The organism is Symbiopectobacterium sp. Eva_TO (genome assembly GCF_053848865.1).
The window spans coordinates 2933626-2991296 of record NZ_JBSPEY010000004.1; the positions used below are offsets into that span (position 1 = coordinate 2933626).

Sequence of the window (57671 nt, forward strand, 5' to 3'; positions counted from 1 at the left end):
AGATTGGAATGACGCACTTGTTGTTTCAATCCCCCGGGCAACTCTTTCAGCCAGGCCCAATCCATCGGTTTATTACTGCTGACCCAGAAAATCTGCTGCGTCAGCGTATGCTGCAATGACGCCGTGACGCTGACCAACTGCTGACGGTTGATTTGCAGGTTAATAGCAAGCATCAGTTGGTTGCCCAGTTGCTTATTAAGCTGGTCGAGCAGTTCACGCCGCGTATCAAGGATCTGGTCCAGCGCATCGTGCACTTCGTCATCCAGTGCAACGCCTTTGTTGGCCGCCATCAATTTGCTGATGTATTCGTCACCACGAAACAGCAGATCACGCTGCTGATTGATCTCAAACTGCTCCAGACGCAGATCGGCAATTTGCGTGCTCATGTCGTTCATGGAGGAGGCAGAAGGCAGGTTAAGCTGCTGCTGATACAAGATGTGGCTTTGTTGAATAAACAGATTTTATGCTACCAGCCCAGTAAAACGATTGTTTCCAGCAACGTAAAATCATGCAGTTAAGCATCATGAGAAAACGGAATGCCTGAGGTGATAAGCATTTTCTACCAAAATAGGCATAGTAAAACAGCACGATTCCCTATTATTCAACAAAGCCACAAAATGCGCGACAGCAACAAACTGCCCTTGAGCACGGTGACCTGCTCTTTAAGGTTACGTTCGGATTGCAGGGTGCGATCGAGCCAGTTCTTCACCTGAATGCTTTCCTGCACCAGAGTATTGCTTGACTGCGTCGCCGCAACCAGGAGCTGGCTGAGTTGGTGGTTGGTTGCCATCTCCGCTTTCACCAACGGGTTGTCCTGGATACGCTGCGTGTCTTCCGAGGTTTGCGCCTCTTTGGCGGTTTTCTCCGACAACGTTAGCCGTTTACCGTTGAGTACCCCTTGCAACGCCTGCACCATTTTCTCTAACTGATTAATCTGGGCAGAGGCATAGTCGCGCTGCTTCTGTAGCAAATCTTGCAGCGTGGTGTTCACTTCCAGGCTTTTACACTGTTGCTCCATTTGTCCCCCCACCAAGGCCTGCTCGGTTTGCAGCAGCGCTTGCTGGCTGGCGCGCAGCGCATTCTGACTGGCTTCCACGCCGTTGAGCTGGTTGCGAATCTGCTGGCTGCGCTGCGACAGCGCGGTTAATGCGCTTTGTACACGTTCCGGCTGGGTTTGCAGAGAGATCAACTGACTGTTGTAAGTCGAGAGGTTTTCCTGCGCCGACTGTAAGTTATCCAGCGATTCATTGAGACGGGTTTCCAATTGGCGCAACGAGAGCGACTCAAGCGATGCTGTGGCAACATCATTATTGCTTAACGTAGCCAGATCGTCTGCCGCCTGACGCAGTTTGGCGGGCGCTTGCGTCGCCTGTTGCTTTAGCTGTGCGGTCTCCTGGCGTACCCGATCAATGGCATCCAGATACTCAAGCGTGTGCGTGAGATCCTGCTGCGTCAGCTTATCGGCTTCCGTCAGGCTTTTCTGCTTGCCGAGCGCGTCCAGCCGTCCCTGAATCTCACTGCGCGTGGAAATGTCATTACTGGTCGCAGCCTGTGCAACAGTAGAAAATCCAATGGAAAATAGCACTAAAAGGGCAACGCAGCGGGAAACAATCGATAGAATACGCGGGAAATCAAGGCCGCGAGAGAGGGACTTGCAGTACATGATACGTCGTCAGGCATAAAAAGAATGGCGAAGAATATCACGGTTCTGCACGCTAACGCACGGAGCAAACCTGACGAAAAAGTAACGGTTCATTATAACGGACAGTGAGTTATAACAGATTGAATCTTACTCGGCGTTTTCTTGTAGAGGCGTGACGAGCGGCAGTCTGAGTGCCGGGCTGAAACGCAGCATATCAATAAAGCTGTCTACCAGGGTTGGCGCCTCCTGATGGATATCAAAGCTTTCAGGCAGAAACAGCCAGTTCTCCAGGATACCGGAGAAATAGGCGCGCAACGTCACGGCGGCACGACGCAAATGCAGATCGGACGGCAGAAAACCCAGTTGAATACTGTGATTGAGGCTATCCTCAATCTGTTCATAGCAGGAGAAATAGAGCGCCTTGCGTGCGTTATACGACGGTAACATTTCACCGACAAACTCACACTTATGGAAATTGATCTCCATTATCGAGCGCCACTGGTTGTCGGTCGTCGTCAAACGCAGCATATAGATCAGTAGCTCACGCATCACATGCAGTGGATTATCAGGGAATTTTGCCTGATACTCAGATTCGAAATCGTTGATTTTCGTCTCGGACAACGTCCAGATTGCATCAAACAACTCAGCCTTGTTTTTGAAGTGCCAATAAATCGCGCCGCGCGTGACGCCTGCGGCGGCAGCGATACCCGCCAGCGACGTGGCGGAGACGCCGAACTCGGAGAAGAGGCGTAAGGCCGTATCAATAATGTGTTGTCGTGTTTCCTGGCCTGCTGTTTGGTTTTTCGTGCCATGGAGCTGTTTTTTAAAGGAAGCGTGATTTACATACATTCGCGAATGTATGTAACATAACACGCTTGCAGGATTATCGCAGAAATGGGTTTTAGGGCTTGTGATCCATTGGTCAAATTCAAATCGGACACTTGAGGTTTATTTATGAACAAAAACAGAAGGCTTATGCCTCTGGCGGCAGTCCTGATGCTTTCTGGCGGCTTAGCGCTCACCGGGTGTGATAATAAAAATGAAGGTCAGCAGCAAGGCGGCCAGCAAGCGCCTGAAGTCGGCATTGAGACCCTCAAAACGCAACCGCTGAACGTGATTACCGAACTTCCAGGGCGCACTAACGCATTCCGCATTGCCGAGGTTCGGCCTCAGGTGAGCGGTATTATTCAGAAGCGTCACTTCGTCGAAGGGAGCGACGTGAAAGCGGGCACCTCTCTGTACCAGATTGACCCGGCAACCTATCAGGCGGCTTACAACAGCGCGAAAGGCTCGCTGGCGCAAGCACAGGCTCAGGCAGAAATCGCTCTCTTGACGGTGAACCGTTACAAACCGCTGGTTGGCACCAATTATGTCAGCAAGCAGGATTACGATCAGGCATTGTCAACACAGCGGCAGGCAGAAGCCAGCGTACAAGCGGCACAAGCCTCTGTGGATTCTGCGCTGATCAACCTGAACTACACCAAAGTGCTCTCCCCTATTTCAGGCCGCGTCGGTAAATCGACGGTCACCGAAGGGGCATTGGTGGCTTCCGGTCAGGCGACGGCGTTGACCAGCGTTCAGCAACTCGACCCGATCTATGTGGATGTGACGCAATCCAGTAATGACTATTTGCGACTGAAGCGTGAGCTGGAACAAGGCACGTTGAAACAAGCCGGTGGCAAAGCTACCGTACGTTTGTTGCTGGATAACGGCACTGAGTATGCACAAAACGGTACGCTGGAATTTTCTGATGTCACGGTAGATGAAACCACGGGGTCTATCACCCTGCGCGCTATCTTCCCGAACCCACAACATGATTTGCTGCCCGGCATGTTTGTACGTGCACGCCTTGATTCAGGTGTGAACAATGACGCGCTGCTGGTGCCGCAACAAGGCGTGACGCGCAATCCGCGCGGTGAAGCCACCGCCATGGTTGTTGGTGAAGGTGACAAGGTTGAAACACGCACGCTCACGACAGCCCAGGCTATCGGCAGCAACTGGCTGGTGACCTCCGGCCTTAAAGCAGGTGATCGTCTTATCGTGACTGGGTTGCAGAAAATCAGACCGGGCGTGCGCGTCAGAGCAAAAGAGACGGCACCTGGGAATGGTGAAGAAAAACCTGCGCAGTCTGAACCCGCGAAGTCTTAACAGGAGCCTGTAATTCATGGCTAAGTTTTTTATTGATCGTCCCATCTTTGCATGGGTACTCGCCATTATGGTGATGCTGTCGGGGGCGTTGGCAATTATCAAGTTGCCTATCGCCCAATATCCGACCATTGCACCACCGGCCATTGAAATAACGGCGAACTACCCGGGCGCGGATGCTTCTACACTGCAAGACTCCGTGACGCAGGTTATCGAACAGAACATGAACGGTATCGATAACCTGCTCTACATGGCTTCCAGCAGTGATTCATCGGGTACAGTTCAGATTACGCTGACGTTTGACTCGAAAGCGGATCCGGACATTGCTCAGGTTCAGGTACAGAACAAACTGCAACTGGCGATGCCATTGTTGCCGCAGGAAGTGCAGCAACAGGGCGTAAGCGTACAGAAATCGAGCAGCAGCTTCCTAATGGTAGCCGGCTTTATTTCTGAAGACGGTTCACTGACGCAGCAGGATATCGCTGACTATGTGGTGGCCAATATCAAAGATCCGCTCAGCCGTACCAACGGTGTCGGTGACATGCAGTTGTTTGGTGCCCAATACGCGATGCGTATCTGGTTGGATCCGAACAAGCTCAACAGCTTCCAGATGACCACGGGTGATGTGGTAGCTGCCATCAAAGTGCAGAATAACCAGATTGCCTCCGGACAATTGGGTGGTACACCGCCGCTGCCGGGGCAGAAGCTTAATGCTTCTATCATTGCCCAGACACGACTGAAATCTGCCGATGAGTTCTCCAACATTCTGCTGCGCGTCAACGCTGACGGTTCGCAGGTGCGCCTGCGTGATGTCGCTCGCGTAGAGTTGGGGGGTGAAGATTACAGCGTTATTGCGCGTTACAACGGCCAGGCAGCCGCAGGGGTCGGTATCAAACTGGCAACCGGTGCCAATGCGCTGGATACGGCCTCCGCCGTTAAAGCCGAGTTGGGTAAGTTACAGCAGTTCTTCCCGGCTGGATTGAAAGTAGTTTATCCCTACGACACCACGCCGTTCGTTAAGATCTCAATTAACGAAGTGGTAAAAACGCTGGCGGAAGCCATCGTGTTGGTGTTCTTGGTGATGTACCTGTTCCTGCAAAACTTCCGCGCCACGCTGATCCCGACGATCGCGGTGCCGGTGGTGTTGTTAGGCACCTTTGCCATCCTATCTGCCTTCGGTTACTCGATTAACACCTTAACCATGTTTGCCATGGTACTGGCCATCGGCCTGTTGGTGGATGACGCCATCGTAGTGGTGGAGAACGTCGAGCGCGTAATGATGGAAGAAGGGCTACCGCCCAAGGAAGCCACCAAGAAGTCGATGTCGCAGATTCAGGGCGCGCTGGTCGGTATTGCACTGGTACTGTCTGCGGTATTTATTCCGATGGCGTTCACGGGTGGTTCTACCGGTGCCATTTACCGTCAGTTCTCCATATCCATTGTGTCCGCGATGGTGCTGTCTGTACTGGTAGCGTTGATTCTGACACCGGCGCTTTGTGCCACTCTGCTCAAACCCATCGCGAAGGGCGACCATCACGAGAAAACGGGTTTCTTCGGTTGGTTCAACAAGCTGTTTGAAAAGAGCACCACCCATTACACCGATAGCGTTGCCAATATTTTGCGCAGTACCGGCCGTTATCTGGTGGTCTACCTGCTGATTGCGGTTGGCCTCGCAGTGCTTTTCATGCGTCTGCCAAGCTCCTTCCTGCCGGAAGAAGACCAGGGCGTACTCTTGACCATGGTGCAACTGCCCGCTGGTGCAACCCAAGAGAGCACCGAGCGCGTGCTTGAGCGTGTGACCAAGCACTACCTGGAGAATGAGAAAGACAACGTTAATTCGGTGTTTACCGTTAACGGTTTCGGTTTCTCCGGTCGTGGGCAGAACGCCGGTCTGGTCTTCGCCAGTCTGAAAGACTGGGGCGAACGTCCCGGAGCAGCAAACAAGGTTGGTGCCATTGCCGGTCGGGCTAATGCTGCCTTCTCGCAAATCAAGGAAGCGATCGTTATCGCCTTTAACGTCCCTGCCATCGTTGAGCTGGGTACCGCAACCGGTTTTGACTTCCAGTTGCTGGATCAGGCTAACCTGGGGCACGATAAGCTGACCGCGGCTCGTAACCAACTGCTGGGGATGGCCGCACAGCGTCCTGATACCGTGGTCAGCGTACGTCCAAACGGTATGGAAGATACCCCGCAGTTCCGTATCGATATCGACCAGGAAAAAGCTCAGGCGCTGGGTGTATCCCTGTCGGATATTAACGCCACGCTGGCAACCGCGCTGGGCGGCAGCTACGTCAATGACTTTATTGACCGTGGGCGTGTGAAGAAAGTGTATGTGCAGGCTGATGCGCCGTTCCGTATGCTACCAAGCGATATTGAGCGCTGGTATGTTCGTGGCAGCAACAACCAGATGGTGCCGTTCTCTTCCTTCTCACAAAGCCACTGGACGCACGGTTCACCACGTCTGGAACGCTATAATGGGCAACCGTCCATGCAGATTCAGGGAGAAGCAACCCCGGGTAAGAGTACCGGTGAAGCGATGGCCCTGATGGAAGAGTTCGCCAAACAGTTGCCGGAAGGTATTGGTTACGACTGGACCGGGATGTCTTATCAGGAACGTCTGTCAGGTAACCAGGCACCAGCCCTGTATGCCATTTCGCTGATTGTGGTGTTCCTGTGTCTGGCCGCACTGTACGAGAGTTGGTCTATCCCCTTCTCCGTCATGCTGGTGGTGCCGCTCGGGATCATTGGTGCACTGCTGGCCGCCACCATGCGTGGATTGGAGAACGACGTCTACTTCAAGGTAGGGCTATTGACCACCATTGGTCTATCGGCGAAGAACGCTATTCTTATCGTTGAATTCGCCAAAGACCTCATGGAGAAAGAAGGCAAAGGCTTGGTGGAGGCGACGCTTGATGCAGTACGTATGCGTCTGCGCCCCATCCTGATGACTTCGTTAGCCTTTACCCTCGGCGTAGTGCCGTTGGTAATCAGTTCCGGTGCCGGTTCCGGCGCACAGAACGCTGTAGGTACTGGCGTAATGGGCGGGATGATTACCGCAACGGTGCTGGCGATCTTCTTTGTTCCTGTCTTCTTTGTGGTGTACGCCGCCGCTTTAGCAAGAAAAATGAAGATATTGAACACAGCCATATCGTTGAAAAACCGTAACTGAGTTATTCCCCAAAGGCCGCGCAAGCGGCCTTTTTTTCTTGCCTACCTGTTTTAACCATCGCTCTGCTCTCACTCCGTCCCCCCCTCAGACACAAGAGGGTTGATCTTGTGTCTGAAGAAGCGCACAATTTGTTATGTTATAACATAACAAAGGGGTTTTTAATGAAAGCAAATATCCACCCGCACTACCGTACTGTAGCCTTTCACGATACCAGTGCTGATGAGTATTTTATGGTTGGCTCAACCATCCAGACAGACCGCACCATCGAGCGGGACGGCGTAACCTATCCCTATGTCACGATTGATGTATCGTCAGCATCACATCCTTATTACACCGGGAAACAAAAAGAGTATGCCAAAGAAGGCAGCACGGCACGCTTTAACAAGCGTTTTGGCCATTTTTTAAAATAGCGAAATATGTAATTTTCAGCGGGAGAAAGTATGCAGGTTCTCAGTTCATTACGTTCGGCAAAAACACGCCATAAAGATTGTAAGGTTGTTCGTCGGCACGGGCGGGTTTATGTTATTTGTAAGACAAATCCACGTTTTAAGGCCGTGCAAGGCAGAAAGAAAAAACGCTGATAATGACAGCAGTACACCATTCAAGGACCATGTACATAAATTTGTGTAATTGCCTGATTTTGATATGTTCAATCCAACATCAAAAACAGGTTAATTTATGGACGAAAAACAGTTGCAGGCTCTGGCTAACGAACTGGCCAAAAATCTCAAAACCCCTGATCGATCGCCTGCTGAAGAAAATCAGCGTTGAGGCTGCTCTCAACGCCGAAATGTCCCACCATCTGGGCTACGATAAAAATCAGCCCAAACCGGGGGCCAACTCCCGCAACGGCTATTCCACAAACACCGTGACCACCGGCGATGGCCCTCTGGAACTACGTACTCCGCGCGATCGTGATGGCTCCTTCGAACCACAACTGGTGAAGAAAAACCAGACCCGGATCACCGGGATGGATAACCAAATCCTGTCCCTGTACGCCAGAGGGATGACCACCCGCGAGATAGCGTCTGCGTTCAAAGAGCTGTATGACGCGGATGTCTCACCGGCGCTGGTCTCGAAGGTCACCGACGCCGTGATGGAACAGGTTACTGAATGGCAAAATCGTCCACTGGATGCAGTCTATCCCATTGTTTACCTTGACTGTATCATCCTGAAGGTCCGGCAGGACAGTCGCGTCATCAATAAATCCGTGTTCCTGGCACTGGGTATCAACATCGAGGGCCAAAAAGAACTGCTGGGTATGTGGCTGGCCGAAAACGAGGGCGCGAAGTTCTGGCTCAATGTGCTGACAGAACTAAAAAACCGCGGCCTGAACGATATCCTCATCGCCTGTGTCGACGGTCTGAAAGGCTTCCCGGACGCCATCAACGCGGTGTATCCGGAAGCCCGCATCCAGCTGTGCATCGTGCACATGGTACGCAACAGCCTGAGGTTCGTCTCTTGGAAGGACTACAAAGCCGTCACACGCGACCTGAAAGCCATCTATCAGGCCGCTACGGAAGAAGCAGGCCAGCAGGGGCTGGAAGCATTCGCCAGCGCATGGGACAGCCGCTATCCACAGATAAGCCGGAGCTGGCAGACGAACTGGAGCAATCTGGCAACGTTCTTCGCTTACCCGGCAGATATCCGCAAAGTCATCGACACAACCAACGCCATCGAGTCGCTGAACAGTGTGATCCGGCATGCGATTAAAAAACGCAAGGTGTTCCCGACTGACGACGCAGTGAAAAAGGTGGTGTGGCTGGCAATCCAGTCGGCCTCACAGAAATGGACGATGCCACTGCGGGACTGGCGTATGGCAATGAGCCGTTTTATTATCGAGTTCGGTGACCGCCTGGACGGTCACTACTGAGAAAGGCATTTACACAGAATCATGTACAGGGTCCGTTCAAGCCCTAGATCTGTCCGGTTTTTTTATTAAATATCAATATGTTAATAAAAACCCATTCCCAAGCTATCACACAATTAATTTCCTTTCTGCGCGGCTTTGTTGAATAAACAGATTTTATGCTACCAGCCCAGTAAAACGATTGTTTCCAGCAACGTAAAATCATGCAGTTAAGCATCATGAGAAAACGGAATGCCTGAGGTGATAAGCATTTTCTACCAAAATGGGCATAGTAAAACAGCACGATTCCCTATTATTCAACAAAGCCTTTCTGCGCGTGATGATATTGCCCCCCAAGTAACCTTTATAAGGTAATTCTCGCTCTAATTTGTAAGATAATTTAATAAAGTAATATTATGAAACACAGTATCAACTATTATATATATCGGCTATACCGATCGTCTATCTGATTAAATAGGGTCAAAAACCTTACTTATTTTTTGCGATAATCTGTGATTCTTTTGCTATAGTTCGCGTATGGGTGATGCGGTACGTCGTGTAATCCGCACTCTCCATCAGGATAAATGTGAGCTTATTTCATCACTTAACCCAAGGAGTCACCAACTGTTGTCAGGGTTTTCTATTACGTTCCATCAGCGTTACAGGTTTCAAAAACAGGCTGAGGTAATGTGGAATAACAGCATGACGGAGTGAACGATATGGATGAGTACTCACCGAAACATTATGATATTGCCCAACTCCGATTCTTGTGTGAAAACCTCTGTGACGAAAGCATCTCCACATTGGGGGATAGCAGTCATGGCTGGGTCAATGATCCAACATCTGCGATCAATCTCCAATTAAATGAATTGATTGAGCATATAGCTACATTTATTCTGACATTTAAAATAAAATACCCCGATGAAGACGAGCTTTCAAAACGGGTCGAGAAGTATTTAGATGACACCTATGCTTTGTTCAGTAACTATGGAATTAATGGTGCCGAACTGCAACGCTGGCAACGATCTAAAGCCACGTTATTAGGAATGTTCTCACAGGAGAACGTCTGTTCATCTGCTAAATCTTAAGCAATAGATGCTTTTATATTAATTAACCTCCAGGTGCTGGTATTGTTTTGATAAAGGTCGCCATGAAAAAAATTGATTATTTGATGCGCTTACGCAAGTGTACAACGATTGACACGCTTGAACGCGTTATCGAGAAGAACAAGTATGAGTTGTCCAGCGATGAGCTGGAAATGTTTTATTCCGCCGCCGATCATCGTTTAGCTGAGCTAACGATGAACAAGCTTTACGACAAGGTCCCTACCGCCGTTTGGAAATACGTACGTTAAATCATTGTGCTTATACCTTGAATAATTCGATTTTCAGCCAGGCAGCAAGCGATAAAATCCTGATGAACATACTCAAGTGAGCGATTCGGGCAAGTGTATGCAGCCAGCGCAGAAGCAAATTGAAGTATCACAGGTATATACCTAAATTCATATCGTTATACACATCTTTCTAACGCACTGTTTAATCAATGAGTTACGGGTTTATCTCAGAGTGGCATTTTGAACCTCAAAAAGCCAATGGGATGGCTTGAATGCCTTAATTCACGGGGTTCTGAGCATCCTGTTCAAAAAATGGCCAAAAGATGTGTATAACGATATGACCTAAATTGTATTAGTCGCGACTTGATCTGACACTGGACCTTGAAAGGTTGAGAGTTACCGGTTTTAATATGGGTGTCGAATCCTTATACAAAACACGAGGTAACTCTCATGCTTCATACTAACAATCCCATCATCAAACACAAAGCCGGCCTGCTCAATCTCGCCGAAGAACTCGGTAACGTATCAAAAGCCTGTAAAATCATGGGTGTGTCACGCGACACGTTTTATAGCTATCAGGAACTGGCGGCAGAAGGCGGCATTGACGCTCTGGTTAACCAAAACCGCCGGGTTCCCAACCTGAAAAACCGTGCTGATGAAGCCACTGAACGTGCGGTTGTTGATTACGCCATTGAGTTCCCGGCTCATGGCCAGCACCGGACCAGTAATGAGCTGCGTAAAAAAGGCGTCTTCATTTCTGGCAGCGGTGTGCGCTCCATCTGGCAACGACACGATCTGGAAAACTTTCGTAAGCGCCTGAAGGCACTTGAGGAAAAAGTTGCCAGAGAAGGCATCGTACTTACTGATGCTCAAATCGCTGCACTGGAGAAGAAGGCGCACGACGACGAAGCCTGTGGTGAAATAGAGACTGCTCACCCGGGTTATCTGGGGTCGCAGGACACCTTCTACGTGGGTAATCTGAAAGTGATCTTGACCCACCATCTCCGGACAGCTTTTGTATCTTAAGTTAACGATGCCCGCTGGCGCCGATATTCTCTTGGGGAGTTGTATCCCAGCGCACTGTGCGGATGGTTTTCATTGTAATGATTGAACGCCGCTGCAAGATTCTTCAGCGCTGTTCGCACATCGGGTTTTGGCATGAAGGCGATGTAATCTTCCTTCATCGTCTTCACGAACCGTTCTGCCATGCCGTTACTCTGTGGACTGCTCACTGCTGTTGTGCAGGGCTCCAGATTCAGTTCTCTGGCGAACTTCCGCGTTTCATGCGCTGTGTACGCTGAACCATTATCCGTCAGCCATTGCACTGGTTTATCCGGCAGCGCGCTACCGAAGCGTTTTTCCACCGACCTCAGCATCACATCCTGCACGGTTGAACTGTCATAACCCCTGGTGCTCGCTGCCCAGTCTATGGCCTCCCGGTCGCAGCAGTCCAGTGCGAACGTCACCCGCAGCTTCTCGCCGTTGTCACAACCGAACTCGAAGCCATCTGAGCACCAGCGCATATCGCTCTCTGCTACCGCGATTTTGCCTTTATGCTCCCGCTTCGGACGTTCAGTTTTATCATGCAACAACAGCAGGTTATGCTCGCTCATTATCCTGTAAAGCCGTTTGGCGTTCACCGGTGGAAGTCCCTCTGCACGACGTTGCTTACGCAGGATACCCCACACTCGGCGGTAACCGTAACTGGGCATGTCGCTGATGATACGGAGGATGTCCGATAATATCTCAGCATCAGCTTCGTCATTACGCCGGTTGCTGCGCCTGTCCAGCCAGTCGGCAGAACGGTTAACCCGCAGTGACAGCTGCGCACGCGACACGCTCATGGCGCGGCTGACCAGAGCTATTCCCCGTCCTTTGGCAACAAGGGCGCGTGCGCTATCCATTTTCGCGACTGGCGGTACTCCACTGCTTCTTTGAGGATCTCAACTTCCATCGTCTTCTTACCCAGAAGGCGCTGTAGCTCCCGGACCTGCTTGAGGGCAGTCGCCAGCGCCGAAGCTGGAACCACTTCTTCTGCGGCCGCAACGGCGGTGAGGCTTCCTTCCTGGTATTGCTTCTTCCACTTAAACAAAAGGCTGGGCTGGATGCCATGCAGGCGGGCTACATGGGAGACGTTCATCCCCGGCTCCATTGTCTGCTGAATGATGGCGATTTTCTCTTGCGGAGTTTTACGCTTACGGACTTCTTGCCCTAACAGGATCCCGGTCATTTCAAAATTAGCATGATTGTTAGACATATATCTAAGCCTATCTCTTATCTGGAGATACAGCTACTGTCTGGTGTTACAGGGGGCTACATCAACGTGACGGAAGGTGCGCCGTGGAATGAAATTCTGGCGATGGCGAGTATCTCTATTCTGCCGTCCATCATTATTTTCTTCTTTGCTCAACGCTACTTCGTACAGGGCGTCACCAGCAGCGGAATTAAAGGTTAATTGAGGATTTATCATGGCTGAAGTAGTTTTCAACAAACTGGAAAAAGTCTATTCCAACGGTTTCAAAGCGGTGCACGGCATTGACCTGACCATCAGAGACGGTGAGTTCATGGTGATTGTCGGCCCCTCCGGGTGTGCAAAATCCACGACGCTGCGCATGCTGGGGGTTTGGAAACCATCAGCGGCGGTGAAGTGCGTATCGGCGAGCGCATCGTGAATAATTTGGTGCCGAAAGATCGTGGTATTGCGATGGTGTTCCAGAACTATGCGCTCTATCCCCATATGACGGTGCGTGAGAACCTGGCATTCGGTCTGAAATTGGCGAAATTACCCAAAGAGAAGATTGAAGAACAGGTTAACGAAGCGGCAAAAATTCTGGAACTGGAAGAGCTGATGGATCGCCTGCCGCGCCAGTTGTCCGGTGGTCAGGCGCAACGAGTCGCTGTCGGTCGCGCAATCGTGAAAAAGCCGGATGTGTTCCTGTTTGACGAGCCGTTATCCAACCTGGATGCCAAACTGCGTGCCTCGATGCGTATCCGTATTTCTGACCTGCACAAGCAGTTAAAGAAAAGCGGTAAACCCGCGACCAGCGTCTACGTAACCCACGACCAGACCGAAGCCATGACCATGGGCGACCGCATCTGCGTGATGAAGCTGGGCCATATCATGCAGGTGGATACGCCGGACAACCTGTACCACTACCCGAAGAACATGTTCGTGGCTGGGTTTATCGGTGCGCCAGAAATGAATATCAAACCGAGCAAACTGGTGGAGCGGAACGGGCAGGTGGAATTGGTGGTCGGAAATTCCTCTCTGGCGCTCAATGCCTCACAGCAGGATAACGTTCGCGCATATCTCGGTCAGGATGTGTTTTTTGGCCTGCGCCCGGAATATGTCAGCGTTTCATTAACACCGTTTGCTGACAACCACTCTCAGGGTGAATTGATTCGCGTGGAAAACATGGGCCACGAATTCTTTATGTATCTGAAAGTGGATAATTTCGTGATGTAGCCCCCTGTAACACCAGACAGTAGCTGTATCTCCAGATAAGAGATAGGCTTAGATATATGTCTAACAATCATGCTAATTTTGAAATGACCGGGATCCTGTTAGGGCAAGAAGTCCGTAAGCGTAAAACTCCGCAAGAGAAAATCGCCATCATTCAGCAGACAATGGAGCCGGGGATGAACGTCTCCCATGTAGCCCGCCTGCATGGCATCCAGCCCAGCCTTTTGTTTAAGTGGAAGAAGCAATACCAGGAAGGAAGCCTCACCGCCGTTGCGGCCGCAGAAGAAGTGGTTCCAGCTTCGGCGCTGGCGACTGCCCTCAAGCAGGTCCGGGAGCTACAGCGCCTTCTGGGTAAGAAGACGATGGAAGTTGAGATCCTCAAAGAAGCAGTGGAGTACCGCCAGTCGCGAAAATGGATAGTGCACGCGCCCTTGTTGCCAAAGGACGGGGAATAGCTCTGGTCAGCCGCGCCATGAGCGTGTCGCGTGCGCAGCTGTCACTGCGGGTTAACCGTTCTGCCGACTGGCTGGACAGGCGCAGCAACCGGCGTAATGACGAAGCTGATGCTGAGATATTATCGGACATCCTCCGTATCATCAGCGACATGCCCAGTTACGGTTACCGCCGAGTGTGGGGTATCCTGCGTAAGCAACGTCGTGCAGAGGGACTTCCACCGGTGAACGCCAAACGGCTTTACAGGATAATGAGCGAGCATAACCTGCTGTTGTTGCATGATAAAACTGAACGTCCGAAGCGGGAGCATAAAGGCAAAATCGCGGTAGCAGAGAGCGATATGCGCTGGTGCTCAGATGGCTTCGAGTTCGGTTGTGACAACGGCGAGAAGCTGCGGGTGACGTTCGCACTGGACTGCTGCGACCGGGAGGCCATAGACTGGGCAGCGAGCACCAGGGGTTATGACAGTTCAACCGTGCAGGATGTGATGCTGAGGTCGGTGGAAAAACGCTTCGGTAGCGCGCTGCCGGATAAACCAGTGCAATGGCTGACGGATAATGGTTCAGCGTACACAGCGCATGAAACGCGGAAGTTCGCCAGAGAACGGAATCTGGAGCCCTGCACAACAGCAGTGAGCAGTCCACAGAGTAACGGCATGGCAGAACGGTTCGTGAAGACGATGAAGGAAGATTACATCGCCTTCATGCCAAAACCCGATGTGCGAACAGCGCTGAAGAACCTTGCAGCAGCGTTCAATCATTACAATGAAAACCATCCGCACAGTGCGCTGGGATACAACTCCCCAAGAGAATATCGGCGCCAGCGGGCATTGTTAACTTAAGATACAAAAGCTGTCCGGAGATGGTGGGTCAAGATCAAAGTGGATAATTTCGAACTGACCTGCCGTATGCCTTCCGATCAGGCCAGAGTGATTATCGCCAGCACGATGCATAAGACGGTCTATTTCCAGTTTGATATGGATAAGTGCCATATCTTTGATGCAAAAACGGAACGAAACATTTCGCTAGCGTAGATCACTTGCACCAAGTGCCGATGGCTTAACAGCCAAATAATGCCATCGGCAGGATAATGGTTTTTCGGTTGTATTTTTGGGTAAGGCATACGGGCCATTAAGGAGTTCCCATCATGTCGCTTAACGTTATTTTTAATAGCGCAGATCCCGGCATCTACAATATCAAGACGCACGCGGAAGGCCCGGCTGGGGCGCTGCCGTTAACACCAGAAATGCTGGTGGATTCACCCTGCGGCAATATTTTTGGTTTAACGCTGAATGCGGGAATGGGGTGGGATCCAAACCGCCTGCTCGGCACCGAAGTGCTGATCCTCGGTACGCAGGGGGGAATTCGCGCAGAAGATGGTCGCCTGATTGCGTTGGGATACCACACCGGGCATTGGGAAATCGGCTTGCAGATGCGCGCCGCTGCTGAAACCATCGCGAAAGAGAATGGCGTGCCATTTGCCGCTTATGTCAGCGATCCTTGTGATGGGCGTTCGCAGGGGACAACCGGCATGTTTGACTCCTTGCCCTACCGCAATGACGCCGCCATGGTTTTTCGGCGGTTGATTCGCTCCTTGCCTACCCGCAAAGCGGTGATTGGCGTGGCAACCTGCGACAAAGGCTTGCCTGCGATGATGATTGCACTGGCGTCGACGCACCATTTACCGACCATTATTGTGCCCGGCGGCGCAACGTTGCCGCCGACGCACGGTGAGGATGCCGGTAAAATCCAGACGATTGGTGCTCGCTTTGCCAATCAGGAACTGAGCCTGAAAGAGGCGGCTGAACTGGGTTGCCGGGCTTGCGCCTCTCCGGGGGGCGGCTGTCAGTTCCTTGGCACTGCCTGTACCTCACAGGTAGTGGCTGAAGGGTTAGGGATGGCGTTGCCGCATTCGGCACTGGCACCCTCGGGGCAGGAAGTGTGGCTGGACATCGCCAGACAGTCTGCCCGTGCGGCGCTGTTGATGCAGCTCAAGGGGTTGACCATCAAGGATATTATTACCGACAAAGCCATTGAAAATGCGATGACGATACACGCTGCTTTTGGTGGTTCAACCAACCTGTTACTGCACATTCCTGCGATTGCGCATGCAGCGGGCTGTAAAGCGCCGACCGTTGAGCAGTGGATGGCAATCAACCGTAAAGTGCCGCGCTTGGTTAGCGTGTTGCCGAATGGACCTGACTACCATCCCACCGTACGGGCCTTTATGGCCGGTGGTGTACCGGAAGTGATGCTGCATCTGCGCAAACTCGGGTTGTTGCATGAAGATGTGCTCACGGTGACGGGGGAAACCCTGGGCGAGAATCTCGATGTGTGGGAACGCTCGGAGCGTCGACGCCGTTTCCGCGCGCTACTGGTAGCGTGCGACGGTGTTCAAGCAGATGAAGTGATCATGAGCCCAGAGCAGGCCAAGGCACGCGGTTTGACCTCCACCATTACCTTCCCCTCCGGCAACATTGCGCCGGAAGGGTCCGTGATTAAGTCGACGGCGATCGATGCCTCGGTGGTGGATGAACAAGGCATTTACCGCCATACCGGCAAAGCCAAGGTATTCACCTCGGAGAAAGCGGGGATCCGTGCCATCAAGCAAGGGGATATTCAGGCGGGGGACATGATGGTGGTGATCGGCGGCGGGCCGTCGGGCACCGGAATGGAAGAGACCTACCAGCTCACATCAGCGCTGAAACACCTCTCCTATGGTTAGTTTGTTTCGTTGCTCACCGATGCGCGTTTCTCTGGCGTATCCACCGGTGCCTGTATTGGTCATATTGGGCCGGAAGCCTTGGCGGGCGGGTCTATCGGCAAGCTGCGCGATGGTGACATCATCGAAATGATCATTGATCGGAATCAGCTGGTCGGCTCCATCAACTTTATTGGTACAGAAGGGCATCCGCTGTCTCCCGAAGAGGGGGCCGCCGTGCTGGCGAACCGGCCTGTACATCCTAAATTACGGGCGCATCCAGATTTACCCGACGATACGCGCTTATGGGCGGCCTTGCAGGCGGGTCAGTGGCGGAGCCTGGGCGGGCTGTATTTATGATACCGACAAGATCCTTGAGGTTATAAATGCTGGTCTGAAAGCGTTAAAAGAGAATAACAGCGATTAATTTTTAGTTTTAATTCGGGCGGCCAACTGTGCGCCCACCCTCATTATAGCGATAATATTCATTTTCCACATACGGAAAAAGGTGGTGACTTATGTTTAAAACACTTGCGGGTGTTATTCCTCCGGTTCCAACGATTTTTGATGCGAAAGGTCAATTTGATCCGGAAGGCATGGGGATATTAATTGAAAGATTAGGCTGTGTCCCTTAATTACCTGAGTTATAGTAACAGTATGTTTCCACAGTATATTGAACTATGGCTCGCTACGACCTTCCCGATGAAGCATGGATGATCATCCAGTCTTTACTGCCTGCTGAACCAGCAATACCACGTGCCGGACGTCCATGGGCAGAACATCGTAAAATCATCAATGGTATGTTCTGGATTCTGTGCTCAGGTGCTCCATGGCGTGATTTACCTGAGCGATATGGTCCGTGGAAAACCGTATATAACCGCTTTAATCGGTGGTCAAAATCGGGTGTGATTAACATTATTTTCAACAGGTTACTTTCTGCTCTTGATGCGCATGGTCTCGTTGACTGGTCTGCCACGGCGCTGGATGGCAGTAATATCCGGGCGCTGAAATGTGCTGCCGGTGCTCAAAAAAACATCCCGATATCGCCGGAGATAACGGTCTGGGTCGCTCTCGCGGTGGTTTTGGCACCAAAATCCATCTGGCAACAGACGGAAGTGGTCTCCCGTTAAACATCCTGCTGAGCCCCGGACAGGCTCACGAAAGCCAGTTCGCATTACGTCTTCTGGACGGTATTGGTGTTCAGCGCCAGAATGGCAGTATGAAGCGTCGTGGTTATGCGGTGCTGGCTGACAAAGCTTATTCAGGGCATGTACTACGCAACGAGCTGAAACGAAAGGGGATAAAGGCAGTCATCCCCCGAAAAACGAATGAAAAAATGGCTTCGGACGGGCGCTCACGGTTCGCCAGTGGCGCTTACCGTCATCGCAATGTAGTGGAAAGATGTTTTGGCCGATTAAAAGAATACCGCCGTATTGCCACACGTTATGACAAAACGGCGAGGAATTATCTGTCGATGGTTAAACTCATATCGTTATACACATCTTTCTAACGCACTGTTTAATCAATGAGTTACGGGTTTATCTCAGAGTGGCATTTTGAACCTCAAAAAGCCAATGGGATGGCTTGAATGCCTTAATTCACGGGGTTCTGAGCATCCTGTTCAAAAAATGGCCAAAAGATGTGTATAACGATATGGGTTAAACTGGGCTGCATCCGCCTCTTTTACAAGAAGTTATGCAATTAAGGGACACAGCCTAATTGACTCAGCCGTAAACGGTTTTTTATTTTTGGGGAGTGCGGGAGAGTTTGCCAATTTATCCCAGGAACAACGCAAAGCGATTGCTGAATTTTGCGTAGCAAAAGTTAATGGGCGCAAACCGTTTATTATTGGTACCGCATCTTGTTCCACGGCGGAGGCCATTGCATTAACGCAACACGCATCAGATATTGGTGCGGATGCGGTGATGATTGTGAATCCCTATTATGCGTTGATGTCCGATGAACGCCTTTATAATCACTACAAGTCTATTGCTGATGGGCTTTGTTGAATAAATCAGAACTTGTAACGACTGTGCCCCAGGTCGATTGTTACGTAATGCGAATACTGTTCGGCATTCCTAATAGCGTGATCCGGTTAAGCGCTTTGACCATCGCCATGGCTTCACCCACCTGAGCATCGTAGTCACGCAGACTTAGATGACCACCCAGAAGCGTTTTGAACCGGAACATGGCCGTTTCAGCCACTGAGCGTCGGTGATAGCCCACTTTCTTTTTCCAGGTATCGTTGCTGCCGCTCAGGCGCTGATTTGCAACAGCGTGGTTACGCTCGTGGTAGTGGTCCGGCCAATATTGCGCCCCCCTTCGCGGCGGGATAAGCGGCCTTATTTTCTTCCTCAGCAGAGTATCATGGCAGTAACCTGTATCGTAAGCGCCGTCAGCCGATGCCTCTCTAATTTTCCGGTGGGTCTGGTTTATCAGTGCCGGTAGAGTCTGGGCATCAGTTGTACCACTGAGTGACAAATCCGCACAGATAATCTCATGCGTCGCACTGTCTACTGCCAGATGCAGCTTACGCCACATCCTGCGTCTGTCGGCACCATGCTGCCGGACTTTCCATTCGCCTTCGCCAAAGACCTTCAGGCCGGTTCCATCAATGACCAGATGTGAGATTTCACCACGGGTTGGCGTTTTTATGCTGATGTTCACTGTCTTTGCTCGCTTGCTGAGCAGCGAATAGTCTGGACAATGCAGCGACAATTTAATCAGTTTAAAAATCGAGTCAACAAAACCCTGTAAAGCCCTCAATGAATCTATGGTCACCCCCATTTTTGCAACACTGATCTTTGATTAATGGTGGGCTTGCTTAAATCTATCCGGCGTCTTTATGGCCAAGGATGCCCGCGCCACGATGAGTTTCGCACCTGATATTCCTAAAAAGGCCATCGGCTTCATTGAGCCATTTTCATTTTTTGGTTTTATATCAGGCCGTCAGGCCGTTCATGTCATCAATAATCAGTCTTCGCAAAACCAGATGGGTAACTTCGTTAACTTGCTGACTGTTAGACCAGCATTACTGTTCAAACACGGTATTTCGTGTCGTTATTGCCCAAGCTATTCGAGCTAATTTATTTGCTAATGCACAGCACATAACGCAAGAATGTTTCCTGCCCAACTGAGACCTTACCCAATCAGCTAATCTCCCTGATTGATGGTCAATTCTTAGGATAAATACCCGCGCACATTGAACAAGCAATCGGCGAAGGTTTTTATCTCCACGCTTGCTAATACCCAGCAGAGTATTCTTCCCTCCAGTACTGTATTGACGGGGTACAAGACCACCTCGTTATACACATCTCTGTTCGTGCCTGAGCGCGCGTAGCGTTTCGGCGGCCGTCATGACTTTCTGCAAGCCTTTCCAGATAGTTTTTGCGCCTGGTTCACCGTCGCCTTTTCGAGCAAGAAAGCCTCCCAGTTGCGCAACTAAGCGCAATACTTCGTTTAGCTTAGGGCGGCCCTTGGGCATACGCTTGTTCATCAGTAGGTAAGCGCCATGAGTCTCGTCGGAATCAAAGAACAACATTGCGTCCAGCTCTGGACAGGTTCGTCCCATACGCATTAAATAGGCGATGCGCCATGCCACGATCATGAACAGCGCCAATGCCCGCTCAATGCGATCCACGGTCGATAACTGTAACGCTTCGACACAGCAGCCGTTCTTCAGCACATTGAAGAACATCTCGATTTCCCATCTAGCCCGATACCAGTCGATCAGCTCCACGATATCTTCTCGTCCTTCAGGTACGCGATTGCTCAGCAACCGCCACTCGACCGGCTTCACGCCTGCTGGCGGCTCAATTTCCTTGGCTATCACACAAGTCACTGCCAACCCGCAACGCAGCGACACTCGCTTCACGCGCAGCGCCTGTTTCACCGTACGCGCCTTCTGCCCCGCGCGAGCCGCCATAACGAATTGGATTTCTCCCACCGGCACGGTCTTTCCAACCTTCTGCCAAAGCTTCTCATTACAGTCCAGACTGCGATTATGAGTCGAGCGGATCAACCAGTCAGCCGGAGTGCCAAGGTCATCAGCGAGCTGCATCAACGCCTTGATATCCGCTTCGCGATCGGCTAAGTACACCAGACGTGTGTTTGGCAACTCCGAGGCGAGTTCAGCAACTCGCTCGTATCCCTCGAGCCAGCGCGTACTCTCCTTGATCCCATCGCGTTTTCCGTCTGCATCCTTCGGCTCTCTTGCCCACATCCACGCATCCAGTACGCCCAACCCCACGCGATCCGGACTGACCGCGTAGGTCGGATGCAGATACAGACCACGCCTGGCTTCGTAGTTCAAGGGACCCAAGCCTTGGATTTGCTGCCCGTTGAAGTCAAGCTCGGTAGTGTCTTGGATACACAGCACAACCTCGTGTTCTCGGATCCTTTCCTGCGTACGCTGCCAGTGAGGTTGCAGAATGTCTCGCCATTCGAATGCTTGGTTCTCCATGAAGCGGTAAGCACCCAGCGTCTCAGACCATCCGAGGCACGCATGCGGAATGCTGGCTTGCGGATTCTCAGCCAGCCGTATCAAAAGCCCTTTGGCACGCTTATTGAGCCTCGTGTCACCAAGATTTACCCCTTCCAGTTCTTGGTGTGCCCAGCCATCTGAATCCCGTGTCATTTTTCAGCGCCGTAAATGGCGATAGTACACGTCGGTTTCACTTCATTTACAACCCCACCGGCTGCCTATTTCAGCCCGCTAACCCTTGGCATATAAGGCGTTGCGGACTTGTGTATAACGAGGTGGTACAAGACCGGTGGAAGCGGCAAAATTACGACTGTTTTCATATTGCTTGCCATCGCCTAACTGTGATGACAAAACGCTGGCTGTTATCGGTCCAACACCAGGGATGGTCATTAAATGCTGGCCAGTTTCATCTAAATAGCTGTTCCTAATACCGCTACACTTTTGCCTGTCCATGTTTTCCACTGGGAAACGGGCTGACGGTTTCCATGAAGCGGCGAACCTTGTTCAGTCACTGCCACATTGAACAGCATTGATGATTGCGGGTAATGGTTTCATGCAACGCCTGCCATAACCGCTCTACATGATTTACCCATGGTGAGTACACCGGCTGATAAATAACCCTGAATTTCGGGTTTTCTTCCAGCCAGCGCTGCGTCTCCCGGCTTTTGTGAATAATGTAGTTATCAACTATCAGCGTGAGCGTTTTTGCCCGTCTGTACGTTGCTCTCAGATGCTCTAACATACGGATAAACAAACATGAACTTTTACTGTTTCCTCCAACATCGCTGACTTTTCCCGTCCCGCTGTGTAATGCACCCGCCAGATAATATTTCTCGTTCTGGCCCGGCGTCACGATGCGTTTCTGCTTCCCGCGAACCTGCCAGTCCGCGCCAATTTTGGGATTCAGATGAATATCCACTTCGTCTTCGTAAAAGACGGGATGTTCCGCGCTGCATTGTTCCAGCGCCATCGCGATGGCCTCCATTTTTTCTTCCTTATGCGGGTCGCGGATACGCAGCGTAGGAGCTGCGCGTCGCCACACCAGACCGGCAGAAGGCCGCCAACGGCGCACCGTGGAAGCATGCAACTGGCAACCGGTTATCTCATTGATTTTTATCGCTAGCAGTTCCGTGCTCCAGCGCGAACGCTGATAGCCAAAATCATGAGGGGAACGCTTTACGAGCTGGATTAACAGTGCGCAGATCTGTTCAAACGGCCAGCGACGGCCACGACCGGGCCGCAGAGATTTGAGGCCTTCAATGCCGTACAGGGTGAGCCAGTTAATCCATCTGCCGATTGACGAACGGGCGCAGCAAAGCATTCTGGCGACATCGCTCACGCGCTCGCCCCGGTACAACATCAGGATGGCGGTCAGCCTGCGGGCGTGATTCTTGTCACGCGTTTTATGGAGAGTTTTCTTCATCAGGCGTCGTTCGTTACGGGGTATCGGTGCTATGCTCGACATCGCTAAGTCCGGTTGATGATTTGGGATCTTTATCGATTGATCAGATCGCTCAACTCGGACTGAGTTCCCTTCAGGTGATCTACTATTCGGAACAGTTATTTAGAGAGAGTGCCTGCCCAAGTTCTCTTTCGAGCTCTGCTATCTGCCCAACCAAATATTGGTAATGATCGTGTAATCGAAGCAGCAACTGTGCCAGATAAGGTGGCAAGTCATTCTCAGCCAGAACAGCTGAAAGCCTTTTGATTACCGCAATACCTTTCGGCATGCTGATACCAAACTCCAGTAAAAAAGCATGCATTTGGTTAGTCTTTTTAACGTTGTCTCTGACCAACGACTCCCTGACGCGATGCAAGGCTCGCATAGCCTGCTGAGCCTCAGTTCTTGGCTGCACAAACCGCATGGAAGGGCGTGTTCCGGCTTCGCATATTGCTTCGGCATCAACGAAATCGTTCTTGTTGCTCTTGACAAAAGGGCGGACAAACTGCGGAGAGATCAACTTTACTTCATGCCCCAGCTCACTGATCCGACGAGCCATAAAATGGGCACCGGCGCAGGCTTCCATTACAACGGTAGTAGGTGTACACGTAGCCAGAAACTCGATGAGTTTGGTGCGGGTAAACTTTTTCCGCAGTAATGCCTTGCCTGATTTATCCTGACAATGAATGTGAAAAGAACGTTTGCCGAGATCGATACCAATAAGCGTGACGTTTTGCATGATGGCCTTCTCCATAAAGAAACACCCTGTCAGCGTACCGCTCACAGGGTGGGGGTGACCATCTCATTAGGCCAAACACGCGTTTCATCATCAGGACTGTGGTGATGGCCATATCTGAGTAGTGGAGCGGTCGTCCACGCCGTTCAGTAGTCGTTTTTTCCGTCCATGCAGCAATGGCTGATTCATCTAGCCATACGGTTAGAGAACCGCGCTGCTTGAGGGCCTTGTTATAGGAGGGCCAGTTAGTGATTTTAAAATTTTGTTTTGCCATGGAGACCTGATGTTGAAACAACTATGGTGATCTGATCCGATGATTACCCAAACTTTCTATTTATTCAACAAAGCCTTGCTGATGCGGTGGCTATTCCTCAATTATTATATAACTTCCCGGCATTAACCGGACAAAACCTGTCCGTAGAGTTAATTGGTCGTTTGGCAGACAGCTGCGCCAATATTGTGGGCATCAAAGATACCGTTGATTGCATGAGCCATATTCGCCAGGTGATCACGGAAGTGAAAGGTCGTCATCCTAATTTTCTGGTGTTCTGCGGTTTTGATGAATACGCCCTCGATACGCTGCTGCTCTGCGGTGATGGCGTAATTCCCGCCACCTCCAATTTTGCACCGGAAATCACCTGCGGTATCTATAAGGCATTTTTGGATAAAGATATGGTTGCGGTGCAAGCGCTGCTGCGCCGCCTGGCCGTGCTGTCGAAGAGCTATACTCTGGAAGTGCCTTTTACCGGCCTGATAAAAGAAGCGATTCGCCTCACTGGTTCGTCAATTTCTGCCGCCGTGTCCGCGCCTGCGACGCCGCCCAGCCAGGAAATGAAACAGCACCTAATCGCGCTGCTGCGTGAGGCTAATATCGCCATTGGGGAATAACCTCCCCACGTTACAGAGACGCTGCTGCTAAGCGCGTCTCTGTAGCCTAACCTTCAGGAAGAAACCCATGCTGGATAAATCAGTCATCACCACAAAACTCGCCGCGTTGTATCAGGAGATCATTGCCATCCGTGAGGATGATGCCTATCTCAAATCCATTGGTGCCTACGGTTCAGATATGTCTATCGAACTGTGGGACTGGTCGCAAGGCGTCGGATTGTATGGCATTTGGCGCCTGTACCAAGCGACCGGGGATAAGACCTATGTCGACTACCTGAGCGAGCGCCTGGTTTGAACGCTATCAGGCTGAGGCGGCAGTGAAGAATGTCAACCACGTCGCGCCGATGCTGACGCTGGTGCCGTTGCTGGAGCAGCAGGAAAATGCGCAGTGGCGCGCGCTGGTAAATGAATACGGCGAGTGGATTGAGCAGGGCCTGCTGCGTACCGAAATGGGGGGATTCGCCCACACCACGGCTACGCGCAATAACGAAGGGCAATTGTGGGTCGATACCCTGTTTATGAGCGGTCTGTTCCACGTTAAGGCCGGACAACTGCTCAACAAGCCTGCCTATTGCGAAGACGTCATCTACCAGTTTTTATTGCATACGCAATTTTTAAGCGATCCTGTCAGCGGCCTGTGGCGACACGGCTGGCATTTCACAGAAAAACACCACTTTGCTGGAGCGTTGTGGGGCCGGGGCAATGGCTGGGCGGCGATAACGGCGGTTGAACTGCTGGAATTAACGCGAGCAAGTCACTCTGCGTCGTCGCGTTTTATTGAACAGAACTTCCTGCGCCAGAGCGAAGCGTTGTTAAGCGCCCAGGCGGAAAACGGCATGTGGCACACGCTGCTCAACGATCCGCACAGTTATCAGGAGTCGTCGGCGACGGCGGCGATTGCCTACGCCTTTCTGAAAGGGTATCGACTCGGCATTCTCGATAGCCGCTTTGCCGATGCTGGCGTTAACGCCATTGCTGCGCTTCTGGCGCGTATCGATCAACAAGGGCAACTGGCGGAAGTCTCTTCCGGTACACCGGTATTCATGACATTGCCAGAATATATCGATGTGCCGATCCGCCAGCGCTCCTATGGGCAGTCATTGGCAATGCTGGCGTTGGCAGAAATGTTGCGACATCCTAATCTCTTGGGCACCAAGCCCGTCTGATACACCGGTTTGCATGGCAAGACACCGTTTCTTGTCATGCTGATTCACCCTTTTCTTTGAACTACGTCACTGTTCTGCAAGCGCTCTGGCCGAGATATTTCTTTTGATGAAAATTTGCATTATGCTAGCTGAAGCGTTTCAGTTGGCGTAACTAGGGCGATTGATCCCGAATAGCGGCGAATTTATCCCGCAGATGGATCGTCAAGGGCAGGGGTGTTGCCCAAGAATAGTCTTACTTAACAGTTTATTCTGCTGTTGGTACTGATTATTCTATACCCTACATAATTCGAGTGTTCAGCTTGATACAGAGAATGCGATGACAATTCGTATTGCGATAAACGGTTTTGGTCGTATTGGCCGCAGCGTGTTACGGGCACTGTACGAATCCGGACGCCGGGCCGATATTAGCGTGGTGGCGATCAACGAGCTGGCGAGCGCGGAAGGTATGGCGCACCTGCTCAAATATGACTCCAGCCATGGACGCTTTGCCTGGGATGTGCGCCAGGAGTGCGACCAGCTCTACGTGGGCGATGACGCCATTCTGCTATTGCATCAGCGTGAAATTGAGGGGCTGCCTTGGCGAGCGTTGAGTGTCGACGTGGTGCTTGATTGCAGCGGCGTCTATGGCAATCGTGCGCACGGCGAAGCACATCTGGCCGCCGGTGCGAAGAAGGTGCTGTTTTCTCACCCCGGTGCCAATGATATTGATGCCACCGTGGTGTTTGGCGTCAATCACGATACGTTGAAGCCAGAACACCACATTGTGTCTAACGCCTCCTGTACCACCAACTGCATTATCCCCATTATTAAATTGCTGGATGAATCGTTCGGCATTGAAAGCGGCACAGTCACCACGATCCACTCTTCGATGAACGATCAGCCGGTGATTGACGCGTACCACAGCGATTTGCGCCGCACCCGCGCGGCCAGCCAGTCCATCATTCCCGTGGATACCAAACTGGCGGCAGGCATTACGCGTATCTTCCCGCAGTTTACTGACCGTTTTGAGGCGATTTCGGTACGCGTGCCAACCATCAATGTCACAGCCATTGATTTAAGCGTAACGGTAAGGCAAGCGGTAAATGTTAATGAAATCAATGCGATTTTTCAAAAATCAGCGCATGGAGCATTTCGTGGTATAGTTGACTATACGGAATTACCTTTAGTTTCAGCTGATTTTAATCACGATCCGCACAGTGCCATTGTCGACGGTACGCAGACGCGGGTCAGTGGATCGCACCTGATAAAAACGCTGGTCTGGTGCGACAACGAATGGAGCTTCGCCAATCGAATGCTGGATACAACACGCGCGATGGCAGCCTGCGTTTTTTAGTTATATGCAATTGAATTGTCAGGGATTTTAATCTCGATCACACAACTTTATAAGAGAATCAACAAGAGGATTCACCATGTCTGTAATTAATATGACCGATCTGGATCTGGCGGGTAAACGCGTACTGATTCGTGCGGATCTGAACGTGCCGGTTAAAGAAGGTAAAGTGACGTCTGATGCGCGTATCCGTGCGTCGTTGCCGACCATTGAAATCGCCCTGAAACAAGGCGCGCGTGTCATGGTGACTTCCCACCTGGGACGCCCGACCGAAGGGGAATACAACGAAGAATTCTCCCTGCTGCCGGTTGTTAACTATCTGAAAGATAAAATTTCTTTTCCAGTTCGTCTGGCGAAGGATTATCTGGATGGCGTTGATGTTGCCGAAGGCGAGTTGGTGGTTCTGGAAAACGTTCGCTTCAACAAAGGCGAGAAGAAAGACGACGAAGAGCTGTCGAAGAAATACGCAGTGCTGTGTGACGTGTTCGTCATGGATGCCTTTGGTACGGCGCACCGCGCTCAGGCTTCTACCCACGGGGTAGGCAAGTTTGCTGATATCGCCTGTGCAGGCCCGCTGCTGGCAGACGAACTGGAAGCGTTGGGTAAAGCGCTGAGCAACCCAGAGCGTCCGATGGTGGCTATCGTTGGCGGTTCTAAAGTGTCTACCAAACTGACCGTGTTGGGCTCATTGTCCAAAATCGCTGACCAACTGATCGTCGGCGGCGGCATCGCCAACACCTTCGTGGCGGCACAGGGTCACAACGTGGGCAAATCGCTGTACGAAGCGGATCTGATCCCTGAAGCGAAAAAACTGCTGGAAACCTGCGATATTCCGGTACCGAGCGACGTGCGCGTGGCGACGGAATTCTCCGAAACCGCAACCGCAACCTTGAAGTCTGTTACTGCCATCAAAGATGATGAACAGATTCTGGACCTGGGTGATGTCTCCGCTGAGCGTCTGGCCGATATTCTGAAAAACGCCAAGACTATCCTGTGGAACGGCCCGGTTGGCGTGTTCGAATTCCCGAACTTCCGCAAAGGGACTGAAATTATCGCTCAGGCGATTGCAGACAGCGAAGCGTTCTCCATCGCCGGCGGTGGCGATACGCTGGCTGCGATTGACCTGTTAGGTATTGCAGACAAGATTTCTTATATTTCTACCGGCGGCGGTGCCTTCCTGGAGTTTGTGGAAGGTAAAAAACTGCCTGCGGTAGTCATGCTAGAAGAGCGTGCTAAGCAGTAATGCCGCTTTGCCGGTGATGTCACCCGGCAACCCGTTGCTCCCTCGCCGAGTGGGCAACGGTGGGTTCGGACGCAGTGAGTCCGGCCCGTAGTCAATTATCTCAACCCTCCACGGCCAACAAGACGGGACACGTAACATGTCTAAAATTTTTGATTTCGTAAAACCTGGTGTCATCACTGGCGATGACGTTCAGAAAGTTTTCGCAGTAGCAAAGGAAAATGGCTTTGCTCTGCCCGCAGTCAACTGCGTCGGTACTGACTCCGTCAATGCGGTGCTGGAAGCGGCAGCGAAAGTTCGCGCACCGGTTATCGTTCAGTTCTCTAACGGGGGGGCCGCGTTTACAGCGGGTAAAGGCCTGAAAGCGGAAGGTCAGAAAGCCGCTATCCTCGGTGCCATCTCTGGCGCACAACACGTTCACCTGATGGCTGAACACTATGGCATTCCTGTTATCCTGCACACTGACCACTGTGCGAAAAAACTGCTGCCTTGGTTGGATGGTCTGCTGGAAGCCGGTGAAAAACACTTTGCCGCAACCGGCAAACCGCTGTTCTCCTCCCACATGATCGACCTGTCGGAAGAGTCTCTGGAAGAGAACATCGAGATTTGCAGCGAATACCTCAAGCGCATGGCAAAAATCAACATGACGCTGGAAATCGAACTGGGTTGCACTGGCGGTGAAGAAGATGGCGTGGACAATAGCCACCTTGATAACTCCGCACTCTACACCCAGCCGGAAGACGTGGCTTACGCCTACGAAAAATTGCACGCCATCAGCCCGCGTTTCACCATCGCGGCATCGTTCGGTAACGTGCATGGCGTATACAAACCGGGTAACGTGCAACTGACTCCGAAAATCCTGCACAATTCGCAGAAATATGTCTCCAAGAAATTCAACCTGCCGCATAACAGCCTGGACTTCGTGTTCCACGGCGGTTCCGGCTCTACGGCAGAAGAGATCGCCGAAGCGGTGAGCTACGGTGTGATCAAAATGAACATCGACACCGACACCCAATGGGCAACTTGGGAAGGCGTGCTGGCGTATTACAAAAAGAACGAAGGCTACCTGCAAGGGCAGTTGGGTAACCCGGAAGGCGCAGACAAGCCGAACAAGAAGTACTACGATCCGCGCGTTTGGCTGCGTGCTGGCCAGGCAACCATGGTTGCTCGTTTAGAAAAAGCGTTTAAAGAACTGAACGCGATCGACGTTCTGTAATCTATATTAATAAGTGCATTGATAAACAATGCATGAAAATAAGAGACTCCTTTTATCAGGAGCCTTAATTTTTTCTGGCCTGCGTTGTGTAGTGGCACACTTATACTGGCCACCTGATCGGAGGTGATATGCTCACCTCATCAACACGACAGGTGACCTCATGGGTAAACATTTTACGGCGGAATTTAAGCTCGAAGCCGCAAAGCTGGTTGTCGACCACGGCTACACATACGTTAAGGCCGCAGAGGCGGTTAATGTCAGCCATTCTGCCATTAGTCGCTGGGTCAATAAGCTTCGCCTTGAACGACAAGGAAAAACGCCAACGGGACTTCCTCTTACCCCTGAACAGCTCGAGCTGCGTGAGATGAAGAAAAAAGTCCAATGCCTTGAAATGGAGAACGAAATCCTAAAAAAGGCTACGGCGCTCTTAATGTCGGACTCACTCAACGGTTCACGGTAGTCGACAGGCTGAGGGCGCGATACCCGGTCACGGCGTTGTGCCAAACTTTTGAGGTACATCGCAGCAGCTACAGGCACTGGCAGGCTTCCGCTAATGAACCCGACGGTGAGCGCGTGGTTAAGTGTAGCCGCGTCATGGAAGCCTGGAACGCCAGCGGCGGCTCTGCCGGCGCTCGAAGTATCGCGACCATCGTCACCGGCAGCTCCGGTGTCAAAATGGGGCGCTGGCTGGCTGGCAAGCTGATGAAGGAGCTGGGTATCGCCAGCTGCCAGCGACCGGCTCACAAATACAAACGCGGCGGCAATGAACACGTTGAAATACCGAACTATCTCAACCGCCAGTTCGCGGTTACCGCGCCGGATCAGGTCTGGTGCGGCGATGTGACCTACATCTGGACGGGCAAATGCTGGGCTTACCTTGCGGTGGTGCTAGATCTGTTCGCCCGCAAACCGGTGGGCTGGGCCATGTCGACGTCGCCGGACTCGGCGCTGACAGTTAAAGCGTTGCAGATGGCCTGGGAACTCCGGGGACAACCAACAGGAGTCATGTTCCACAGCGACCAGGGCAGCCACTATACCAGCCGTCAATACCGGCAAGCCCGGTGGCGCTGCCGGATAAAGCAGAGTATGAGTCGGCGGGGTAACTGCTGGGATAATGCGCCAATGGAGCGGTTCTTCCGCAGCCTGAAGACAGAATGGGTGCCGACAAAGGGTTACAACAGCTTCAGCGAAGCCCAGGACGCGATTATCCGCTACATCACGGGGTATTACAGCGCTATCCGGCCTCACTGGTATAACGGCGGCTTAACTCCAAACGAATCTGAGCGACTGTTCTACATACAGTCTAATGCGGTGGCCAATATTAGTTGACCACTACATTGCGGCCATTTTGGGTGTGAACCATCCCTTTCAAAGGGTGAAATGCAAAAAAGGGGAGAGTGCAAATGGAAGAACTGGATGTAACCGAAAGCCTGAGCCGTATGGGGCAATGGGTGGTCAATAATGAGGCTCTGCTGATTCAGTATGCGGTGAACGTGGTGGCCGCCATTATCATTTTGCTCATCGGCTTGCTGGTGGCGCGTGTGGTATCTAACGGTATCAGCAGGGTGATGGTGGCGCGTGGCATTGATACCACCGTGGCGGATTTTCTCGCTGCATTGGTGCGTTACGGGATTATTGCCTTTACGCTGATTGCAGTATTGAGCCGTATTGGCGTGCAAACCGCATCGGTGATTGCGGTGCTGGGTGCCGCTGGCTTAGCGGTGGGTTTGGCGCTGCAAGGCTCGCTGTCAAACTTCGCGGCGGGTGTACTGCTGGTGATGTTCCGCCCGTTCCGTACCGGTGAGTTTGTCGATTTGGGCGGGGTTTCTGGTACGGTGACGCAGGTGCAGATCTTCTCCACTACGATGCGTACGCCGGATGGTAAAATCATCGTTATTCCCAATGGGAAAATCATTGCCGGAAACATCATTAACAGCAGTCGTGAGCCGGACAGACGCACCGAAATTATCGTTGGGGTGGCCTATGATGCTGATATTGACCAGGTCAAAACGGTGCTGGGGGATATCGTCGCGGCTGATAAGCGCATCCAGCATGAGCGTGGTGTCACCATCCGTTTGAATGAAATGGCCGCGTCATCACTGAATTTTGTCGTATGGGTCTGGACGACCAACGGTGATACCATGGCGGTGAAATGGGATCTGTTAGAAAGTTTTAAACGAGCGTTGGATGAGCACCAGATCGGCATTCCTTATCCGCAAATGGATGTGCATTTGCATCAACCCCCGTCAACATCAACGAAGGCGTAATTTTCGTTAGTCCTTTTTAGGTATCCGGTGCTAAGCGCACGGATGCCTAAACGCTTTCACTCGAAAAGCAAAAAAACAGCCAGCGTATCGACCTACCCTAGCCGTCGTTATTGGTCGATATGTGTCGCGTTATTAAACTTGATAAAACTCTGTATCCCCACACCGTGGCGATCGCGATTTTTGGCATCTCATTGTTGTACAACGGGAATCGGCTTTTTTCCGCGCAAAGCCAGGCAGTGATGGTCATTGAAACGTTTCAATCCTTATGGCTGCTGTTTGGTTCGCTGTTCACCTGGTGCTATATCAGGCCGTTGCGACGTGAGACTGCTGCGAAGTCCTTTTGGCTCTGGAGCATCAGTTGGTGGATCTTATTGTTTGGTCGGGGGATCAGTTGGGGACGGGATTATTTCCCGGATGAGCCTAAGCTCTACTTTCGCATTATCTACATCGTGCTGATTGGCGTGACGGCGACCCTGTACATGATTCTGTGTAAATGCTTTTCTCAGTAGTGACCGTCCAGGCGGTCACCGAACTCGATAATAAAACGGCTCATTGCCATACGCCAGTCCCGCAGTGGCATCGTCCATTTCTGTGAGGCCGACTGGATTGCCAGCCACACCACCTTTTTCACTGCGTCGTCAGTCGGGAACACCTTGCGTTTTTTAATCGCATGCCGGATCACACTGTTCAGCGACTCGATGGCGTTGGTTGTGTAGATGACTTTGCGGATATCAGCCGGGTAAGCGAAGAACGTTGCCAGATTGCTCCAGTTCGTCTGCCAGCTCCGGCTTATCTGTGGATAGCGGCTGTCCCATGCGCTGGCGAATGCTTCCAGCGCCTGCTGGCCTGCTTCTTCCGTAGCGGCCTGATAGATGGCTTTCAGGTCGCGTGTGACAGCTTTGTAGTCCTTCCAAGAGACGAACCTCAGGCTGTTGCGTACCATGTGCACGATGCACAGCTGGATGCGGGTTTCCGGATACACCGCGTTGATGGCGTCCGGGAAGCCTTTCAGACCGTCAACACAGGCGATGAGGATATCGTTCAGGCCGCGGTTTTTTAGTTCTGTCAGCACATTGAGCCAGAACTTCGCGCCCTCGTTTTCGGCCAGCCACATACCCAGCAGTTCTTTCTGGCCCTCGATGTTGATACCCAGTGCCAGGAGCACGGATTTATTGATGACGCGACTGTCCTGCCGGACCTTCAGGATGATACAGTCAAGGTAAACAATGGGATAGACTGCATCCAGTGGACGATTTTGCCATTCAGTAACCTGTTCCATCACGGCGTCGGTGACCTTCGAGACCAGCGCCGGTGAGACATCCGCGTCATACAGCTCTTTGAACGCAGACGCTATCTCGCGGGTGGTCATCCCTCTGGCGTACAGGGACAGGATTTGGTTATCCATCCCGGTGATCCGGGTCTGGTTTTTCTTCACCAGTTGTGGTTCGAAGGAGCCATCACGATCGCGCGGAGTACGTAGTTCCAGAGGGCCATCGCCGGTGGTCACGGTGTTTGTGGAATAGCCGTTGCGGGAGTTGGCCCCCGGTTTGGGCTGATTTTTATCGTAGCCCAGATGGTGGGACATTTCGGCGTTGAGAGCAGCCTCAACGCTGATTTTCTTCAGCAGGCGATCGAATTGGCTGAGATCGTCAGGGGTTTTGAGATTTTTGGCCAGTTCGTTAGCCAGAGCCTGCAACTGTTTTTCGTGCATAAATTAACCTGTTTTTGATGTTGGATTGAACATATCAAAATCAGGCAATTACACAAATTTATGTACAGGGTCATGCCGGGCAACGTTGCGGTGTGGATGGTGGGCGGTTTCTATCTCTCGCTGATGCCTTCATTGCTGGCGCAAAATACGCCAGCGGTTTCCCCCTGGCTAAGCGGAATATCCGTCGCAGCCCTGACGCTAAGCGGTGCCGTGGCGATTCTTCTGGCACGGCGCACTGCCGCAACACCGACACTGCGCGCGGGCTCACTCTGCTTGATTGTAGGCATGACGCTGATGTTGTTCGCCGTCCATCGCGCCAGTACCGGTTGGCTGCTGGCGGGGGCATGCATTACCGGGCTGGGGTTTGGCATGGCATTCCTCGGCGCGCTACGTAGCGTACTTCCGTTGGCAAAGCCGCACGAACGAGCAGGCCTCACTGCCGTGTTCTACATCGAAAGCTACTTGGCAAACAGCGTGCCCGCCATCATCGCAGGCTATCTGACGCAGCATTTGGGGTTGATCGACACCACGTACATATACGGTGGCGTAATCCTTACGCTGGCGACGTTGGCCATCGTGCTAACGTTCATCCCGCGGTTAACAAAAGAAAAATAAAATTAACAAAATCATAACACTAAACAACCTGGCAGCATAAGATATAAAGAATTCGTCTTGCGATTTATCCCTGCAAAGCGAATGGTTATGGTCTACCTCTTTTGCGGAGAATATCCATGACCACATTATCCATATTCCAACTACCGCACACTGCACAACCCGCGGAGCAACTGGCCGCCTTTGACGATATCGCCGAGTTGCTCGCGGGTGCCGGAATCCAGCTCGAGCGTTGGGAGATTGTCTCACTGTCCGCAACGGCGGACAGTGACACCCTGCTCAGTCATTTTCAGCAGGATATAGAGCACCTTAAACGGCAAGAGGGTTACACCGCCGCCGATGTGATACGTATTACGCCGGATCACCCCGACAAACAGGCACTGCGTGAGAAGTTTTTACAAGAACATACCCACAGCGAAGATGAGGTACGTTTTTTTGTCACGGGAAGCGGCACGTTCTTCGTTCCGCTGGGCGACAAGGTGTTTCGTTTAACCTGCGAAGCGGGTGACCTGTTGCGTGTTCCGGCCAACACCCGCCACTGGTTTGACTGCGGCGCACAGCCGGATTTCACCGCCATCCGTATTTTCACCAATCCGGCAGGATGGGGGGGGCATTTCACCGGTCAGGAAACTTTCTATTAGTCTGCGCCGAGCAACATACCCTCACAAAGAAGACCTTTCAACTGGTGAGAAACGTCAACGCCACACGACAATCAAGCGTGGCGTTTTCTGATAGCAACACCCCGCCATTTACCTTATTGCTAACAAAACCCCTTCAGGCGAATCTGAAATGACGCAACGAGCACAGCATCGTTTTGGCAATTTTTAAAATTCATGCACGTACGCTCTCTATACTGTCCCCGGATTTTTCAGGCGGATTTAACACATATCGTTATACACATCTTTCTAATGCACTTTTTAATCAATGAGTTACGGGTTTATCTCAGAGTGGCATTTTGAACCTCAAAAAGCCAATGGGATGGCTTGAATGCCTTAATTCACGGGGTTCTGAGCATCCTGTTCAAAAAATGGCCAAAAGATGTGTATAACGATATGGATTTAACATGATGAAATGTACTATCGCGGGCACCGGTTACGTCGGGTTGTCGAACGCAGTGCTATTGGCCCAGCACAATCAGGTGGTGGCTCTCGACGTTGTCGAACACAGGGTGGCACTTTTAAACCAGAACGTGTCGCCGATTGTTGATAAAGATATTGGCCATTATCTCAAGGAAAAACCGCTCAATCTGGTGGCTACAACGGATAAACAGTTGGCCTATCAGGACGCGGATATCGTGATTATCGCCACGCCAACCAACTACGATCCCATCACCAATGCGTTCGATACCCAGTCGATTGAATCCGTAGTGCAGGATGTGTTATCCATCAACCCCGATGCGCTTATCGTCATAAAATCAACGGTTCCCGTGGGATACACCCAACAACTGCGGTGCACCTTTGCCACGGATAATATTATTTTCTCTCCCGAATTTCTGCGCGAGGGAAAAGCGCTGCACGACAATCTCTACCCTTCACGCATTGTCATTGGAGAACGCTCGCCGCGCGCAGAACGTTTTGCCGCCTTGCTACTGCAAGGGGCAATCAAGAAAACGGTGCCAGTGCTCTACACCGATGCCACGGAAGCGGAGGCCATCAAGCTGTTCGCCAATACCTATCTCGCCATGCGTGTCGCCTATTTCAACGAACTCGATAGATATGCACAGATGCATACGCTGAATAGCAGACAGATTATTGAGGGGGTCGGGTTAGATCCGCGTATCGGCTCGCATTACAACAACCCGTCATTTGGTTATGGCGGCTATTGTTTGCCCAAAGACACCAAGCAATTTTTAGCCAATTATGCCAGCGTCCCTAACCGGCTAATTTGTGCCATCGTCGAGGCAAATCGCACGCGTAAAGATTTCATTGCCGATGATATTCTCAAACATAATCCCAGCGTGGTAGGTGTTTATCGTCTGGTGATGAAAACAGGCTCCGATAACTACCGCGCTTCAGCAATTCAAGGCATCATGAAACGGATCAAAGCCAAAGGTATTGGCGTCGTGGTCTATGAACCGGTGCTGACGGAAGAGACATTTTTCCGCTCTCCAGTGATAAACGATCTGGCAACGTTCAAACACAAGGCTGATTTGATCATCTCAAACCGCATGGCGCCGGAGTTGGAGGATGTCGCGGATAAAGTCTATACCCGCGACCTGTTTGGTTTGGATTAAACCGGTTGACCGGCCTGCTGCACACGGCGGCGACGCGCATAATACCGGCCCCACAGCAGGCCCAGCGTGGCCGCAATCAGCGAGCCCAACAGCACCCCTAGCTTGGCCGCGCCCAGCAGTTGCGGATCGTCGAAGGCTAACATGGCGATAAAGATCGACATGGTAAAACCGATACCAGCGAGCAGCCCAATCAAAAACACACCGCGCCAGGATACCTCTGGCGGTAACTGGCACACACCAAAGCGTACCATTAGCCAGCTAACACCGACTACGCCCAGCAACTTACCGGCTACCAGTGCCAGCGTAACGCCCATCATCACGCCGAGTGGCCCCGCGCCCGACAAATCAATGCCATTCATGCTTACCCCTGCGTTCGTCAGAGCAAACAACGGCATCACGCCATAAGCCACCCAAGGGTGCAGCGCCATCTGCACGCGAGTGACAGGCGGTAACACTTCACGCTGAGCACGGTGTAACTGCTTAAGCGGTGTGACTAACTGCTCCGCAGCCTGTGTATCCTGCTTGTGCATCAGATCGCGCACAATGTAAGAAAGGCGCTCCAATGGACGCTCCTTCATCACCCGCACGGAGGTAACCGGGGTGATGAGTCCTAAGACTACCCCCGCTAATGTCGGGTGCGCTCCCGTGAGCAGAAAACCCAACCACACGATGATACCGGGAATGACATAGGCCCAGGCCGACCCGATGCCAATCTTCTGAAGCCCAAACACCATCAATACGCCCACCAGCACAGGGATCAAGCCGTGGTATTCAAGCCCACCGGAGTAGAAGAACGCGATGATCAAAACGGCGATAATGTCATCGATAATGGCTAACGCCAGCAAAAACACCCGTACATTGCCGGGAATGCCTTTGCCCAACAGTGCCAGCACCCCCACGGCAAACGCGATATCCGTTGCCGTCGGCACTGCCCAGCCTTGTTGCTGCAACGGCGTGCTGTTCACACTCAGATAAATCAACGCGGGTACTATTACGCCGCCCACGGCGGCAGCGATCGGAAGCATAGCTTGCCGCAGGCTGCTCAGCGCACCTTCATGAATTTCACGACGGATCTCCATACCGACCACTAAGAAGAACAGTGTCATAAAGGCGTCGTTGATCCAGAAATGCAGTGAATGCGCGATTTCCGTGTTGCCAATGCTAAAAGAGATCGGTAGATGCCAGAGCGCATGGTAGCTTTCCGCCCACGGCGAATTGGCCCAAACCAATGCCGCAGCAGCAGCCACGAGCAGCACAATGCCGCTTACCGCTTCAATATGGAGAAAACGTTCAAGGGTGGCGAAAGCGCGTTCCGCCAAACGCTGAGCACGAGGAATGCCCTGCGGGGACAGGTGTCGATTCATGGTTATTATCACTCCGCGTGGCGGCCCGACCAACGCACAAACCTGTCTCACCACAACATGTGGCTAACACCCGTCACCTTTTTACCGACAATGTTGGATGAGTTCAAGTATTTTACATTGATTTACAAGCTATTTATTAAGATGATTCCAGCATTTCCGGCACTGGCGACAGAGGGAGTTGTACCGTAAAACAGGCTCCCCCTTCTGGCCGATTGGCTGCACTGATCTCCCCGTGGTGAAGCATCACGATCGCACGACAAATCGCTAATCCCATCCCGACACCCGGAATGGAAGACTCCTCATTACCACGGGTGAACTTCTCAAAGATATGCTGTTCGCTGCCCAAGGTGATTCCGGGGCCGTCGTCCCATACCTCGATCCTGATTTTCCCCGGCAACACGCGAGCCCGAATTCCTATCGCCCGCGCGCTGCCCGCATATTTCAATGCGTTTTCCAGTAAGTTCGCAAATACACGCTCCAGCAGTGCGCCATCGGCCTGAAGCAACACCATCTCCTGCGGTAGATCCAATTGCACCGCATCGGCGGGCAGAAGCGCCTCAAGGGATTTCAGCGCACCGCCAATGACCTCATCCAGCGCGACCCAGTCGGTTTGCAGGCGGAAGCCTTCCCCTTCAATACGTGCCATATCCAGCATGTTGTTCACCAGGCGAATGGTACTCAACGTTTGCAGGCGAAGTGCACCCGCTTGCGGCGCGTGCGGCGATCCTTCCGTGGAAAGATCGAGCAGCAGGATCTCCGCCTGACCAAACAGCACCGTCAGCGGTGTGCGCAGATCGTGAGACAGCGCAGCCAGCAAGGAATTACGCAGCTCTTCCCGCTCAGCCACCAGACGTGACTGTTGTTCGCGCCGCGTCAGAGCAAGACGCAGCAACGCACCGGAAATCAGCATTACAAACGTCTCCAGCAGCCGCTGCTGTTCGGGTATCAACAGGTGACGCAGGTTGCTTGGCTCAATAATCAGCAACCCTAACGTGTCCTCGGAAGAGATTAACGGCAGCACTTTATAAGGCACGCCGGGCAGCGTATCCGTTCCTGCGCCCGCCACATGCCCTTTCTCAAAGCTCCATTTGACGATAGCGGGATCGGGAATGGTATGCAGCAAACGCTCGGCTGGCGCGATCGGTTTTCCCTGCGCGTCTGGCAGCCAGATTTCACAGCGGGCAAACAGTGCACTGCCCATCACCCGCTGGCAAATCAGCGCAATATCGTTCGGCGCTCGCACCCGGCTCAACCCGTCGGCCATTTCGTACAGGTAACGCGCGCGCTGCTCCCGATGTCGGGCACCCCGCGCCTGATAGCGCACCCCCGCCGTCAGGTTGCCGGTGATCGCGCCCACGGTCAGCATCACCGCAAAAGTCACCAGATACTGCGCATCGCTGACGGCAAAGGTACCTTCCGGCGCGACAAAAAACAGATCGAACGCCACGATATTGAGTATTGCCGCCACCACCGAGGACAAACGGCCAAAACCAATGGCAATCAGCACCACGCCCAATAAATAGACCATCACCAGATTGATCGGCGAAAAGTCGGGCAAAATCCATTTGCTCACCAGCGTAATCAACGCGCATAGCGCGGTTGCAGCCAGACAGCCGCGCGCTTTCTGGCGCAACTTATCCGGGCTGAGGTGTGTGTCTATGCGCGGTGCCGCATGCACGTCAGGCACATCATCCAAAGCTACAATCATCAAGTCGAGATCCGGCCCAAGGCGGCTTAGCCGACGCGCAAAATGATTAGGCAACGCCCAACGGCGCTGCGGCGGCCTTCCCATAATGATTTTGCCGAGGTTATGCTCACGTGCGTAGCGCAGTACCGCTTTCGCTTCATCGGGCTCAGATAAGGTGGCGGTAACAGCACCCAGCTTCTGTGCCAGTTGCAAGGTGCGCAGAATTCCACGCCGACGCACTTCGCCCTGCCGATGCCGCGTGGGCGTCTCCACCGTTACTGCATGCCATTCGCTACCGAGTTTGGCGGCCAGCCGGGCGGCAATGCGCACCAGCTTTTCACTGCCGGTGTTAGCGCCAATGCACAGCAGGATCGCATCGCGGGTGTGCCAGACACGTTCCTCTCGCCCGCTGGCATCACGCCAGGCGCGCATCTGATCGTCAACGCGATCCGCCGTGCGGCGCAGCGCCAGCTCCCGCAGCGCAAACAGATTACCCTTACGAAAAAAGTTCTCGATGGCGCGCTCTGCACGATCGCCCACATATACCTTGCCTTCTTTCAATCGTTGCCGCAGGTCGTCCGGCGGCAAATCCACCAGCACCACTTCGGTAGCCGAGTCAAAAAAAGGATCGGGGACGGTTTCCTGCACCCGAATCCCCGTGACGCCGCTGACCACATCATTGAGGCTTTCCAGATGCTGCACGTTCACCGTGGTCAGCACATCAATGCCAGCATCCAACAGTTCATCGATGTCTTGCCAGCGCTTGGGATGGCGCGAACCCGGTGCGTTGGAATGCGCCAGCTCATCCATCAGAATCACGGCAGGACGCCGCGCCAGAGCGGCATCCAGATCGAACTCCAGATGACGATGTCGTCCCGTCGCACGTCGGGCAAGGGTTTCCAATCCTTCCAGCAGCGCAGCGGTCTCCTGTCGGCCATGGGTTTCCACCACGCCCACCAGCACATCCAACCCCTGCGCACGCAATCGTCGTGCCTCTTGCAGCATGGCCCAGGTTTTCCCGACACCCGCGCAGGCACCAAAGTAGATTTTCAGTTTGCCGCGCCCTTCGCGGTCAGACTGAGCCAGCAGCGCATCCGGATCGGGACGCAGGGGTTCTTCCTTCATCACAATACCTTTCAAGTCATCCTCTGTTCAGGATAGCGAAGCCTCACGGTTTCGGCACGGCATCCAGCGCCATGTTTAACGCCAGTACATTAACCACCGGCTCTCCGATAAAGGGCAACAGCGGACGTCGCGTGTTCTCCAGCACCAGTTGGCGCAACGTTGCTTCTGGCAAATGGCGCGCTTGTGCCACACGCGGAATTTGCCACGCCGCAGCAGCAGGAGAAATGTGCGGATCCAATCCGCTGGCGGAGGTCGTCACCAGTTCCACCGGGACGAACGCATTGGCCTGTGGATTCGCCTTACGCCATTCGGCAACGCGCTGCGTTATGGCCTCATCCAATGCCGGATTGCTGGGTGCCAGGTTACTGCCAGAAGAGGCCAACGCATTATAGGGTGAGTCAGCCGTTGCCGAGGGCCGCCCCTGAAAATAATCCGGGCGGATAAAAGACTGACCGATCAGTGCCGAACCGCGCACCTTGCCTTCCGGCATCGCCAGCGAGCCGTTAGCTTGCACGGGAAACCACCACTGTGCCAACCCGGTTGTCAGCAACGGATAGCCCGCCCCGACAACCAGTGTCAGCAGGATAAAAAGCGAAATTGCAGAACGTAACAGGTTCATTGATATTCTCCTTAAACCCAACCCAACGCGGTCAGTATCAGGTCAATCGCTTTGATGCCAATAAAAGGCACTACCAGCCCCCCCACGCCATAAATCCACAGGTTGCGGCGCAATAGCGCGGCCGCTGGCATCGGGCGGTAGCTCACCCCTGTCAATGCCAGTGGAATCAGCAGTACGATAATCAAGGCATTAAAAATCACGGCCGACAAAATGGCAGAAGCTGGCGAATGCAGCCCCATCACGTTAAGGGCATTCAGCGGTGGATAGGTCATCGCAAAGGCTGCGGGAATAATGGCAAAATATTTAGCGACATCGTTGGCGATACTGAACGTGGTTAACGAGCCACGTGTCATCAGCATCTGCTTACCGATATGCACCACTTCGAGTAGCTTGGTCGGGTTGGAGTCCAGATCCACCATGTTGCCTGCCTCTTTCGCCGCTTGCGTACCGGAATTCATCGCCACCGCGACATCCGCCTGCGCCAGCGCGGGGGCGTCGTTGGTGCCATCCCCTGTCATCGCCACCATGCGTCCTTCTGCCTGATATTGACGAATCAGCGCCAGCTTGGCTTCGGGTGTGGCCTCCGATAAAAAGTCATCGACACCCGCTTCAGCAGCGATGGCGGCAGCGGTCAGTGGGTTATCGCCCGTGACCATCACCGTCTTGATCCCCATGCGGCGCAGTTCAGCAAAGCGTTCTTTAATACCGCCTTTGACGATATCCTTGAGCTCGACCACGCCCATGACAGTATTATCTTCCGCCACCACCAGCGGTGTTCCGCCTTTGCGCGCCACCGATTCCACCAGAGCTACCACATCTGCAGGGAAACGCCCGCCGTTGCTTTCAACGTGCCGACGAATCGCGTCCGCCGCGCCTTTACGCAACATTTTTTGCCCGACATTGACGCCACTCATGCGTGTTTGCGCCGAAAAAGGGATAAAGGTGGCGCTCAGGCTCTGCAAATCACGCTCGCGCAGATTGAATTTTTGCTTAGCCAACACCACGATACTGCGCCCTTCCGGCGTTTCATCGGCCAGTGAGGCCAATTGCGCAGCGTTTGCCAACGCGGATTCACTGATGCCGCTGGCAGGCAGGAAAGCGCTGGCCTGTCGGTTACCCAGTGTGATGGTGCCGGTTTTATCCAGCAGCAGCACATCCACGTCGCCAGCAGCTTCCACCGCGCGTCCACTGGTGGCGATCACATTCGCACCCAGCATACGACTCATGCCCGCAATACCAATCGCCGAGAGCAATGCGCCAATGGTGGTAGGGATCAAACAGACCAACAAAGCCACCAGCACCGTAATACTGACAGGTGTACCGCCCCAGGCAGAAAACGGATACAGCGTCGCTGTCGCCAACAGAAACACAATCGTGAGTGAAATCAGCAGAATGGTCAGTGCCATTTCATTCGGCGTTTTACGCCGTTTGGCCCCTTCTACCATGGCGATCATGCGATCCAGAAAGGTTTCACCGGGATTGACGCTGCACCGAATCACCAGCCAGTCCGAGAGAATGCGCGTGCCCACGGTTACCGATGCGAAATCGCCGCCGGCCTCGCGAATCACTGGCGCAGACTCACCGGTAATAGCGCTTTCATCCACGGAAGCGCCCCCGGCCAGTACTTCACCATCACACGGGATAATGTCACCCGCATCCACTCGCACATAATCGCCTTTGCGCAGGCTGTCTGCGGCAACCTTCTGCTGGGCAGATTCAGGCTCCGGGCCAGAGAGCTTTTTCGCCCAATTGGTGCGCGTAATGCCTTTTAAACTCTCGGCCTGAGCCTTACTGCGTCCTTCCGCCAGCGCTTCGGCAAAATTAGCAAACAGTACGGTGAACCACAGCCACAGGCTAATGGCCGCCGTGAAACCCAGTTGTCCCTCACTCCACCCCAGCGCCATGCCCACGGCCAACAACGTGGTGAGGATGCTGCCCAGATACACCACAAACATCACCGGGTTACGGTATTGCACGCGAGGGCTAAGCTTGGTCAATGATTCAGTCAGCGCAGCACACCACAGTGTGCCGCGCTGTGAAGACGCGATTTGATGTGTCATAGAATTCTCCGGCGATTAGCGTGCCAGCAACTGCAAATGTTCGATAACAGGCCCCAGTGCCAACGCAGGGATAAACGTCAGTGCACCAATCAGCAACACGGTGCCGATAATCAGCGCGACAAACAGTGCGCCGTGCGTCGGCAACGTACCGGGGCTGGCGGGCTGGATTTTGCGAGCCGCCAGTGAACCGGCAATGGCCAGCAGCGGGATAAAAGGCGCAAAGCGTCCAATCAACATCGCCGCACCCAGCAGCAGGTTCCAGAACGGCGTATTGGCAGAGAGCCCGGCAAAGGCGCTGCCATTGTTGTTGGCCGCAGAAGAGAGCGCATAAAGCACTTCGCTAAAACCGTGCGGTCCCGGGTTGAAAATTCCGGCGCGCCCGGCATCGGTCATCATCGCTAGTGCCGTACCCAACAGCACCAGTGACGGGGTGATCAGGATATAAATCGCCGCCATCTTCATTTCCGGTACACCGATTTTCTTTCCCAGATATTCCGGCGTGCGGCCAATCATCAACCCGGCAATAAACACCGCCAGCAGCACGTTCATCAGCATGCCGTACAACCCCGAGCCAACACCGCCAAACACCACTTCCCCCAGTTGCATCAACCACAGCGGAATCATTCCCCCCAGCGCGGTAAAGGAGTCATGCATGGCGTTGACCGCACCGCACGATGCCGCCGTGGTGATCACGGCAAACAGGCTGGAATTGAGAATACCGAAGCGGCTCTCCTTCCCTTCCCAGTTCATCGCGCTGTCCGCGCCAAGCAGTGTCAAATTCAGGTTACCCTTCACTTCCGCCATCATGACCAACACCGCCGCCACCACAAACATCAACGTCATGGCCCACAACAGGGTTCGTCCCTGCGCCCGGTTGCGCACCGTTTCGCCAAAGGTGAAACACAGCGCGGCCGGAATCAGGAAAATCGCCAGCATCTGCACAAAATTGGTTAACGCGGTGGGGTTTTCGAACGGGTGAGCAGAGTTGGCATTGAAAAAGCCGCCGCCGTTGGTGCCGAGCATTTTGATCGCTTCCTGAGACGCCACTGGCCCCATCGGCAGCGTCTGCTGTGCGCCTTCAAGCGTGGTGAGCGTCAGGTAGGGGTTAACATTCTGAATCACACCCTGACTGACCAGAAACAGCACCATCAGCAGCGACAGCGGCAACAGCACAAATAGCGTGATACGCGTCAGATCGCGCCACACATTGCCGAGTTCGTCGCTGTTCTGACGGGAAAAGCCACGCATCAACGCAAACAGTACCGCAATCCCGGTAGCTGCCGATAAGAAATTCTGTACCGCAAGTCCCACCATCTGACTGAAATAGCTCAGGGTGGATTCCCCGGCGTAGGATTGCCAGTTGGTGTTACTGACAAAGCTGATGGCGGTGTTCAGCGCCAAATGCCAGGACAAGCCTGGCAACTGCTGCGGGTTATAGGGCAAGCTCCCCTGCGCCATCAACACTACCACCAGAAAGCACAACCCAAGGGCGTTAAACAGCAGAATGGCGCACAGATACTGACGCCAGTTCATCTCGCCGTCTGACACACCGCACACACGCCAAATCCCCTGTTCAAACGCCGCCACGCCGGGTAAAGCGCGATCGAGCACCATCCCTGTAATCAACCGACCCAGCGGTTGGGCCAGCACCAATAATACGGCCAGAAAACTGGCCAGAAGTAAAAACGCATTGGCCGCCATCAGAATTCCTCCGCCCGAAACAGGGCGTAAAACAGATAGCCCAGTAAGAGAAATACCAGCACGATGCCGGTCATCAGTCCCACATTCACGGTTTATCTCCCCGCGTTTATTGAATGTGGCTCGAGTGTAAGAATCAGGGCGTAAAAATGTCGTTAATATCGCAGGCGGGGATGTAAAAAAGGTATAAAAATGCCGAGGGCATAACCAGCTCAATCAGCATCGATGAGCTGGCCGTGTTAACACGAAGGGATCACAGCAGGCCTTGCAGCGCAGGCGCCGTCATACTGGCATCAAACGGAATGATGTCTGCATGGGCCAGCCCCTGTTTCTGAAACGGATCCTGACTAAGGCGCACCTGCAACTGCTCGAGGCTGTCGCTTTTCGCCAAAATGACGCCGCCAGTGCGCGGAATGCGGCGGCCTGATGCGAGAAAAACACCGTCGGCATAGCCCTGCTTTAACCATCCGACATGGGCAGGAATCTGTTCATCAATCGCCTCAAGCGGCTGTACATACGTCAGCACCACCACATAAACCACACTCATTGTAATTTCCATGTATTAAGTAAGGGATAGAGTAAGGCTACTCCTCGACAGGGGAGGCATGAAGCGCTTTTTTGTTAGAGAATCTAAGGCATATGCCATTTTCTAGACGTGGGCTAATAGCGCGAAGGCCAAATCTCTTCAGGGCGTTTATTCAACGCGTTAGCAATCAGCCGTTCGCCTTTGGGCCAGCGTCGCACCAACGCATTTGACAGTGTTGATGACGCCAATCCCGCTTCTCGGGAAAGCGCTGACAGCGTTGTGCCACGCTTTTTCAAACCCGCTACGATATCTGCCGGGTGCCAGTCCTTACCGTCCATTACCATCCCCCGATGTTATTATGTGCGAATGTTCAGCATATCTAAACAACTGCAATGTTAAGTAATGCTAAACACTAAGTCAATATCGATTATCGATGGTGCCATGATGCTACCTGCTCGCCTTAAATCCGCCCGCCTGCATGCCAAGTTGACTCAGGAAAAACTGGGAGTGCTCGCGGGTATTGAAGAAGCGACCGCGCGTTCGCGTGTCTCACAGTATGAAAGCGGCACCTATCGCCCCACATTCGAGATGATGTGCGCCTTTGCCCGCGTACTCGGCGTACCGGAAAGCTATTTTTATACCGTCGATGACGACTTCGCAGAACGCATTTTGCTGTTGTATGAAAGTGACCGCATACAGCAAAAAAAGAATGCATAGGACAGCGTAAAAAAACGCGCTAAACAGAGGAAGGAACCACAGTGCAATTGCTTGACAGGGATGCGTTTTCTGATTTTTTTGCTGCTGAGGGTGATGAACGGGCCTGCGCCAGACGTCATGCATTTTTCAAATACCATAAAGGGACCGAGCAAACGGCGTCCTCACGAGATGACTATCAGTCCACCTTTATGAGCGTCTACGGCATCTATATTGACTGGCGGGAGGGTATTTTCAGCCTGTTGGAGGGAATCTCGCACTGTCTGGGAGATGCGGTTTTTTCTACTGAATTTGACTACGACAGCGACGTTGAAACCGCTACGGTCAACGTTGCTGGCGTTCAGTGCATATTCGCATCGTGATCGATCAGTGATTCGCATGACAATCGATCACGATTTCGCATCTAAGGTCGATCACTGATTCGCGTCGTATCGATCACTCCGGGACTTAACTCTTCTAACCTCCTCTCCGTTCGCAGTTTCTACTGAAATGGAGATAACGATGGCCAGAAAGAGAAAAAGCAGGAGTCCCATGGAGACTTGTCTTCAGATCTTCAAACTCAAATTTGAGTGCAACCAGTCTAATCGCACCATCGCCGCTGCTCTTAGGGTCAGCCCTTCCACAGTTTATGAGGTGCTCTCCCGTTTTACCGCCGCATCGCTGTCGTGGCCATTGCCTGATGCGCTCTTGCCAGAAAAACTGGAAAAGATGCTGTTCCCCACCCGCAGAATGCGCACCTCGGAGCTTATCGCGCCAGACTGGCTGTATATCGATACCGAGCTAAGACGGCCAGGGGTTACCAGGCAGCTGTTGTGGATAGAATACAGCACCGAAACCGGAGAAATGGCGCTGGGCTACTCTCAGTTCTGCCGTTGTTATCGCCAATGGAAGAAATGCCAGAAACGCTCGATGCGCCAGACCCACCGTGCCGGTGAGAAGCTGTTCATCGACTTCTGCGGGCCCACGGTGCCGGTATCCGACCCCGATACGGGAAATGTGCGCCGGGTCGCCATCTTCGTCGCTGTCATGGGAGCGTCAAATTATACCTATGCAGAAGCCTGCCCCGGTCAGGACATGATGAGCTGGCTGAATGCTAACAGCCACTGCCTGACCTTCCTCGGCGGCGTTCCAGCCCTGCTGGTACCCGATAATCTGCGTAGCGCGGTGAGCAAAGCAGATCGCTACGAGCCGGTCATCAACGACAGCTATCAGTCTTTGGCCTCGCATTACAGCACGGTAGTGATGCCAGCCAGACCCTACAAACCGAAAGACAAGGCCAAAGTGGAAAACGGCGTCCTGCTGGTCGAAAGGTGGCTCCTGGCGCGAATACGCAATGAAACCTTCCATACGATGCATGCGCTCAACGTCAGGCTCAGTGAGCTGATGATCGAGCTGAATAACCGGCCAATGAAAGGTTATGGGGGCCAGAGCCGAGCGCAGCGCTTTGCGCTGCTCGATGCGCCGTGCCTGCAGCCGTTGCCAGCCATGCCCTATGAATACACCGAATACCGTGCGGTGAAGGTCGCTCCTGACTATCACGTCGAATACGACCGCCACTGGTACTCCGTTCCCCATGAGCTGGTTGGTGAAAGGCTGTCGGTAAAAGCGGGTCAGACGTTGGTCCAGGTCTGGCATAAGGGCCGCTGCGTGGCTCAGCACCCTCGCAGCGATCGGCAGTACAGCCACAGCACGAATCCGGCACACATGCCGGTCAATCACCGCGGGCACAGCAGCTGGACACCTGAAAAGCTGCTGGATAATGCCGCGAGAACCGGCAAGGCGACCCGGCAGGTGGTGGAAGCGATGCTAAACGCGAAGAATCATCCTGAGCAGGCTTATCGGGCTGTTCTCGGCCTACTGTCGCTCCAGAAAAAATACGGTGCCGAACGGCTGGAAAAAGCCTGTGACAAGGCCTGCGGGCTGAACCATCCGGAAAGGCGTTTTATCGAGAATCAGCTGCGTCACAACAGGGAGGGCATCGGAGAAACAGTTAAAGGAAATAGAGAGTTACAGCTTCCACTGGAGCACGAGAATCTGCGTGGTCCAAAATATTACCACTGAAAAAGGGAGTCGTTATGACTGATGACCTGCTAACCAAACTTAGAACGCTGAAGCTGTCGGCAATGGCCGATGGCATGATACGCCAGCGTGAGGCACCTGGTACATACAATGAGCTGGGGTTCGCAGAACGCCTGGGGTTACTTGTCGAAGAAGAGCTACTGAATCGTGAAAACAGCCGTGTTGGGCGGTTGAGAAAGCAGGCACGGTTGCGCCACGGTGCAACCCCTGAGGGTATGTACTATCCGGTCTCCCGAGGGTTAAAGGCCGAACAGATGCGCGAGCTTCTGAACGGGCATTACATCACCCACAGCAAGAATATCCTGATAACAGGGCCAACTGGCAGCGGAAAAAGCTGGGTAGGTTGTGCCCTGGGCGAGCAGGCGTGCCGGCAAAAGAGAAGCGTTCAATACTGGCGCATGGGTCGGCTGCTGGATCAGCTTGAGCAGGGCCGACTGGACGGCAGCTGGCTTAAGCAACTGAAACAGCTTCAAAAAATAGAGTTTCTTATCTTGGACGACCTTGGTCTTGAAGTTATCACAACGCGGCAATGCAATGACTTGCTGGAAATAACGGAAGAGCGATATGGGCAAACCAGCACGATCCTTATCAGCCAGTTGCCGGTGGAGCAATGGTACGGAGTGATGGAAAACCCGACGGCGGCAGATGCCTTCCTGGATCGGCTGATCCACAACTCTCACAGAGTGGAGCTTCAGGGAGAATCATTAAGGAAAAATAGCCTGGCAGTGGAAAGCGCAGAAGAAACACGCTAAAACGATAAAAAAGTTAGGTTCCCGGGTGATCGATTACGATGCGAAAACGTGATCGACCTTAGATGCGAATCGATGATCGATCGCATGCGAATACGCACCATACGGCGCACGATAACCTTGCTGGCATCGTGAATGTCGTAACTGATTAACACCTTGCGGTCGTGCTCATTGGCCAGTTTGGCGGCATAGTAAATATTGTTAAGGAAACGGATTTCACAGCGCCTGACCGTGCGCTCGGTCTGTGGCATAAACAGGTCACGCAGTTCAAACTGTGTCAGCCATTCCAGCTCGGTGCCGTCGTTTTCCAGTTTCCAGCGGCGAAACTCGGCCGGACTGTAATGCTGCCCGTCAGGGCGTTTGGGTAACTCACTGTGCGGACGGGCGTTGTACCACTCCACCCCGGCCTTGATTTCATCAATCAGCATTTCCCAGGAGGGCAGCTTGCGTAGCGTGGTCTGCTGGGCGACAGTCAGCTCACCGCCCTTTGCCTGGGCGTTCAACGCCGATTTAAGCGCCTTGCCGGTCTTGCGCACGGTTTCCCGGTCAGCGCCGGTACCGTAATAAGTGGCAAAGCGGCGGGCAATGTACATGGGCAAGGTACGGTTCAGCCGTTCGATAATGCCGCGCCCCTGGGGATTGCCGGCGATACCGGTCGGGTGGTCAATCTCGAGCCGCCGCAGAATGCCGGTCACGTCTGCATCCAGGGTGAGATTGGTTTCCCCACTGCCGTTATCTGAGTAGTAGAGAAACGGCTTGCCGTGAGTGGCAATGCCATAACGCAGGGCATCGGTGACGGCAATCACGTTTTCAGAGAGCGACAGGCTCCAGCCGGTGATATAGCGGCAGCTGCCATCGAGAATAAACGTCACTTCCGGCGAAAAAGGCTGGCCGTGGTCGGGATGGGCGACTTTCATCTTCATGCCGTGACCGTCGCCAATCCAGACGTAGTTAACCGGTAAACTGGTCCAATCGCGGCGGACAAACCCTTCCAGCTGGCGATATTCGCTGCCGGTTTTGCGCCCGCGCTGTTTGACGATTTCGGGGAGTTTATCCATCGCATACAGCACCGCATCATAGGACGGCTGCGCGGCTAACATCAGCGGCTCATCCGCATAGCGTTGTTGCCATTCGGCGCAAAAATCCACATAGGCCTCTTTCATGCTGCACCCGTTCGGCTTGCGATAGTGCGCCAGATAGTCATGTAACCAGGCAATCTGCTCGGGTTTGACCACCTCGCGCTTACCCGGAGCCAGCACTATCAAGCGTTCGGCGGGGGTAGCGGCCTTTCTGTAGTCGGCCAGCCAGCGCTTGAGGGTGATTTCACTGAGTTGACGGTTTTGGCCTTTCTTGGCATTGGCTACCTGTGCCGCTTGCGCGATCCCCTCGGGCAACTGGCCTGTTTTCGCCTGCTGGACAATAAAGCGGATCGCCTGCGCACAGCTATAACGCGGCTGCCGCCCTATGGTGAGGATATGCTGCACCAGTAACATGCGTGCATCAGCAATCTGGCGCTGTTTATCCGTCAGGTCGGCCAATTTATTGCCAACCAATGCCGGGCAACGGCGGTAAACGTCCAGCTTGCCAAGCTTCTCGTGATCGGTGCTGACCTTTGATACAGAGGGTTGTTTGCCGGCATCATCCACCGGTGCAGCGATCATCAGTTGTTTAAGATGCCGCTCACGGATCGCGCATTGAGCTTCAATGGGCAAACAATCAATGTGGTACTCGTAAGCCTTGGTCCCTTGACGTTTACGTACCAGAGCGGGCGTATTTTTGGTTAAACGTGACAATATCTCTCTAATGCCCTTGGTAGTTTTTGGGAGACCCATTACGCCAATAAGTTCTTTAGCAACAACAAACATAATTATGATGCCTTACGTATGTAACTTTTAATCTTGTAACGGCTGGGCCAAATGGTTTCAGGTTCGACCCCCAGCGCCTCACCAATAATCTTCTGATAGGTTTTACAAGGCGTCCGTAAAACCGTTTTGAGCGAATCCTTGCTGTAACCGGCTTGCAAGGACAGTAAGCGAAACGACAACCCTCGCTTATGGATCTCCGCTTTAATGATCTCAGGGTGCCAATCAGCACACATGTCTTCTTTTTTGCTCATCATTCGTCTATCCTAAAAAGTTATCCGCATGAATAACTGAAAAGTTATGCGTACAGGCAAAGTATAAGAACCAAAAGAAACTAAGTAAAGGTTTCTTTTGGTTTTAATGGTTTTATTTATTTCTTTTTATAAATCAATGCAATAAGTTACAGGTGTTAGTGATGACAAAAAAACCTAGTCGTACTTTTCTTGAACCCGAAAAAGAACCGGTAATCGAGAGAATTTTTCAATTGGTTGATAGATATTCATCTAGAAGTGAAGCCGCAAGGGCTTGGGGGATTAATGTTAGTACATTAAAAAATTATTATAAAAGAAGACACTTAAAGCCAAGCCCTAGACGAAGCCAGTTATTGAAGATAGCCGAACACGAAGGCGTTTCTCTCAATTGGCTTCTTAATGGTGAAGGTGACATTTATGAATCCGAAAAAAAACCAAAGAACCCAATAAGTTGGTTTCAAATGGAGATGCCGAACGGAAGCTTTTTGAGCTTTTATCGCTTCTGACGGATCAAGAAAAGTTAAGATTATTCGAGATTCTTGCTCGTAAAGGACTTGAGACAGTTTTTCACCTACTTGATACAGAAAATCAAGCACTTTTAGAACTAAAAGGAGATAGAAAACGAATAGCTTTACGGTTAGAATCCATGTCAGAAGAACAGCTTAGAGAGATTTTATCCAAAATTGAAATCAGTGCCGGAGAAACCATTTCAGAAGTAGATCATATTGATGCTAACATCAGGGTCAGAGCATGAAATAAGCTGTATTAGCTCAGACCTGATCTGACAGTTACCGGTTATTTATACAGGTGTCTGTCAGATTAAATCTGGTTCAGATTTTTTTCTGCCCAGACTCGTTTACCATCAAGTAACGTGGCCATTGGCGTACGCCCGCAGCACATTTTACCCTGATGAGTTCGCTCATTATTGTAATGCCACAACCAGTTGTCCAGATCCTTTTGTAGACTTTCTAGGTCCTCGTATAACGTCTTACGGAACGCAACCTGATAAAAATCCTGCAAAATAGTTTTATGGAAGCGCTCGCAGATACCGTTTGTCTGCGGAGACATCGCTTTCGTTTTCGTATGGTCTATATCGTTGATAGCCAAGTACAGCTGATAGTCATGTTGTTCCACTTTACCGCAGTACTCCGTCCTCCTGTCGGTCAGTATTCTTAGCATTGGCAGCCCCTGAGCTTCGTAGAACGGCAGCACGCGATCATTGAGCAGGTCGGCGGCAGAGATCGGTGCTTTACTCGTGTAAAGCTTGCAGTGCGCCACTTTCGAGTACGTATCCACGAACGTCTGCTGGTAGATACGGCCAACACCTTTCAGATTACCCACGTAGAAGGTGTCCTGCGACCCCAGATAACCCGGGTGAGCAGTCTCTATTTCACCACAGGCTTCGTCGTCGTGCGCCTTCTTCTCCAGTGCAGCGATTTGAGCATCAGTAAGTACGATGCCTTCTCTGGCAACTTTTTCTTCAAGTGCCTTCAGGCGCTTACGAAAGTTTTCCAGATCGTGTCGTTGCCAGATGGAGCGCACACCGCTGCCAGAAATGAAGACGCCTTTTTTACGCAGCTCATTACTGGTCCGGTGCTGGCCATGAGCCGGGAACTCAATGGCGTAATCAACAACCGCACGTTCAGTGGCTTCATCAGCACGGTTTTTCAGGTTGGGAACCCGGCGGTTTTGGTTAACCAGAGCGTCAATGCCGCCTTCTGCCGCCAGTTCCTGATAGCGATAAAACGTGTCGCGTGACACCCCCATGATTTTACAGGCTTTTGATACGTTACCGAGTTCTTCGGCGAGATTGAGCAGGCCGGCTTTGTGTTTGATGATGGGATTGTTAGTATGAAGCATGAGAGTTACCTCGTGTTTTGTATAAGGATTCGACACCCATATCAAAACCGGTAACTCTCAACCTTTCAAGGTCCAGTGTCAGATCAAGTCGCGACTAATACAAATAAGCCTTGGCCCAGTAAAACTGTTTTATAAATGCAATTTAAAGGGCTGATCTTGACCCACCATCTCCGGACAGCTTTTGTATCTTAAGTTAACGATGCCCGCTGGCGCCGATATTCTCTTGGGGAGTTGTATCCCAGCGCACTGTGCGGATGGTTTTCATTGTAATGATTGAACGCCGCTGCAAGATTCTTCAGCGCTGTTCGCACATCGGGTTTTGGCATGAAGGCGATGTAATCTTCCTTCATCGTCTTCACGAACCGTTCTGCCATGCCGTTACTCTGTGGACTGCTCACTGCTGTTGTGCAGGGCTCCAGATTCAGTTCTCTGGCGAACTTCCGCGTTTCATGCGCTGTGTACGCTGAACCATTATCCGTCAGCCATTGCACTGGTTTATCCGGCAGCGCGCTACCGAAGCGTTTTTCCACCGACCTCAGCATCACATCCTGCACGGTTGAACTGTCATAACCCCTGGTGCTCGCTGCCCAGTCTATGGCCTCCCGGTCGCAGCAGTCCAGTGCGAACGTCACCCGCAGCTTCTCGCCGTTGTCACAACCGAACTCGAAGCCATCTGAGCACCAGCGCATATCGCTCTCTGCTACCGCGATTTTGCCTTTATGCTCCCGCTTCGGACGTTCAGTTTTATCATGCAACAACAGCAGGTTATGCTCGCTCATTATCCTGTAAAGCCGTTTGGCGTTCACCGGTGGAAGTCCCTCTGCACGACATTGCTTACGCAGGATACCCCACACTCGGCGGTAACCGTAACTGGGCATGTCGCTGATGATACGGAGGATGTCCGATAATATCTCAGCATCAGCTTCGTCATTACGCCGGTTGCTGCGCCTGTCCAGCCAGTCGGCAGAACGGTTAACCCGCAGTGACAGCTGCGCACGCGACACGCTCATGGCGCGGCTGACCAGAGCTATTCCCCGTCCTTTGGCAACAAGGGCGCGTGCGCTATCCATTTTCGCGACTGGCGGTACTCCACTGCTTCTTTGAGGATCTCAACTTCCATCGTCTTCTTACCCAGAAGGCGCTGTAGCTCCCGGACCTGCTTGAGGGCAGTCGCCAGCGCCGAAGCTGGAACCACTTCTTCTGCGGCCGCAACGGCGGTGAGGCTTCCTTCCTGGTATTGCTTCTTCCACTTAAACAAAAGGCTGGGCTGGATGCCATGCAGGCGGGCTACATGGGAGACGTTCATCCCCGGCTCCATTGTCTGCTGAATGATGGCGATTTTCTCTTGCGGAGTTTTACGCTTACGGACTTCTTGCCCTAACAGGATCCCGGTCATTTCAAAATTAGCATGATTGTTAGACATATATCTAAGCCTATCTCTTATCTGGAGATACAGCTACTGTCTGGTGTTACAGGGGGCTACATCATGCAATTTAAAGGGCATTAAAGCTTGTTTGTAGTGGTATCAAATATTTTACTTACAGGTAAACAATTGTTTATTTTTTAAGCATTGGTATCAAATCAGAAAATCACTTCTAACCTCAAGAAATCCCATGAGTTCCCGCCAATTCCCGGATATTCCCACAAGTATCAAATAAATTACTTCTCTATATGCGCCCAGTACGCCAATCAGTGAAATCCCAGTGACCATTAGCATCACGAAAAAGCCCACAACGAACAAAAACTCCAGCATGATTTCTCTCCTCAATCAGATGTGCCGTACTAACGGCGCGTTCTGCGGGAGGTATCACAAGAAGTATGTCAACCTTCCCATTCTGATAACACATTGATTTATAATAATAAAATGTCAGTGCGGACAATAGTTTGTGGCTATTTTGACTAACAGTTGGTGTTTTTTATGCCGCGCGATCGCGTACCAGCGCCAGTGCCGCTTCCACCACCGGGATGCCTGCGCCGGGTTTGTGGGCATTTTCGCTTAAATGACGGCGCCATTGACGCGCGCCGGGAATACTTTGGAACAAGCCCAGCATATGGCGGGTGATATGGCCCAAATAGGTTCCGTTGGTCAGTTCATGCTCGATGTATGGGTACATCGCTTCCACCACGCTAAACGGGCTGACGGCGGGTGCATCAATACCGAACAGTTGCGAATCGACATCCAGTAGCAGGCCGGGATTTTGATAGGCTTCGCGTCCCATCATCACCCCATCGAGCTGCGTCAAATGGGTTTTTGCCTCTTCCAGCGTTTTTACACCGCCATTAATGGCGATGGTCAACGCCGGAAAATCGCGCTTGAGCTGATAGACGCGTGGATAATCCAGCGGCGGGATCTCGCGATTCTCTTTTGGACTCAGGCCTGAAAGCCAGGCTTTGCGTGCATGGATAATAAAGGTATCGCAGTGGCCGCGCTCGGCCACGGTGTGAACAAAATCGCACAGAAAAGCGTAGCTATCCTGATCGTCGATGCCGATACGGGTTTTCACCGTAACGGGGATCGATACCCGATCGCGCATCGCTTTGATGCAATCCGTCACCAACTCGGCTTCTGCCATCAGGCAGGCACCGAAGCGTCCATTCTGCACGCGGTCCGAAGGGCAGCCAACGTTGAGATTGATCTCATCGTAGCCGCGCTGCTCTGCCAACTGCGCGCACTGCGCCAGCGCGGCAGGATCACTGCCGCCCAACTGCAACGACACCGGATGCTCGGTATCACTGTAAGCCAGATAATCTCCCTTGCCGTGAATAATGGCACCGGTCGTGACCATCTCGGTGTATAACAGCGTTTGACGCGTCAGTTGGCGGTGGAAATAACGGCAATGGCGATCGGTCCAATCGAGCATCGGCGCGATGGAGAAGCGATTGAGGTTGTAATTGCTGGCTTTCTCAGGTACTGCGCTTTTCTTATTCGGGTTGGGAGTTTCTTTATTTTCGTGCATTTTGGGCGGTTTTGTCTTATTTTTGCATTCACGGGACACCATAAGGGACACCACGATTTGGTGTCCTAATATGCGGAGACAGTAACGAAATGGCATACTTTACGATTGCTAAACGCCCCCGCGCAGATGGGGCAGTAAGATACCGCTGCACTGTTGGGGTGAAGGATCAGGGTAAACACCTTTACCGTGAAAGTAAAACGTTTGGAAAATTAGCCGTAGCAAAGAGCTGGGGTACACGTCGCGCCGCCGAACTTGAGGAGCATGGTGTCCAGTCCGATTCCGATGCAAGTCAAATAAGTGTTCGTCAACTGCTGATGAAGTACATCAGCGATCCGGACTTGGGCGGTAAAGCTGGGCGCACAAAGAATTATGTTCTCAACATGCTGGTGGACTGTGACATTGCAGAGATAAAACTGGCCGACCTGTCCGTAAATGATGTGGTTGAGCATGGGCGCTTGCGTGCTGGCGCGGGGGCTGGCCCGGCGACAGTTTCCCACGATTTAAGTGTATTAGCTCAGACCTGATCTGACAGTTACCGGTTATTTATACAGGTGTCTGTCAGATTAAATCTGGTTCAGATTTTTTTCTGCCCAGACTCGTTTACCATCAAGTAACGTGGCCATTGGCGTACGCCCGCAGCACATTGTAGTGGCACACTGATACTGGCCACCTGAGCGGAGGTGATATGCTCACCTCATCAACACGACAGGTGACCTCATGGGTAAACATTTTACGGCGGAATTTAAGCTCGAAGCCGCAAAGCTGGTTGTCGACCACGGCTACACATACGTTAAGGCCGCAGAGGCGGTTAATGTCAGCCATTCTGCCATTAGTCGCTGGGTCAATAAGCTTCGCCTTGAACGACAGGGAAAAACGCCAACGGGACTTCCTCTTACCCCTGAACAGCTCGAGCTGCGTGAGATGAAGAAAAAAGTCCAATGCCTTGAAATGGAGAACGAAATCCTAAAAAAGGCTACGGCGCTCTTAATGTCGGACTCACTCAACGGTTCACGGTAGTCGACAGGCTGAGGGCGCGATACCCGGTCACGGCGTTGTGCCAAACTTTTGAGGTACATCGCAGCAGCTACAGGCACTGGCAGGCTTCCGCTAATGAACCCGACGGTGAGCGCGTGGTTAAGTGTAGCCGCGTCATGGAAGCCTGGAACGCCAGCGGCGGCTCTGCCGGCGCTCGAAGTATCGCGACCATCGTCACCGGCAGCTCTGGTGTCAAAATGGGGCGCTGGCTGGCTGGCAAGCTGATGAAGGAGCTGGGTATCGCCAGCTGCCAGCGACCGGCTCACAAATACAAACGCGGCGGCAATGAACACGTTGAAATACCGAACTATCTCAACCGCCAGTTCGCGGTTACCGCGCCGGATCAGGTCTGGTGCGGCGATGTGACCTACATCTGGACGGGCAAATGCTGGGCTTACCTTGCGGTGGTGCTAGACCTGTTCGCCCGCAAACCGGTGGGCTGGGCCATGTCGACGTCGCCGGACTCGGCGCTGACAGTTAAAGCGTTGCAGATGGCCTGGGAACTCCGGGGACAACCAACAGGAGTCATGTTCCACAGCGACCAGGGCAGCCACTATACCAGCCGTCAATACCGGCAAGCCCTGTGGCGCTGCCGGATAAAGCAGAGTATGAGTCGGCGGGGTAACTGCTGGGATAATGCGCCAATGGAGCGGTTCTTCCGCAGCCTGAAGACAGAATGGGTGCCGACAAAGGGTTACAACAGCTTCAGCGAAGCCCAGGACGCGATTATCCGCTACATCACGGGGTATTACAGCGCTATCCGGCCTCACTGGTATAACGGCGGCTTAACTCCAAACGAATCTGAGCGACTGTTCTACATACAGTCTAATGCGGTGGCCAATATTAGTTGACCACTACACATCAGAGAGCTTGCCGGAGAGCATCCCTGAGCCGATCAGGGTGGCTTCCTGAATCGCCACCCATTCGAGCAGTACCTTTTCAAACGCGCCTTGCGCCTCATCCAGCGCCGACAGGCAATCGGTCAACAACACCGCATAGGGATGATGT

45 protein-coding genes and 16 pseudogenes (2 of these 61 only partly in view) are annotated in these 57671 nt (G+C 52.6%); 36 read left to right on the top strand and 25 right to left on the bottom strand.

From position 1 onward, the window contains the following. Positions 1-1663 (bottom strand): annotated as a pseudogene (locus ACWWJF_RS17565) (mechanosensitive channel MscK); its annotated part reaches 1239 nt to the left of the window's first position; the annotation flags it as partial. A 126-nt stretch (positions 1664-1789) separates the two neighbouring features. Next, a pseudogene (gene acrR, locus ACWWJF_RS17570) lies at positions 1790-2454 on the bottom strand (multidrug efflux transporter transcriptional repressor AcrR). A gap of 142 nt (positions 2455-2596) precedes the next feature. Between acrR and ACWWJF_RS17575 the strand changes: the two are divergent. The 8 genes and pseudogenes from ACWWJF_RS17575 to ACWWJF_RS17610 all read left to right on the top strand — a co-directional run. After that, positions 2597-3790, top strand: a complete 1194-nt coding sequence (locus ACWWJF_RS17575; RefSeq protein WP_455870154.1) for an efflux RND transporter periplasmic adaptor subunit — start codon at positions 2597-2599, stop codon at positions 3788-3790. Between the two features lie 16 nt (positions 3791-3806). Beyond that, a pseudogene (locus ACWWJF_RS17580) lies at positions 3807-6952 on the top strand (efflux RND transporter permease subunit). A 165-nt stretch (positions 6953-7117) separates the two neighbouring features. Next, positions 7118-7366: a type B 50S ribosomal protein L31 gene (locus tag ACWWJF_RS17585; RefSeq protein ID WP_455871151.1), complete on the top strand. Its 249-nt coding sequence runs from the start codon at positions 7118-7120 to the stop codon at positions 7364-7366. A gap of 30 nt (positions 7367-7396) precedes the next feature. Continuing rightward, the gene (gene ykgO, locus ACWWJF_RS17590) at positions 7397-7537 is read left to right on the top strand and encodes a type B 50S ribosomal protein L36 (RefSeq protein ID WP_195315222.1); all 141 of its coding nucleotides are present in this window, start codon (positions 7397-7399) and stop codon (positions 7535-7537) included. Positions 7538-7634: 97 nt separating this feature from the next. After that, positions 7635-8829, top strand: a pseudogene (locus ACWWJF_RS17595) (IS256 family transposase). Positions 8830-9524: 695 nt separating this feature from the next. Beyond that, entirely contained in the window at positions 9525-9893 is a 369-nt protein-coding gene (gene tomB, locus ACWWJF_RS17600; RefSeq protein ID WP_455871152.1) for an Hha toxicity modulator TomB, read from the top strand. A 62-nt stretch (positions 9894-9955) separates the two neighbouring features. Next, complete coding sequence (locus tag ACWWJF_RS17605; RefSeq protein ID WP_195315224.1) at positions 9956-10159, top strand: HHA domain-containing protein; 204 nt, start codon at positions 9956-9958, stop codon at positions 10157-10159. 429 nt (positions 10160-10588) lie between these two features. Then, positions 10589-11122: pseudogene (locus tag ACWWJF_RS17610) on the top strand (helix-turn-helix domain-containing protein); the annotation flags it as partial. A 38-nt stretch (positions 11123-11160) separates the two neighbouring features. On the opposite strand, the gene ACWWJF_RS17615 reads toward ACWWJF_RS17610, so the two are convergent. Then, a protein-coding gene (locus tag ACWWJF_RS17615; RefSeq protein ID WP_455871153.1) for an IS3 family transposase occupies positions 11161-12368 on the bottom strand; the annotation gives its coding sequence in 2 pieces (ribosomal slippage) (positions 11161-12047 and positions 12047-12368; 1209 coding nt in all). An 87-nt stretch (positions 12369-12455) separates the two neighbouring features. Here ACWWJF_RS17615 and ACWWJF_RS17620 point away from each other — a divergent pair. The 7 genes and pseudogenes from ACWWJF_RS17620 to ACWWJF_RS17650 form a co-directional block, all read left to right on the top strand. Further along, positions 12456-12593: pseudogene (locus ACWWJF_RS17620) on the top strand (carbohydrate ABC transporter permease); the annotation flags it as partial. Between the two features lie 13 nt (positions 12594-12606). After that, positions 12607-13595 (top strand): annotated as a pseudogene (locus ACWWJF_RS17625) (ABC transporter ATP-binding protein); the annotation flags it as partial. A 92-nt stretch (positions 13596-13687) separates the two neighbouring features. Next, positions 13688-14895, top strand: a protein-coding gene (locus tag ACWWJF_RS17630) for an IS3 family transposase (RefSeq protein ID WP_455871154.1) whose coding sequence is annotated in 2 segments (ribosomal slippage) — positions 13688-14009 and positions 14009-14895 — 1209 coding nt in all. Because the reading frame shifts where the segments join, the coding sequence is not laid out codon by codon here. Between the two features lie 21 nt (positions 14896-14916). Beyond that, positions 14917-15087, top strand: a pseudogene (locus ACWWJF_RS17635) (sugar ABC transporter ATP-binding protein); the annotation flags it as partial. Between the two features lie 113 nt (positions 15088-15200). Beyond that, positions 15201-17181 (top strand): annotated as a pseudogene (locus tag ACWWJF_RS17640) (YjhG/YagF family D-xylonate dehydratase). Positions 17182-17434: 253 nt separating this feature from the next. Next, positions 17435-18264, top strand: a protein-coding gene (locus ACWWJF_RS17645; protein ID WP_455870155.1) for an IS5 family transposase whose coding sequence is annotated in 2 segments (ribosomal slippage) — positions 17435-17780 and positions 17780-18264 — 831 coding nt in all. Because the reading frame shifts where the segments join, the coding sequence is not laid out codon by codon here. A gap of 208 nt (positions 18265-18472) precedes the next feature. Then, positions 18473-18763 (top strand): dihydrodipicolinate synthase family protein, encoded by a 291-nt coding sequence (locus ACWWJF_RS17650; protein ID WP_455871155.1) that lies wholly within the window; start codon positions 18473-18475, stop codon positions 18761-18763. Between the two features lie 40 nt (positions 18764-18803). Here ACWWJF_RS17650 and ACWWJF_RS17655 read toward each other — a convergent pair. After that, a pseudogene (locus ACWWJF_RS17655) lies at positions 18804-19520 on the bottom strand (IS5 family transposase); the annotation flags it as partial. A 79-nt stretch (positions 19521-19599) separates the two neighbouring features. Here ACWWJF_RS17655 and ACWWJF_RS17660 point away from each other — a divergent pair. Then, positions 19600-19839: a hypothetical protein gene (locus ACWWJF_RS17660; RefSeq protein ID WP_455870156.1), complete on the top strand. Its 240-nt coding sequence runs from the start codon at positions 19600-19602 to the stop codon at positions 19837-19839. On the opposite strand, the pseudogene ACWWJF_RS17665 reads toward ACWWJF_RS17660, so the two are convergent. The 6 genes and pseudogenes from ACWWJF_RS17665 to ACWWJF_RS17690 all read right to left on the bottom strand — a co-directional run. Further along, positions 19786-20052, bottom strand: a pseudogene (locus ACWWJF_RS17665) (transposase); the annotation flags it as partial. The gene ACWWJF_RS17660 and the pseudogene ACWWJF_RS17665 overlap by 54 nt on opposite strands. 6 nt (positions 20053-20058) lie before the next feature. Further along, a complete protein-coding gene (locus ACWWJF_RS17670) occupies positions 20059-21390 on the bottom strand; it encodes an IS4 family transposase (RefSeq protein WP_455868936.1) in 1332 nt (443 codons plus the stop codon). A 111-nt stretch (positions 21391-21501) separates the two neighbouring features. Beyond that, a pseudogene (locus ACWWJF_RS17675) lies at positions 21502-21648 on the bottom strand (transposase); the annotation flags it as partial. Positions 21649-21670: 22 nt separating this feature from the next. Next, positions 21671-22702, bottom strand: a pseudogene (locus tag ACWWJF_RS17680) (IS630 family transposase). A gap of 106 nt (positions 22703-22808) precedes the next feature. Further along, positions 22809-23417 (bottom strand): annotated as a pseudogene (locus tag ACWWJF_RS17685) (IS110 family RNA-guided transposase); the annotation flags it as partial. Between the two features lie 67 nt (positions 23418-23484). Beyond that, positions 23485-23688 (bottom strand): annotated as a pseudogene (locus ACWWJF_RS17690) (transposase); the annotation flags it as partial. An 86-nt stretch (positions 23689-23774) separates the two neighbouring features. Between ACWWJF_RS17690 and ACWWJF_RS17695 the strand changes: the two are divergent. From ACWWJF_RS17695 to ACWWJF_RS17735, 9 genes are all read left to right on the top strand, one after another. Beyond that, a complete protein-coding gene (locus ACWWJF_RS17695; RefSeq protein WP_455870157.1) occupies positions 23775-24302 on the top strand; it encodes a dihydrodipicolinate synthase family protein in 528 nt (175 codons plus the stop codon). A 67-nt stretch (positions 24303-24369) separates the two neighbouring features. Then, positions 24370-24597: a glycoside hydrolase family 88 protein gene (locus ACWWJF_RS17700; protein WP_455870158.1), complete on the top strand. Its 228-nt coding sequence runs from the start codon at positions 24370-24372 to the stop codon at positions 24595-24597. A gap of 49 nt (positions 24598-24646) precedes the next feature. Continuing rightward, positions 24647-25468, top strand: a complete 822-nt coding sequence (locus ACWWJF_RS17705) for a glycoside hydrolase family 88/105 protein (protein ID WP_455870159.1) — start codon at positions 24647-24649, stop codon at positions 25466-25468. A 316-nt stretch (positions 25469-25784) separates the two neighbouring features. Beyond that, positions 25785-26801, top strand: a complete 1017-nt coding sequence (gene epd, locus ACWWJF_RS17710) for an erythrose-4-phosphate dehydrogenase (protein ID WP_455870160.1) — start codon at positions 25785-25787, stop codon at positions 26799-26801. A gap of 76 nt (positions 26802-26877) precedes the next feature. Continuing rightward, positions 26878-28041, top strand: a complete 1164-nt coding sequence (gene pgk, locus ACWWJF_RS17715; protein WP_455870161.1) for a phosphoglycerate kinase — start codon at positions 26878-26880, stop codon at positions 28039-28041. A 136-nt stretch (positions 28042-28177) separates the two neighbouring features. Continuing rightward, entirely contained in the window at positions 28178-29254 is a 1077-nt protein-coding gene (fbaA, locus tag ACWWJF_RS17720; RefSeq protein ID WP_455870162.1) for a class II fructose-bisphosphate aldolase, read from the top strand. A 160-nt stretch (positions 29255-29414) separates the two neighbouring features. Then, a protein-coding gene (locus tag ACWWJF_RS17725; RefSeq protein WP_455870163.1) for an IS3 family transposase occupies positions 29415-30583 on the top strand; the annotation gives its coding sequence in 2 pieces (ribosomal slippage) (positions 29415-29670 and positions 29670-30583; 1170 coding nt in all). Between the two features lie 74 nt (positions 30584-30657). Continuing rightward, on the top strand, positions 30658-31521 hold the full coding sequence (gene mscS / locus ACWWJF_RS17730; protein WP_455870164.1) for a small-conductance mechanosensitive channel MscS: 864 nt from the start codon (positions 30658-30660) through the stop codon (positions 31519-31521). A 119-nt stretch (positions 31522-31640) separates the two neighbouring features. Then, positions 31641-32030, top strand: a complete 390-nt coding sequence (locus ACWWJF_RS17735; protein WP_455870165.1) for a hypothetical protein — start codon at positions 31641-31643, stop codon at positions 32028-32030. Here the strand turns inward: ACWWJF_RS17735 and ACWWJF_RS17740 are convergent. Next, on the bottom strand, positions 32024-33232 hold the full coding sequence (locus ACWWJF_RS17740) for an IS256 family transposase (protein ID WP_455870166.1): 1209 nt from the start codon (positions 33230-33232) through the stop codon (positions 32024-32026). The two genes, ACWWJF_RS17735 and ACWWJF_RS17740, sit on opposite strands and share 7 nt — an antisense overlap. Before the next feature lie 72 nt (positions 33233-33304). Here ACWWJF_RS17740 and ACWWJF_RS17745 point away from each other — a divergent pair, with 72 nt between their 5' ends. From ACWWJF_RS17745 to ACWWJF_RS17755, 3 genes are all read left to right on the top strand, one after another. Continuing rightward, positions 33305-33847 (top strand): MFS transporter, encoded by a 543-nt coding sequence (locus tag ACWWJF_RS17745; RefSeq protein ID WP_455870167.1) that lies wholly within the window; start codon positions 33305-33307, stop codon positions 33845-33847. Positions 33848-33963: 116 nt separating this feature from the next. After that, positions 33964-34485: a 1,2-dihydroxy-3-keto-5-methylthiopentene dioxygenase gene (locus tag ACWWJF_RS17750; RefSeq protein WP_455870168.1), complete on the top strand. Its 522-nt coding sequence runs from the start codon at positions 33964-33966 to the stop codon at positions 34483-34485. 425 nt (positions 34486-34910) lie between these two features. Continuing rightward, entirely contained in the window at positions 34911-36077 is a 1167-nt protein-coding gene (locus ACWWJF_RS17755) for a nucleotide sugar dehydrogenase (protein ID WP_455870169.1), read from the top strand. Here the strand turns inward: ACWWJF_RS17755 and nhaA are convergent. From nhaA to ACWWJF_RS17790, 7 genes are all read right to left on the bottom strand, one after another. Further along, positions 36074-37441: a Na+/H+ antiporter NhaA gene (gene nhaA, locus ACWWJF_RS17760; RefSeq protein WP_455870170.1), complete on the bottom strand. Its 1368-nt coding sequence runs from the start codon at positions 37439-37441 to the stop codon at positions 36074-36076. The genes ACWWJF_RS17755 and nhaA overlap by 4 nt on opposite strands. A 136-nt stretch (positions 37442-37577) precedes the next feature. Further along, on the bottom strand, positions 37578-40253 hold the full coding sequence (gene kdpD / locus ACWWJF_RS17765; RefSeq protein WP_455871156.1) for a two-component system sensor histidine kinase KdpD: 2676 nt from the start codon (positions 40251-40253) through the stop codon (positions 37578-37580). 43 nt (positions 40254-40296) lie between these two features. Next, a complete protein-coding gene (gene kdpC / locus ACWWJF_RS17770) occupies positions 40297-40872 on the bottom strand; it encodes a potassium-transporting ATPase subunit KdpC (protein WP_455870171.1) in 576 nt (191 codons plus the stop codon). 11 nt (positions 40873-40883) lie between these two features. Then, positions 40884-42932, bottom strand: coding sequence for a potassium-transporting ATPase subunit KdpB (gene kdpB / locus ACWWJF_RS17775; protein ID WP_455870172.1), 2049 nt, complete (start codon positions 42930-42932; stop codon positions 40884-40886). 15 nt (positions 42933-42947) lie between these two features. Continuing rightward, complete coding sequence (gene kdpA / locus ACWWJF_RS17780; protein WP_455871157.1) at positions 42948-44633, bottom strand: potassium-transporting ATPase subunit KdpA; 1686 nt, start codon at positions 44631-44633, stop codon at positions 42948-42950. Positions 44634-44883: 250 nt separating this feature from the next. Beyond that, positions 44884-45177, bottom strand: coding sequence for a YciI family protein (locus ACWWJF_RS17785; protein WP_455871158.1), 294 nt, complete (start codon positions 45175-45177; stop codon positions 44884-44886). Positions 45178-45290: 113 nt separating this feature from the next. Continuing rightward, complete coding sequence (locus ACWWJF_RS17790; protein ID WP_196907968.1) at positions 45291-45494, bottom strand: helix-turn-helix domain-containing protein; 204 nt, start codon at positions 45492-45494, stop codon at positions 45291-45293. Between the two features lie 106 nt (positions 45495-45600). On the opposite strand from ACWWJF_RS17790, the gene ACWWJF_RS17795 reads away from it, so the two are divergent. The 4 genes from ACWWJF_RS17795 to istB all read left to right on the top strand — a co-directional run bounded on the left by ACWWJF_RS17795 (position 45601) and on the right by istB (position 48701). Then, positions 45601-45873: a helix-turn-helix domain-containing protein gene (locus tag ACWWJF_RS17795; RefSeq protein ID WP_455871159.1), complete on the top strand. Its 273-nt coding sequence runs from the start codon at positions 45601-45603 to the stop codon at positions 45871-45873. 41 nt (positions 45874-45914) lie between these two features. Continuing rightward, positions 45915-46232 (top strand): hypothetical protein, encoded by a 318-nt coding sequence (locus ACWWJF_RS17800; protein ID WP_455870173.1) that lies wholly within the window; start codon positions 45915-45917, stop codon positions 46230-46232. A 169-nt stretch (positions 46233-46401) separates the two neighbouring features. Next, positions 46402-47931 (top strand): IS21 family transposase, encoded by a 1530-nt coding sequence (istA, locus tag ACWWJF_RS17805; RefSeq protein WP_455870174.1) that lies wholly within the window; start codon positions 46402-46404, stop codon positions 47929-47931. 14 nt (positions 47932-47945) lie between these two features. Continuing rightward, entirely contained in the window at positions 47946-48701 is a 756-nt protein-coding gene (istB, locus tag ACWWJF_RS17810; protein ID WP_455868472.1) for an IS21-like element helper ATPase IstB, read from the top strand. Here istB and ACWWJF_RS17815 read toward each other — a convergent pair. Both ACWWJF_RS17815 and ACWWJF_RS17820 read right to left on the bottom strand, forming a co-directional pair. Next, positions 48698-50563, bottom strand: coding sequence for a Mu transposase C-terminal domain-containing protein (locus ACWWJF_RS17815; protein ID WP_455870175.1), 1866 nt, complete (start codon positions 50561-50563; stop codon positions 48698-48700). The genes istB and ACWWJF_RS17815 overlap by 4 nt on opposite strands. A 2-nt stretch (positions 50564-50565) precedes the next feature. Next, the gene (locus ACWWJF_RS17820) at positions 50566-50817 is read right to left on the bottom strand and encodes a helix-turn-helix domain-containing protein (protein WP_442890284.1); all 252 of its coding nucleotides are present in this window, start codon (positions 50815-50817) and stop codon (positions 50566-50568) included. 158 nt (positions 50818-50975) lie between these two features. Here ACWWJF_RS17820 and ACWWJF_RS17825 point away from each other — a divergent pair, with 158 nt between their 5' ends. Then, positions 50976-51317: a helix-turn-helix domain-containing protein gene (locus ACWWJF_RS17825; protein WP_455870176.1), complete on the top strand. Its 342-nt coding sequence runs from the start codon at positions 50976-50978 to the stop codon at positions 51315-51317. Then, entirely contained in the window at positions 51263-51565 is a 303-nt protein-coding gene (locus ACWWJF_RS17830) for a hypothetical protein (RefSeq protein ID WP_455871279.1), read from the top strand. The genes ACWWJF_RS17825 and ACWWJF_RS17830 overlap by 55 nt, the downstream gene beginning before the upstream one ends. Positions 51566-51630: 65 nt before the next feature. On the opposite strand, the gene ACWWJF_RS17835 is transcribed toward ACWWJF_RS17830, so the two are convergent. From ACWWJF_RS17835 to dusA, 4 genes and pseudogenes are all read right to left on the bottom strand, one after another. Next, the gene (locus ACWWJF_RS17835; RefSeq protein ID WP_455870177.1) at positions 51631-52671 is read right to left on the bottom strand and encodes an IS481 family transposase; all 1041 of its coding nucleotides are present in this window, start codon (positions 52669-52671) and stop codon (positions 51631-51633) included. A 188-nt stretch (positions 52672-52859) separates the two neighbouring features. Continuing rightward, a protein-coding gene (locus tag ACWWJF_RS17840; protein WP_455871160.1) for an IS3 family transposase occupies positions 52860-54067 on the bottom strand; the annotation gives its coding sequence in 2 pieces (ribosomal slippage) (positions 52860-53746 and positions 53746-54067; 1209 coding nt in all). A 243-nt stretch (positions 54068-54310) separates the two neighbouring features. After that, positions 54311-54424: pseudogene (locus tag ACWWJF_RS17845) on the bottom strand (envelope stress response protein PspG); the annotation flags it as partial. A gap of 163 nt (positions 54425-54587) precedes the next feature. Next, complete coding sequence (gene dusA / locus ACWWJF_RS17850) at positions 54588-55628, bottom strand: tRNA dihydrouridine(20/20a) synthase DusA (protein ID WP_455870178.1); 1041 nt, start codon at positions 55626-55628, stop codon at positions 54588-54590. Positions 55629-55786: 158 nt separating this feature from the next. On the opposite strand from dusA, the gene ACWWJF_RS17855 reads away from it, so the two are divergent. Both ACWWJF_RS17855 and ACWWJF_RS17860 read left to right on the top strand, forming a co-directional pair. Continuing rightward, complete coding sequence (locus ACWWJF_RS17855; RefSeq protein ID WP_455870179.1) at positions 55787-56152, top strand: hypothetical protein; 366 nt, start codon at positions 55787-55789, stop codon at positions 56150-56152. A 193-nt stretch (positions 56153-56345) separates the two neighbouring features. After that, positions 56346-57514, top strand: a protein-coding gene (locus ACWWJF_RS17860) for an IS3 family transposase (protein WP_455868400.1) whose coding sequence is annotated in 2 segments (ribosomal slippage) — positions 56346-56601 and positions 56601-57514 — 1170 coding nt in all. Because the reading frame shifts where the segments join, the coding sequence is not laid out codon by codon here. A 3-nt stretch (positions 57515-57517) separates the two neighbouring features. On the opposite strand, the gene ACWWJF_RS17865 is transcribed toward ACWWJF_RS17860, so the two are convergent. Next, positions 57518-57671: the 3' portion of a hypothetical protein gene (locus tag ACWWJF_RS17865; RefSeq protein ID WP_455870180.1), read on the bottom strand. Its footprint extends 86 nt past the window's final position; the window shows 154 of its 240 coding nt (coding positions 87-240); the start codon falls outside the window, past its right edge; its stop codon occupies positions 57518-57520.

Coding starts and splice junctions, on each gene's coding strand:
- ACWWJF_RS17575 (WP_455870154.1), top strand. CDS start 2,597: ATGAACAAAAACAGAAGGCTTATGCCTCTGGCGGCAGTCCTGATGCTT.
- ACWWJF_RS17585 (WP_455871151.1), top strand. CDS start 7,118: ATGAAAGCAAATATCCACCCGCACTACCGTACTGTAGCCTTTCACGAT.
- ykgO (WP_195315222.1), top strand. CDS start 7,397: ATGCAGGTTCTCAGTTCATTACGTTCGGCAAAAACACGCCATAAAGAT.
- tomB (WP_455871152.1), top strand. CDS start 9,525: ATGGATGAGTACTCACCGAAACATTATGATATTGCCCAACTCCGATTC.
- ACWWJF_RS17605 (WP_195315224.1), top strand. CDS start 9,956: ATGAAAAAAATTGATTATTTGATGCGCTTACGCAAGTGTACAACGATT.
- ACWWJF_RS17660 (WP_455870156.1), top strand. CDS start 19,600: ATGGCCAAGGATGCCCGCGCCACGATGAGTTTCGCACCTGATATTCCT.
- ACWWJF_RS17670 (WP_455868936.1), bottom strand. CDS start 21,390: ATGACACGGGATTCAGATGGCTGGGCACACCAAGAACTGGAAGGGGTA.
- ACWWJF_RS17700 (WP_455870158.1), top strand. CDS start 24,370: ATGCTGGATAAATCAGTCATCACCACAAAACTCGCCGCGTTGTATCAG.
- ACWWJF_RS17705 (WP_455870159.1), top strand. CDS start 24,647: ATGCTGACGCTGGTGCCGTTGCTGGAGCAGCAGGAAAATGCGCAGTGG.
- epd (WP_455870160.1), top strand. CDS start 25,785: ATGACAATTCGTATTGCGATAAACGGTTTTGGTCGTATTGGCCGCAGC.
- pgk (WP_455870161.1), top strand. CDS start 26,878: ATGTCTGTAATTAATATGACCGATCTGGATCTGGCGGGTAAACGCGTA.
- fbaA (WP_455870162.1), top strand. CDS start 28,178: ATGTCTAAAATTTTTGATTTCGTAAAACCTGGTGTCATCACTGGCGAT.
- mscS (WP_455870164.1), top strand. CDS start 30,658: ATGGAAGAACTGGATGTAACCGAAAGCCTGAGCCGTATGGGGCAATGG.
- ACWWJF_RS17735 (WP_455870165.1), top strand. CDS start 31,641: ATGTGTCGCGTTATTAAACTTGATAAAACTCTGTATCCCCACACCGTG.
- ACWWJF_RS17740 (WP_455870166.1), bottom strand. CDS start 33,232: ATGCACGAAAAACAGTTGCAGGCTCTGGCTAACGAACTGGCCAAAAAT.
- ACWWJF_RS17745 (WP_455870167.1), top strand. CDS start 33,305: ATGCCGGGCAACGTTGCGGTGTGGATGGTGGGCGGTTTCTATCTCTCG.
- ACWWJF_RS17750 (WP_455870168.1), top strand. CDS start 33,964: ATGACCACATTATCCATATTCCAACTACCGCACACTGCACAACCCGCG.
- ACWWJF_RS17755 (WP_455870169.1), top strand. CDS start 34,911: ATGAAATGTACTATCGCGGGCACCGGTTACGTCGGGTTGTCGAACGCA.
- nhaA (WP_455870170.1), bottom strand. CDS start 37,441: ATGAATCGACACCTGTCCCCGCAGGGCATTCCTCGTGCTCAGCGTTTG.
- kdpD (WP_455871156.1), bottom strand. CDS start 40,253: ATGAAGGAAGAACCCCTGCGTCCCGATCCGGATGCGCTGCTGGCTCAG.
- kdpC (WP_455870171.1), bottom strand. CDS start 40,872: ATGAACCTGTTACGTTCTGCAATTTCGCTTTTTATCCTGCTGACACTG.
- kdpB (WP_455870172.1), bottom strand. CDS start 42,932: ATGACACATCAAATCGCGTCTTCACAGCGCGGCACACTGTGGTGTGCT.
- kdpA (WP_455871157.1), bottom strand. CDS start 44,633: ATGGCGGCCAATGCGTTTTTACTTCTGGCCAGTTTTCTGGCCGTATTA.
- ACWWJF_RS17785 (WP_455871158.1), bottom strand. CDS start 45,177: ATGAGTGTGGTTTATGTGGTGGTGCTGACGTATGTACAGCCGCTTGAG.
- ACWWJF_RS17790 (WP_196907968.1), bottom strand. CDS start 45,494: ATGGACGGTAAGGACTGGCACCCGGCAGATATCGTAGCGGGTTTGAAA.
- ACWWJF_RS17795 (WP_455871159.1), top strand. CDS start 45,601: ATGCTACCTGCTCGCCTTAAATCCGCCCGCCTGCATGCCAAGTTGACT.
- istA (WP_455870174.1), top strand. CDS start 46,402: ATGGAGACTTGTCTTCAGATCTTCAAACTCAAATTTGAGTGCAACCAG.
- istB (WP_455868472.1), top strand. CDS start 47,946: ATGACTGATGACCTGCTAACCAAACTTAGAACGCTGAAGCTGTCGGCA.
- ACWWJF_RS17815 (WP_455870175.1), bottom strand. CDS start 50,563: ATGTTTGTTGTTGCTAAAGAACTTATTGGCGTAATGGGTCTCCCAAAA.
- ACWWJF_RS17820 (WP_442890284.1), bottom strand. CDS start 50,817: ATGATGAGCAAAAAAGAAGACATGTGTGCTGATTGGCACCCTGAGATC.
- ACWWJF_RS17825 (WP_455870176.1), top strand. CDS start 50,976: ATGACAAAAAAACCTAGTCGTACTTTTCTTGAACCCGAAAAAGAACCG.
- ACWWJF_RS17835 (WP_455870177.1), bottom strand. CDS start 52,671: ATGCTTCATACTAACAATCCCATCATCAAACACAAAGCCGGCCTGCTC.
- dusA (WP_455870178.1), bottom strand. CDS start 55,628: ATGCACGAAAATAAAGAAACTCCCAACCCGAATAAGAAAAGCGCAGTA.